The sequence below is a fragment of the Nocardia sp. NPDC005745 genome (assembly GCF_040630775.1).
In the GTDB taxonomy this organism is placed as follows: Bacteria; Actinomycetota; Actinomycetes; order Mycobacteriales; family Mycobacteriaceae; genus Nocardia.
In genome coordinates this window covers 170,360-214,441 of the sequence record NZ_JBEXYF010000011.1, presented here as the reverse complement: position 1 = coordinate 214,441, position 44,082 = coordinate 170,360, and the positions used below count along the sequence as shown (strand labels likewise).

Sequence of the window (44,082 nt, the reverse complement as noted above, 5' to 3'; positions counted from 1 at the left end):
ACCTGCGCCCGCCACGGGCTGCGCCGCTCCATGGGCGCCACCGGCATCTGCTGGGACAACAGTCCCGCCGAATCGCTGTGGTCCACCTTCAAACACGAGTTCTACTACCGCCACACCTTCACCCACAAGACCGAACTCGTTGCCGCGGTTGACAAATGGATTCACCGATACAACACTTCCCGGCGACACTCCTCGATCGGCGGGATCAGTCCCCTCCGCTACGAACAGTCAATATCGACAGACGCGGCGAACGCCGCGTAACCAACTGTCCACCATTCGGGGTGAACCTCAGGCCTCGGTCCACACGCTGAACCGGCGGTGTGCGGTCGGGACGGTGACGCCGAACGACGGCGGCAGCATCCGCCAGGCGCAACCGCTGGTCAGCACGAACACCACCGCCGTGAACACCGCCCGCTCGTCGGTCGGCGCGGTGCCACCACCTTGCGGGCGCGGCGTGAATTCCGGCAGCAACGGCTCGGCCAGAGCCCACAGCTCATCCGGCACAAGTCGTTTCGACAACACGTCGGTCATAAACCGAACATCATGCAGCACAACCGGATCCGACGCAGCGAAACCGAATCACAACCACGTAAGACACGGTCTAAGCCGCCATCTTCTCCGGGGCCGAACGCACTATCCTGACCCGATCGGAATTCTGGCGACATCGCTCAGTCCCCGTCTTCGATCAACAGTATGTACGCCGCTTCCAGATGCACGATGCATTCGTCCGGATGGTGATGGCGGTGGATATACCGCAGTTCCCTGGCGCGTTTCACAGTGAGATCAAGCAACTGCACCTGGCACATGAATTCGGCCAGCATGCCGTCCGCTTGGACAAAGGTTCTGTGGTTCAGAGGTTCTGGCGTAGTCATCAGGCATCAATCCCAGAGCGCCGCGCAGGGCAGGGGTGGCAGACCTTCCCGCACGTTGTCATCGACAGTCACCGTGAGTCCCGGACAGCACTGCGCCAGTTCATCGGCCACGTTTCTGACGTGTGTGGCGCTGGCTTGATAGTCCAGCCGCAGCGCACCGGACCCGATGTGGATGTGCCGCAGGTCTTTCGTCATCTCCCGGTTCCTCCCGTTGGCGACCGGGCCGCTACACGGCGGTCCCAGGGTCGAGCCTGGTCCGGGTGTCCGAACGGTTCTATACCGGCGGTTGCCCTGCGGGTATGCGTCCGGCACATATTCGGCAAGCCGGCCGCGGATTAGGCTCGGGGCGCTTCACGCGCTTCAGCCGCCGTGCGCGGCATCAACGACAACATCTGAACGAAAGGAAGCATCCATGAGTAGTACGGCAACCGAGACGATCCAACATGCAAAGGCGCAGCGGCACAGGGTGACTAGCGACGTTCACCTGGTGTTGCGCCGTGGCGACACCGTGCTCTACGGGCAGCGCTACAACACCGGGTTCGAGGACGGCGCATGGCACTTGCCCGCCGGCCACCTGGAGGCTGGCGAATCCGTCGTCACCGCTCTGACCCGCGAAGCCGCCGAGGAGATCGGCGTGACGATCAGGCCGGAGGATGTGCAGTTCAGCCACATCATGCACAACTCGTCGTCCGGTGGCCGTATGGCGATCTTCTTCACCGTGACGAACTGGCAGGGCGAGCCGACGAACTGTGAGCCCGATAAGTGCAGCGCGCTCGACTGGTTCGCGCTCGGCGCTCCGCCGGATCGCATGATCGACTACTGCCGCACCGCGATGCGGCACATCGCCGATGGCACACCGTTCTCCGTCTACGGCTGGTAGCGCTATGACCTCCAGTCCAACCCCGGTGCGTCAGCTACCTGGAGCTGGCGGAGCTGTGGAAGCTGGCGGAGCTGTGGAACCTGCCCGTTTCCGGTGGCGAACCCCGGGGGAATCCGAAGTATTCGGACCGGCGCTGCCTGGGTGGTTGTGACGGCCGGAGGGTGCTGCGCGGTCGCCGTCAGCAGGTCGGAAACGGTGTCCATGCCTGCAGGGGCAGCTTTCTCGGCGGGTTTGCTCTACGGCCTGCGGGCCGGATAGCCGATGCATCGTGGCATGCTGCTTGGAACGGCCAGCGGGGCGCTTCGGTGTGCACGACACCAGAGTGCCCCGCTGCCGACCTTGGCCGAGCCGCAAGCGTTCATCGCCTCGCGCTCGCAGTCCGTCGCCAGCTAGAACAACTGCCACTCGTCCAGGCAGCCGATGAGTCCTTGCAGCCTGGCAGGCGTCATCCGCTTGCGGAGCGCATCTTCTGCCGATTCCTGCGTCGCGCCGTACTGCCACCACGCCTCGCCCGTCTTGCGGTCCATCACGAGGAACTTGTCCTTGACCGCCGGGCCGCGGACCACCAGCGACACCGTGTACGGCTCTGCCACGACAGCGTGAACCATCGTGTGGTGCAGGGCGTAGGTCGTGCCCACCGGCTCCTCCCGCGCTTGCAACACTGGCAGTTTCATAGGCTCGATGTGCTCGTCTACCTCGGCATTCCCGAACAAATAGTGCCGATACCGGCCGCGCAGGATACGGCTGGCATAGGACCAGCGGTGGTTGTGCGGCCGGTCGAAGTAGCCGGGCAGGAAGACGTGCAGCCGGATACGCACGCCGTGATCGTCATCGGTGTGCAGCACGATCTTGTCGAGGATGTCGTAGTGCTCGCACAGACCAAGCAGTTCCGGTCGGTCGGGCAGCTGCTCCAGCCGCGTGCGCACGATGCGGGGCTCGGCCGCAATTTCGTTCAGGGCTTCACGGCAATTGAGTTCAACGTCGTCGATGTCGTTCCAGTCGATCCAGCACAGATTTTCGGCGATCCGGTCCATGTCGTCCATCGGTATCCTCATTCTTCGGGCTTGGCGCTGGACTTCCAGAGGCGGCAGACCGGCACGATGTCGTCGTATGCCTCGCAGGAGGCTTTGCCCATCACCAGCTCCTCGGCGGGGCAGCCGCCCATGCACGCGCCGGCTTTGCAGCCGCCGCAGGAGCTTTCGGCCAGTGCGCTGGTGAACAGGTCGAACTCGTTGGTGTTGTGGTTGAGCTGGACGTGCCCGTCGACCATCTGGGCGAAGTACAGGTCGGTGTCGAACAGATACGAGCAGACGTAGCAGCGGCCATCCGGGAAGATCGAGATCCGGTCCAAGGTTCGGCCGATGCAGCCCTGGTAGCCCTCGGCCGCGTAGCGCTCCATCTGGTCACGCCGGGCGTAGGTCGGTTGATACCAGACCCGTGTTCTGTACTCCGGCGCAACCTGATTGAGGTTGTCGCAGAACTTCACCCATTCCGGCGGCGTCATAGCCATCTCGGCGTTGCCGTGGCCGGTGCCGATGGTCGAGAAGACGTGAAACTTCACCAAGCTGACGCCCAGCACGTCCGCGATGTCGAGCAGCTGCAATACATCTCGTTCGTTTGCCTTGTTCACCGTGCAGATGATCCGGGTATCGAAACCGCGCTCGGCCAGCTCGCGCGTGGTCTCCATCGCGTCATCGAAAGTGCCGGTGCCGCGCACGGCGTCGTGTGTCTCCCGGCTGCCACCGTCCAAGCTGACCTGCACGTACGCGAAGTCGTCCGGCGCCAGTTGCCGGAACTTCTTGAGCGCGGGCTTCTGAGCATTCGTCGTGGTGATGACATGCTCGTAGCCGAGCTGGCGACTGAGCCGCACGGCTTCGCAGTAGTACGGATGCAGCGTCGGTTCGCCGCCGAGGAGGGTGAGCTTGCTGCCGCCCAACTTGCGCCAGGTGGTCAGCGTCTCGGCGATCTTCGGCAGCGGCATCTTGAGCGCCCGCTCCAGCCGCTCGCCCATGTAGCAGTGCTCGCAGCGCAGTTGGCAGGCTTCGGTGATGTAGAGGTAGACGTTGCGGAATCGGCCGTAGGCCACGCGGTCGATGCGCTCTGGCGCAGGGAGGTCGATTCGGCGCGGCATGCGGGCGTGGCCGTAGCCATCGCCTCGGAGGCTGGGGGTTGGCAAGGGGACAGTCGTCATAGTGATCTACTCCGTGAGATAAGGAGCGGGGCAAGCAGATCCGCTGCTCCGTTGATCGTGTTGGTGGTGTCGAGCTGGGTGACCGCGATCCCGGAGTCGGTAAAGCCCGCCCGGATTCCGGCTGCCGTGTAGTGGTAGCGCTGCATCCGCGCCTTGAGCAGTCGAGGTGAATCACCACGGCGGGGATGCAGGAGGCCGCCGCAGTGGGCGCACTGCCACGGGTCGTCGTCGCTCGGAATCGCCGGCAGCCGCGGATCGGAGATCGGGTCACGCTCGCAGCGGTGGCAGACCTTGCGGTTTCTGGCCCGCTGCTTGAGCGTCTTGGCGTCCGTGACGACTTCGATGGCTTCGATATGCGGCGTCGGGGTCAACATCCACAGCGTGGTCAGGAGTTGGTCGACCTGGCTCGCCGAGCCCGGGAAGTTGTCCAACAGGACGGTATGAACATCCGGTTCGTCGTGGGCGGCGTTGAAGTAGGAGCGGAGCGCCTCGGCCACGGTGAACTCGTCTATCCAGCCGAGTTGCTCACGGCTCGTAGCGGTAGCGGCCAGCACCTCCTCGGAGACATGCTCGCGCAGTCGGAATACCCGGCGACCTGACGCCGATCCGAGACGCAGCGTCAGGGTCGTTTTTCCAGCGGCTGGTGGTCCGAAAATCGGAACGACGAGGGACAATGCCACGGCATCCCCTTTCCCTAGTGGACCTTTGGGTGACTGGCTAAGGGTCAGCCGACTGCTCAAAAACGGCCACTGCGCGGGGGTATACGCGCTATGTATGAAACGTATAGCGGCCAATGCCTTGCCCTGGTACGGTCACCCGACCAGGGCAGACGGCGTACCAACGCCCAAGAGACCCCAGGGGAAACAAACCATGAAACGGGCATCCCAGGAGCAGCGCTACTGCGCCCGATGCGGTTCCAGGTTGAATCGCTACAACCCCGAACCTCTCTGCGCCCCTTGCGAATCTGCATCTCGGGGTGAGCGGCAACAGCCGCCGAGCGTTGCTGGTGATTTCTGGCATACCGACCAGATCCGCGATGCCCTCGCCACCTGGCATATGGGTCGCGTGATCTTCGCCTATCGGACGCATCCGTACCACGGTCGACCACTGCCGCAGGAGCTTGTTGCCAATTGGCTCGAACTGACCCAGGCGCAGCTCAGCCGCATCGAAAAAGGCCCGGCGCCCGAACAGCTCTCGAAGTTGGTGCGATGGGCACAGATCCTCGGCATCCCGGACGAGCTGCTGTGGTTCAAAGTGCCACCGTCCGTCGACGGTGTGGCGGCAGCAATACCATCCGTTTCGCGTGGGGCTGGCGAGAATGCTTTGCTGTTGGCCCGGTGGTTGGCATCGGACGGAACCGAAGCGCCTCCTGTCGGTAATGCCGACGAGCTGCAACGCGTCGGCGCGGCGCTGGACAACGCGCACCGCTACTTCGACGGGCCTGTGGTGGACTTTTTCCGCCAGCAGCTCGTCCGATGCAAAGCCGACGACGGCACACTTGGTCCAGCCTCAGCGCTCCCGCTCGTTCTTGGCGTACTCGGGGCCATCCGCCGGCGTGGCCGCGATGCCAAGCCCGAAATCTGGCGTCAGCTACTGGAGGTAGGAGCCGACGGCGCGGAGTTCGCAGGCTGGCTCTACCGCGACTTGCACGATCCGCTGACCGCGACGTTCCTGTACGACCGGGCAATGGAATGGGCGCAGGCAGCGGGCAGCTTGCCGCTCCAGGGCTACGTCCTGCTCAAGAAGTCTCAAATGGCCTACGACACACAGGATGCAGGCACCGTGCTGTCCTTGGCGCAGGCGGCCGGCACCGGGCCGTGGCAGCTCCCACCCCGAGCCAAGGCAGAGGTGATACAGCAAGAGGCGCTGGGCCTCGCCATGATCGGCGAACCACTGGCCGCGGTCGAACAGAATCTCGGCCACGCCCAGCAGTTGTTATCCGCTGCCGAAGATGCCGGTGGGGATGGACTCGGGGCCTACTTCAACCAGGACACGCTGCTCGTCCGCTCAGCCTGTTGCTACACCGAAGCGGGCAAGCCGCACCAAGCCGTCCAGTTGTTCGGTGACGTGCTGACGGGCGGCACCCTCTCCAAACGCGACAGCGGCCTGTTCGGGGCTCGGCGAGCCAAGGCTCTGGCGCTCGGCGGTGAGCCCGATGAAGCGGCGAACGTTGCCGCCGCGGCGGTGACGGTCGCCAGAGAGACACGATCCGAGCGCACCATGAATGTGGTGGTGGAGGTCGTTCGGGCGCTTGACCCGTGGCGCAACCGGCCGAGTGTCCGGATGCTGAGCGACGTCCTAATGCCGTAGCCACTGCGCCACGATCCCGATGACCTCGGCTTGATACTCCTGGCTCTTGGGATTGAGGTACTGCGGATCATCGTGGACGGCGAAGCCGTGCTGTGAACCGTCGATCTCCACCAGCTCGACGGGTGCGGTGAACTGAGCAACCGCGGCGCGTGAGCCGTCGATCGGCACCAGCGTGTCAGCGTTGCCGTGGACGATGAGGGTCGGCGTCTCGATCTCGCCGAGCACCTCGTTCGGCTTCAGCCAGAACACTTCGTTCAGGAGCGGGCGACCGTGATTGAGCGTCGGCGTGAACTGAATGGCGCCGGTCTCATTTAGCTCGCGGGCAGCCTCGTCGTTGATGACGTCGTTTGTCCAGTACGGTCGGGTGTCGATGGTTCGCTTCTTGTAGTCGAACTGCGGATTGAGCAGAACCAGCCGCGCCAGTTCGTCCGGGCGCTTGGCTGCGTAGTAGCCGCAGATGCCGCCGCCGAAGCTCGCGCCCAGGAGGCTCAGCTCGTCTGCGCCGGTGGCCTCTCGGAGGTGCGCCAGACTGACGCGGATGTCATTCAGGATGGTGGAAAGCGTCAGCTCCTGTTGTCGGCCCTCGCTCTCGCCATGACCACGAAGATCGAAGCGAAGCGAGGCGATTCCAGCGTCAACCAGACCCGCCGCTAGGCGAGTGAAGAAGCCGCCCTCCTCGCGGGTGACGCCTCCGCCGTGCACCAGTAGGACGGCACGCGCCACTGGCTGCTCGGGAATGACGAGGGTGGCTGCAAGGTAGAGGCCGTCGAGTGTGCGGATTCGGGTGGTGGCGCTGGCTGAGGGCACCAAATCAGTGAAGCAGAGGCGCGCACCCGCGACCAGGCGGCGCTCAGACGAGAGCGCAGAGCTGCATCACAGCGCAAATTTCGCCCCGTGCCGCCCGCCCCGGCCGTACTGGGGCTGGGGAGGCCATTCGGGCGCGTGTCGGCCGGTAAGCCCCCGTTCCGGGCGCAGGTGGGCAATGTAGTGCGTTCTACAACAGGAAACTTGGTGCCACGGCCGGTGTCATTCAAAGCGCGCAGCCAGTGTCTCGGTATGTCGCATCGGTCATCGCCGCGCCCGACGCGCCGCCCGATCGGACGATTGAGTCCGACATGCAGGTGTCATTAACTAGGGACGGTTCTTCGGAACCACAATGCCTCCGCCGGAGCGACCGCTGCCATCCCCCAGCAGTCGGTCGCCTGCGGACGGCAGCTCGTCGGTGTCCTGCGGCCGTTCCCGTAAGCGCACCAGCGATCACCGGCCGCTCGCACCGAGGAGGAACGATGTCCACACCCGATGGAGGCAAGGAGATTACCCTTGCCATCCGTATCGACACCGCCAGGTACGCCCAGCTCACCTGAATTGCCGAACTGCGCGGCAGCAGCTTGAAGCAGGAATGCTTCAAGGCCGTCGATGCCTATATCGAAGCCGCCAAGCAGGATCCCGACCTGATGGCCAGGGCCAGCGCCGCCCGTGCGGCCATGGAGGAAGAGGGCCCGCGCCCGGCAGGCAGCGATCGACAACCTGTTCATCGCCTCGCCGCCACCACCGCCAGCTCAAGACGAGCCGGATGTGACGGAAGCCGAGACCGACGGCACGCGTCGCCCACGCGGACGCCGCGGTCAACAGGCAGGGGAGCGGTTGGACAGCTGAGCCGCGCTCAGAGCCTCTGGTGAACGGCCGGTCGGATAGCAATCGATGAAACTCCTCGTTGCTATCCGACCGGCTTACCGCCAAAACACTTTCTGAGCTTTAGAAATTGATCTTTATATGTGGTTTTCATATGATAGAACTTTTATGACTGAAGAGCAATTCAATAACCAATTTACAAAGCTCTACGCTTATATGGGACAAGCGCTTTAACAAAATCGAAGCCGAGCTTGGAAACAAAGCTAATAAGGGCGAGAGTGATGGCATCTATGACAAGCTAGATGAAATAATTGGCCGTTTCGACGACGAGGAAACCGAACGCGTCGCGATTATGGCGCAGCTGCAACGGCACGAGCGTTGGCATCGCCAGGAAGCCGAGCATACAGGCTTGACGCTGCAGCCTGATGCGTAGGCGACTGTTGCTAGATCATATCTTTCGATGCTCTCTGACGGAGCCTCCTATTGACCTATTAGATATACCAACTGGTCGGATTACATTCCCTTGGAACATGTCGGTGGCTCATGCGAAGATGCAGCAAACGGGATCGCGCCCGGTGGTGCAGCACGCAGACGTAGATGCTTGCTGGAAACGGAAAGGTGGGCAATCGTAGATATGACGGTAGGCGCAACAGAGTACACACCTCCCAGCGGGAGGGAGATAGGTGACCGACAGAACAGCAGAGACGCACTGCGCCTGCTCTTAGCGCAGCGAAAGCTGTATTCTCAGTCGAAGCGCTGGCTGGCTCTCCGCTGGCTCGGCATGTTGGTGATTGCGCTAGCTGCACCGCCCATTGCTGTCATTTGGCCCAACCTGGCGGTCGTCGCCGGGGCAGTCGCGGGTGGCTGGATATTTATCGGTCGCACGGCGCTCTTCCAGCTTGAGCAAAAAACGGTCGAACGTGCGGCATCGGTACAGGAAAGATTCGATTTCACGGTCTTCGGCATGCCTACGACTGGAATTCGCTCAACCCTGCCCTCGCTGGAGGATATCGCAAGCCTTGCGGGGCCTGACGGAAAAATAGCTGAACGCGCCAGGAAAGGAAATCTTAACGATTGGTATCCGATTGATGTCAATCAGTCCGGCCTCAAGACAGTTGCGGTATGTCAGCGCGCGAATGCGTCGTATTCGGATCGTCTGCTTAATATGACTGCCAGGGTTTGGGTGGTCACATTGACAGTTTGGATCGTTGTGCTGATAGTTGCGAGCCTCGTTCTGAAACTGTCTCTGTCAGCGTTCTTGCTCGGCGCGATGCTGCCACTGCTGCCAGCTTTTCTTGATGTTTGGGAATATTGGAGAAGCATTCGTCGCGCAGCTAAGGATCGGCGAGACTTAGCAACTACAGTTGAAACCAGATTGGGTGGCAGCAATCCGCCGGTCGATTCGCAAGATCTGCTGGTATGGCAGGAGCGAATCTTCGATCTCCGTAGAAACGCGCCACAGGTGCCCGACTTCATATACAAGATCACACGGAAGCGGAACGAGGCGGCGATGCACACAGCCGCTGACCAACTTAACCAGGCATGAATAGAAAGATGTAGATAGATATGGCACTGACAACAGCGCAGGCGTTCAATGATTTTTATGCGGCAATCAAGGAGGACGAAAGTGTTACGCTTCGAGTTAAGGAGCGCAAGGAAAAAGTTGTTGATGTTCTGAAGATAGCTTTCCCGGCGACCTCGACAATGCGGTATCAGTCGACAAAGGTGATCGGCTCATTGGGGCGTCACACGGCGAGCAAGCCGTTCGAGGATATCGATCTGCTGGTTCACCTTGCTGTGGATAGTGATCTGTGGGCGAGCAAGTATCAGTACGATTCAAGCGAATTTCTTTACCGTGTGCGTAATAGCCTCAATGCTACGTCAGCGGTGAAGAAAGTGGGCGCTCGTGGGCAGGCTGTTCGGCTTTTCTACTCGGATGGATTAGAGGTGGATGTCGCCGCAGTTATCAAATATACATCCGGTGCGTACGGCATACCTGATGGCTCAGGGAACTGGCTAACGACCAATCCGATTGAGCATGAGCAGTACATGAATAGGCGTAATAGTGAGCTTGGGGGAAATCTTAAAAGGTTCGTCGTGATTGCAAAACAGTGGAACAGAGCGCACAGCTCGCGTTTGTCGTCATTTCACATGGAGATGATGGCGGCTCGCTCATTCTCGTCTTTGGGCGACAATCGTAGAAAGGCGCTGCGTGTATTTTTCGAATATAATCAGTACAATCTCAGCGTTCAAGATCCAGCTGGGTATGGCGGCGATTTATCGAGCTACCTTACCTCTACTGCTCGTGATGCGGTAAACACTTCCTTGGGGGCTGCGCGAGATCGTGCTGATCTCGCTCTTGCTGCTGAAGACCGTGGTGACCATAAGGAATCGATCAGGCAATGGGGTATCGTACTTGGCTCTCGGTTTCCCAGCTACGGCTAGAATTTTATCCCCTACCTCGTAGTCAGGGCGTTAGTGTTCGGAAAAAGTCCATAAGCTGTTCATGTACGAGTCGGTATGGATCGCGACCCTCGTCTACGAGCCGCGCCATCTCTATGAGAGAGTCGTCATCCAAGAAGACAATAACTTTCTTCTGGCGGATCCAGGCTTTCCTCCGCGCGGCGAGAGCCTGATCGTTCGGACCCTTTCGAGAAACAAGTAACCCGAACATGCGGAACGCTTCCGGCCACAGATACTCATCTAGCTGGCGAACCTGCGGTGGACTGATACTGTCTGCGTAATTCTTGAACTCCGCCACAACAAAATGAGTCTTATATGTAGTGCGGACTTGAGACCAGGGAGAGTCCGTATAGGGGATATCGAAATGGCGTCCACTATATCGAGATCATCGTCAGTGCGATTCTGGAGTACGGGAGGATCCAGGTACTGCACGTAGATCTCTGTCAGGAGCTTTGCGGCTGTGTCCTCGTATAGTTTCCACTTATCCCGCCCGGGTGGGATGGCAGCAAGATCTGCCGCAACACGGCTTTCCAGTGTTGCGATTGGCGGTTCTTCCGGTTCGCTAAGTAGGTCGTTGAGATTTCTATCCTGTGCTTTCTTCGCGACTAATGATGCAATATCAGTATGAACTGATAAAAGGTGCTGGACATAGGCCCGATCCCACAAAATTACGCCATGCACATGCAGAATTGCGTCGAACGCGCGGGTGAGATCAGCTGAAGTAATGAGCAGAACGTTTGCTTCCGGGAATTGTTCGCGAAGCCGGGTGGTAGCGTTAACGGTGTGTCGCGCTTGAGAGTTGGCAGTCCGAGCATGGCGCCAATGTTTGATGATTACAAACGTTTGCTCATGATTGGGAGAACTTGCAACTACATCGACTCCGCTATCAAAGCCTTTGCGGCCGGGTGTTGGCTGTGAGGTTACCTTGTACGATTCGCGCCGTAGCAGCATGATGGCAAGCGCTTCAAAGGTTTGCCAATCCAACGAATCGAGATCCAGCAAGTCGGCCCTCCGTGTCTGTTGCCTGGCTCGTCGTTGGCTCGGAGCGCGCGCCAGACGACGAACGTCCTCGGTGAGCCTACGGCGTGGGGCAGTGTGGTGGCGAAACATGCACGGGCGTCTGCTATCTATTCCTCCCCTGCGTATCCCGCATCCTTACCCCACGCTCTCGCAGCCGGTTCCACACCGTCCCGTGATCAACCCCGAGCTTCTCGCCGATCCTGACCAGCGACCATCGCTGCTCGACGTACAGCCGCACGGCCTCCTCGATTTGCTCCTCTGACAGCCCCTGCCGCCGCATCTCTACGCCCATCCGCTTGAGATGGTTGCTCACGGTGCTCCGGTCGATCCCAAACTTCGTTGCCAGCTCGTACACCGTCATGCCGCTGCGGTAGTCCTCTGCCAGCGATGTCCGCTCCTCCTCGGACAGCCGGCGGATCCGCTTCGGTGAGGCGGTAGTCAAACCCCGAGGTGACACCCGTCTCGTACATCACACTCGGCGTCGGCCACCAACTGCACAAGTGCCTGACCAGGGGTTTCATTGTTTGACTGCGACCTCAGGAAGCCCACTCACTGACGAAGCCGCAGGTCATCGACCTGCAGCTTCGTCGTTCTGTGGCATGTGCGAGCAACATCTCGGTGGTTGCGTGTGTTGTTCGTCGTCGAGCCGTCCAGGGCTTCATGGTCGGCGCGCTTTCGGGCAGGTGGTAAACGCTCGCCGGGCCGAGCAATTGGCGCAACTCGGATCCTAGGACCGATTCCGGGCACGGCCGCGTTCACCGATCAGCGGCCAGCACTGCTGCGATGCCTTCTTGCAGGTCCTTGACGAAATACTCGGGGACCTCCAGCGACGGGAAATGGCCCCCGGTTTCGGGCGACCTCCATCGGACGATCTGTCGGTATCGCTCCTGTGCCCAAGGGCGCGGACACTTCTCGATGTCGCGGGGGTACATAGTGAGGGCCGAGGGGACGTCGACCCGAAGTTCGGGGTCGAGCGAGTTGTGGCTCTCGTAGTAGATGCGGGCCGACGACGCGCCCGTCCGCGTCAGCCAATACAGGGTGACGTCGTCGAGAACGCGGTCTCTGGAAATCGTCTCGAATGGGCTGTCTTCGGTATCGCTCCACTCGGCGAACTTGTCGAGGATCCACGCGAGTAGCCCGACCGGTGAGTCGACGAGCGAGTAGCCGATGGTCTGCGGTCGGGTCGCCTGCTGCTTCGCGTATGCCGCGCGGTGGCGCGTCGACGATCCGCTCCAGAAATCGCGGGTTTCCTCGGTCCATTCGCGCTCGACCGCCGTCAGCCCGTCCGTTGTCAACCCGGGCGGCGCCTCCGCGAATGTCGTGTGGATGCCGAGAACATGCGCCGGGAACCTGCCGCCGAGAACCGTGGTGATATTGCCTCCCCAGTCGCCGCCATGGGCTGCGAACTTGCTGTAGCCGAGCCTTCCCATCAGTTCCACCCATGCGGCCGCGATCTTTTCGGTTCCCCACCCGGTGGTGGCCGGTTTGTCGCTGTAACCGAAGCCTGGCAACGACGGAACCACGACGTGGAACGCCGGCGCGTCTGCGTCTTTCGGATCTGCCAGCTCGTCTACTACATCGATGAACCGAGCGATGCTGTCCGGCCAGCCGTGCGTCAAGATCAGAGGAGTGGCGTCTGCGCGCGCGGATCGGCGGTGCAGGAAGTGGATTCCCAGATCGTCGATGGTCGTGCGGAACTGGCCGATCCGGTTGAGACGCTCTTCGAACGACCGCCAGTTGTACTCGGTGCGCCAATAGTTCACGACGTCGACGAGGTCGGCGAGAGGAACGCCCTGGTCCCAGCGGCGAGGATCGGGGGCGGCGCGATAGACGGTCTCGGCCTCCGGTAGCCGCGCCGCGGCAAGTCGCGCGCGCAGATCGTCGAGGTCGGCGTCACTCGCGTGGGCTTCGAATGCTTGCACGCCGACGGGGTCGGGCGGGAAAACCGGATCGAGGTGGCCGAGTGCGGGCATGAGACCTCCTGGTCATCGCGGAACCGGCTACGGCATATCGAGAACCGGCTAAGACGGTTCTAACATGGCTCGGCATCAGCCTGCAACCAGCTAAGGTGGTTCCATGCCTGCTGGGCCTCCCGAATTTCGCCTCGGTAACGTGCTGGCGACCAGCTTCACGGGGACTCTGTCGGAGCGTCATGGCGTCCCGGTGGAACGCATTCCCACGCCGCAGCGACTGGTCGACTGGCTGGTCGTGAGCGGCCTGGCCGTGGACTCCTGCACCACCGCTCAGCTCGAACTCGCCCGGGAACTGAGGGAATCGATTCACGTCGCCGCGACAGCGGCCGCGATTCATGCCCCTCTGCCCGCGTCTGCTGTCCAAGTCATCAATGACCGCAGCATGGCGGGGCGGGCGGCGGCCATCCTGACGCCCGAGGGCAGTCGTCAATGGCGACTCGGCTCGGCTTCCTGCGTAGAAGATGCCCTAGGCGTGATCGCCGCCGACGCGATCAGCATCATCGCAGGCGAACGCGACGGAAAATTGGCCTTGTGCGCATCGCCGACCTGCCGAGCCGCCTTCTTCGACACCAGTCAGAGTCGCACGCGCAAATGGTGCGACATGAACACGTGCGGGAATCGTCAGAAGAAGGCGCGCTTCAATGCCAACCAGCGCAAGAACAAAGGCTGACCATGGTCAACGGGGAGAGCTGCCCGGCGGCTCAAGCAGTGGCGCTACGCAGGGCGAACCAGCCGGTGCCGGGGTCGGCGAAGCCGTGGTACATCAGGCGGACTCGCTGGTCCACCTCGAAGAGGCGGTAGACCGCGAGCATGGCGCGGGCCGTCGCTTCCTGCTGGAAGTCGTCGATGCGGCGGTAGCCGATGGGATGTTCGGGGAGCAGCGCCAGGCGGGTCAGTTCGGTGGGATCGGTGATGTCCAAGCCGATCGGCGCGGCGTCGGTGATGAGGTGGTCGTGCAGGATGTCGTGGACCTGATGGGGGTCGGGGCGGCCGGTACGGAACTCGTGCAGTTCGGGACGTAGCCCTGGGTCCCCGGCTGCCGGTTCGTTCTCGACCAGGTCGATCACCTCGGCGTCGGGGGTCGGTGCGCCGGTGTCGGTGGACAGCGGGGTCTGCTCGAGTAGGTGCAGCATGTTGCCACCCGGGATCAGCGGCTCCAGTGCGAGGAACAGCGTCACCGTTGGGCAAAGGCAACCTGGGCCGACCAGGCAGACGCGCAGATGGAACGAGTCGGGCATGCGGCCCTCCTGCATGGGGCGGACCGGATGCACCGGCCCTCGCTGGATCGGGACTTCGAGTTACGCCGATCGTGAAGCTGCCGCGGCGCTTCGACGGTCGACCGTGCCGCAATTCTCCAGTCTAGGAGCCGGGCACAGCTCGCGCACCGCCATCACCCGCTTTCGTCAGCGGATCCGCAGAGCGCCCGCGATGTCCTCGGATTCGGCCGGAAAGCTGCCGGCCGTCAGCCGGAAAGATGGCAGAGCGCGAGGGCTTTGCTACGCATGGCCCCGAGGCTGATCTTGTCGCCTCCGGCGCCGGTGGCGCGAACGGGTTCGATGCTCGCGATTCCGGCGGTGGAGGCGTTGTCGTTCAACGCGTAGGCGGTGCCGTCGGGGGCGATGAACACGGCGAGGTCACCGGGCCGGCATTCCAGGGTGCCGTGGTCGACGGTGAGCGGCCACAGGTAGCCCAGATTCTCGCTACTGATCGCCTGACTGCTGGAAGTCGGCGTCGGGAGGGGTGACGGAACCGGGTGCGCGGGGTTCTTCGGACCTGACCCGCCACCGCATGCGGAGGTCGCCAACGTGCCTGCGATGAGACCGGTGACCAGCATTCGCCGGAGATTCCTGCGGCGAGTATCGAGATCAACGCGCTTTTCCGACACGGACATCCGTGTATTCCCCCTTTGCGTCGCGCCGACTCGAGGCGCTCGGAACGCAGCCTACCGGCGGAAACCGACGCAGCGCCAGGGATGCGGCGCGGTGGGCGGAGTCGAATCTCAGTTGATCTTGATCTCGACCGGCGGGGCCGCCAGGTGCGGGTAGTCGGTTGTCACGTCGACCTGTACGCGGCCGGGGCCGGTGGGCAGGGCGGCGAAGACCGTTCCCGGTGGCTGGTTCCCAGCCGTGTCGTCGCGGATGGGGACGGCCACGGTGCCCGCGGCGCCGGTGTCGAGGTTGCGCCAGTTGGCGAACGCGGTGAAGGCGCACGGCGTGTCCACCGGGGTCTGATTGGCGAAGCTGATGCCGAAACGGGCCGCACCGGGTGTTCCGGTGGGCGAGGAGACGCCTGCCCGGCCTTCGCCGTAGCAGATATCGCCGAAGGTGTAGACCACTCCGATTTTCACGAACGCGGGTTCATCCGCCGTCGCCGGGGCCGCCGACGCGGCGAACCCGCCGATGCACAGCGCCGCGACCAGGGCGCTTCGTCCCGCCGGCTGTCTGCCCAGCACTGTCGATCACGCTCCTTCTTCGTCGAATCGAGCACTCTCGGACGGCCATTGTGCCCCGCCCGGGACCGTTCGCGGTCCGATTCCCGCGCATCGTCGCCGCGGTATGCGCGGAACCGTGACCGGCCTAGCATCGGTACGTGGAGCGAGGATCGTTGCTGAAAGCGCGGGCGGGCGGGAAACTGCACGGCGGTAATCACGGCATCGCGCCGGAAGACGTGGTGGCCGCGCAGCGGGCCCGCCTGCTGGTGGCGATGATCGAGGCGGCCGCGGACAGGGGCTACGCGGCGGCGACGGTGGCCGACGTGCTGAAACGGGCCGAGGTGTCGCGGATGACCTTCTATCAGCATTTCGCGAACAAGGAGGCGTGCTTCCTCGCCGCCTACGACATGGCCGTGGAGATCGTGATGACCCGGATCGCGGGAGCGCTCGCGGCCGACGGAACGCCGCTGGAGCGGATAGACCGCGCACTCGACGCGTATTTCTCCACCCTCGCGCAGGAACCGCAGGTCGCGAAGGTCTTTCTGGTGGAGGTGTACGCGGCGGGCAGGTCCGTGCTGGAGCGGCGGCTGGTGGCCCAGGCCGCTCTGGTGGACGGATTCGCCGCGGCGCTCGGCGCGGCCCGGCCGCATCAGCGGCTGGCGGGCGAGGCGGTGATCGGCGCGGTCGTCTCCTTGGCGACCAACCGCGTCGTCGCGGGCGACTTCGCCGCGCTGCCCGGGTTGCGCGAGCCGCTGATGTCGTCGTTGATCAGGAATCTGGTGTGAGACCGGACAGTCGCGCGGCGACCGCGGGCAACCGATCGAGCATCGCCACGGTGAAATCGCCGAGCAGCGCGATCAACCCGTCCCGGTCGACGTCGAGTCCGCCGTCCAGCCAGACCATGACCAGTTCGGCCGCGCCGCCGGTGATCAGCTGGGAGGTCGCGGCGATGGCGGTGTCCTGCCCTTCGGGCAATTCGAGCACCAGCCGCGTCTGCTCGATGATGACGTCGGCGACCTGCCGCATGCCCGCGAACCTGCTGCGCATGAGCGCCTCGTCGCCGTAGGTCTGGGCGAAGGCCACCTTCGCCCGCCGCGGATCGTCGGTGAGTTCGACGATGAGGGCCGCGACCCCGGCGCGGATCCGGTCGGCGGGCGCGCCCGCGGTCTCGGCGATGGCGGCCTTCGCCCGGTCGAGCGCCGCCTGCTGGATCTCCACCAGCACGCCGGAGGCGAGCGCGTCGCGGTCGGGAAACGCTTCGTAGAAGAAGCGCGGGCCGACTTTGGCCTGTTCGCAGACCCCGCGCACGGTCAACGCCGACAGTCCCTGGGTGCCGATGATGTCTAGGGCGGCGTCGAGCAACCGCCTGCGCCGGTCCTCACGGCGCTCGGCCGTGGAGGCTCCGCGGTAGGTGCCGCTGACGGTTCGGGTCACCACGCAAGCTTGGCACAGCCAAAATTGGGAAACAAACGTTTACGGAAACGTATGTTTCCTCTATCGTCGGACTACCGCAGTGTCGCGAAGGGAAGACGGTCATGAGTCTGCTTGTGCCCCAGTCGTTCGATGAGGTCTCCGGCACGATCCGCCGAGCGCGGACCACCTGGGCGTGGCATGCGCAGCGGGCGGCCGCGCGGGCGGTCGCGCATTACCCGGCGCCGGTGCGGCCGCTGGCCGATCCGCCGCAGGGTAGCGGACTGAAACCGGTGCTCGGCGACTTCGGGCTTCCCGGTATCGGGTACACCGTGCACGCCTTGGCCGATCCGATCGGATTCGCGCGCACCCGCTTCGATCGCTTCGGTCCGGTGCAGTGGTTCGGCATGCTCGGCAGGCGGATGGTCACCTTCGGCAGCCCGGAGGGGTACGAGGCGGTGATGCTGGACCGGAACAAGGTGTTGTCCGCGCAACGCGGCTGGGAGTGGCTGATCGGCCCGTTCTTCCGCGGCGGCTTGCTGCTGCGCGATTTCGACGACCACCTCTTCCACCGGCGCGTCATGCAGCAGGCTTTCACGCGGCCGCGGTTGATCGGCTACCTCGACATGACCACGCCGCGGATCACCCGCGGCATCGCGCAGTGGGAGCCGGCCGACGACTTCCGCGTCTACCTTGCGATCAAGAAGCTGCTGCTCCAGCAGGCCACCGAGGTCTTCGCGGGCGCGGAACCCAGTGCGGACGCCGCACGGCTGGAGCGCGCCTTCGAGGACGCGGTGCGCGGTGGAGCGGCGCTGATCCGGGCGAACGTGCCGGGCGGGGTGTGGGCCCGCGGCGTGCGCGGGCGCCGGGTGCTGGAGGAGCACTTCCGCCGCGAGCTGCCCGCCAAGCGCGCGGGCGGCGGCAACGATCTGTTCAGCGTGCTGTGCCGGGCGAGCACCGCGGAGGGCGAGTCCTTCACCGACGACGAGGTGGTCGAGCACATGATCTTCGTGATGATGGCCGCTCACGACACCAGCACCATCGCGGCGTCCATGCTCGTCTACGAGCTGGGCAGGCATCCGGAATGGCAGGAGCGGCTGCGCGCGGAATCCGTCGCGCTGGGCAAGCCCGCGCTGGACTACGACGACCTCGACCGCCTGCCCTCGCTCGACCTCGCGTTCAAGGAGGCGCTGCGGGTCTACTCGCCGGTGGCTCAGCAAGTTCGCGAAACCATCGCCGACACCGACATCCTCGGGTACTACCTGCCGAAGGGGACGTTCATCCTGTGCGGGACGTACGGGCTCATGCGCAACGAGGAGTACTGGCACGACGCCGACACATTCGATCCGGAACGTTTCGCCGACCACCGCCGTGAGGACAGATCGCACCGCTTCGCGTGGGCGCCCTTCGGCGGCGGGGCGCACAAGTGCATCGGCCTCTACTTCGGCGGCATGACGGTCAAAGCCGTGGTGCACCAGATGTTGTTGCGGTATCGCTGGAGCGTGCCGGACGGCTACGAGCTACCGCTGGTCGCCGGGACCGGACCGGTGCCCGCCGACGGCCTGCCCCTCCGGTTGGAGCGGATCGGCCGATGAGAATCGTCGCCGACCGCATCGTGTGCGCGGGCCATGGCATGTGCGAAGCGCTGGCGCCGGATCTGTTCCGGGTCGGCGAGGACGGAATCGTCGTGCCCGCGGACACGGTCGCGCCGACCGAGCGGGAGCTGCTCGAGCTCGTCGTGGACAGTTGCCCGGTCCAAGCGCTGCGCCTGACCTGAGGTTTCCCGATTCGTTTTGCGTCGACGGCGCTGGGTACCGCGAACTGCGACGCTCTAGTCCATTCGACGCGAGAGGACCGGTGAGACCAGATGGCCACCTGCGAAACCTGCGGAAACGAGTACGACAAGACGTTCACCATCACCCGCGACGGCGAGTCCGCCACCTTCGACAGCTTCGAATGCGCGATCAACGCCATGGCGCCCACGTGCACGCACTGTTCCTGCCGCATCCTCGGCCACGGGGTGGAGGCGCGGGGAGAGTACTTCTGCTGCGCGCACTGCGCCCATGAAGCGGGTCACCCGGCCCTGGTCGATCACGTCTGAATCGCGCGACAGCGGCGATGCGGGAGCGATCACCCGCGCGGTACGTGGCTTCGCCGTACCTCGAGCCCGGCGGTTTCGGCCGCGTCGGCGAGTACCGCCTCGAGCATGGCCGGAGTGAGTCGTCCGGTGAAGGTGTTCTGCTGACTGACGTGATAGCAGCCGAAGAGGTGCAGCGGGTTCCGTTCGGCGTCGGTCGCGGCCAGTTCCACGTGCGCGCCGTGGCCGAAGCGCGGCCGCGGGCGCGGCACCATCCAGCCCGCCCGTGCCAGTACCGGGAGCAAGGCTTGCCAGCCGAACGCGCCGAGTACCACCACCGACCGGACGGTGGGCGTCAGCAACCGCAATTCGGTGTCCAACCAGTGGCCGCAGCGATCCCGTTCCTCCGGCGTCGGCTTGTTGTCCGGTGGCGCGCAATGCACCGGAGCGGTGATCCGCACACCGTCGAGCCGCAGGCCGTCGTCGAGGCTGATCGCGGTCGGCTGGTTGGCGAGACCGACCGCGTGCAGCGCCGCGTAGAGCACGTCGCCACTACGGTCGCCGGTGAACATCCGTCCGGTCCGGTTGCCGCCGTGCGCGGCCGGCGCGAGTCCGACGATCAGCATCCGCGCGTCCGCCGGGCCGAAGCCGGGGACCGGGCGGCCCCAATAGGTCTGGTCGCGGAAGGCGGCGCGCTTCTGTCGCGCGACGAGCTCTCGCCAGGCGACCAGACGCGGGCAGGCGAAGCAGTCGGCGACCGCCGCGTCGAGTTCGGCGATGGTCCGGCACATGTCAGCACCGGTTGTTCGGGTCGGCGGCGTGCTCGCACGGCCGGCGGGCGTGCCCGGGCGCGGCGCGGCGGTGCCGGTCGGAGATCGGCGTCTCGTTCATCAGAACTCCGTTCGGGGCTGCCCGAGGGGCGAACCGGACGATCATGCCCACTATGCATCAGCGCGACCCGCCGGTGCTGTCGGCAGCCGATCGCCTCCGTCCGGACCGTACCGCTTCGGACATCTGTCCAGTTCAGCGGGGTGATCGCCCGGCCGTCGGGGACGATGTGTGATCGGTACCACCCGGTCCGTGTTGGTAGCATGGCGATTCCGACCGACCGGACGCGGTGGTTCACCTCCGGCTTTCTCCGAAAGAGTCTTTCCATGCAGTTTGAAATCGTCGAGCGGGACGAGACGTGGGTTGCCGGGCTGCCGGTGCGCAGCCCCAAACGTGCGCTCGGGGAACTGCGTGACCGTGACCTGGAGGCCGCCTGGGCCGCGGTGTTGCACCAGGAACTCGGCGGCCCGCTGGCCAGCGCCTACACCGATTACACCGGCGAGCTGGGCACTTACAACACACAGATCGTCGGCTATCAGTGCGCGTCGTTCGACGAGGTCACCCGCGGGCACCTGGTCGCTCGGCTGCCGGGCGGGGCCTACGCCCGGTTCTCCTCGGTCGGCAACTTCCCGCAGGTGATGACCGACCTGTGGACGCAGATCGCCTATGCCGAGGAGCACAACCAGATCAAACGGACCTACACCGGCGATTTCGAGTGCTATCCGCACGCCTACAAGATCGATCTGTACCTGGCGGTCGACGCGCGATGAGCTATGCGATCGTGGTGCGCGCCGAGGCGATCTACGGCGGGCTGGTGGTGCCGCGGGTGCGCCCGAGTTTCAAGGTCAGCAACAGCGACCTGATCGATTTCCTCAAGGACCGGCTGCGCGACCGGGCCGGCGAGGACCATCCGATGTACACGGTGTACGTGCCGGATCCGGCCGGGAACTACAACGCGGTGGTCTGCTTCGAGTACCCGTCACCGGACGCTGTCCCGGTGGGTGACGTCTTGGTGCGGGTGCCGAAAGGCGTTTATGCCCGTTTCGCACCGAATGGCGACTATCACGATCCCGTCGAGGACGTCTGGGCGCAGGTAGATGACGCGACGGCGTCCGCCGAGATAACCCGGGCTTACCGGGAGGAGATCGAGATCTGGCACGGGCCGGAGTCGGTCGAGTTGTTCATTTCCATCCTCGTATAGCTTGCTAAATAGTAACTACGCCCGAACCGACTGGTCTCCCCGTTATTTCCGATTGCGATTGCGCCGGGTTTGACCTGCAAAAACATTGCATGTACCGCAGAGTTTTCGGAAGATTAGCCGGACGGCTGGTCAATTCCTGTCCGATGACGGATACTGCCCTGGGCAACTTCGTCTCGGCTCGGGGCCGTGGGGGGCTGCATCGGGCTGGACTATCGCGCAGGGCAGCGCGGCGATGGAGTGGAACACCATGACTGTGGATCTGATTGCAGTCGTGCCGAGGAACTCCCGTGGACGGGGAGTGCAACGGTATTACGACGCGCAATCCGAGTGTGCGTTCTTTGTCTCCGAACCGAGTGGTCAGCCGGAACTCTGGCACCGGTATCTGAACGGGGCGCGCGACGTTTACCGGCGATTCGGAGTCGAACAGGCGCTCGAATACGACGCCGTCGCCGACGGTGCGTCGACGTCACTGTTCTTCGCCGCGCTCGACGCCGACGGCGACATGGTCGCCGGAACGCGGATACAAGGGCCGTACACCGACGCGCGGCAGGCGCACGCGCTGGTGGAGTGGGCCGGTCATCCGGGCGCGGAGGACTTGCGGCGGATGATCGCCGACCGGATACCGCACGGCGTGGTCGAGGCCAAGGGGGCATGGGTCGCCCGCGACGCGGCCCACCGGTCCGAACTCGGTGCCGCGATCTCGCGCACCGTGCTGCACGGCGCGCGTCTGCTCGGCGCGCGGTACGGCTTCGCGACGGTGGCCTCCTTCACCGTGTCCCGGCACGAGGCGTGCGGTGCGGTCGCGGCCGAGCGCATCCCGGCGGTGCCGTATCCGGACGAGCGCTACCGAACTGTTCCGCTGTGGTGGGACACGCGAAGCTATGGCGCGTTCGCCGAGGAATCCCAGCGGTCCGCGACGCGAGCCGAGCAGGACGCGCTCGGCTTGCCCACCGCCCGTCCGTTCGACACGCGGTGCGGGGCAGGCCGGGCGACGGAGGGCCGGCGCGGCCATGGGCGATGACCGGAACCGAGTGGCGGAATACCGGCCGCTGATCCTCGACCCGGCCGATCCGGCGGATGCGCGGACGCTCGCGGGCCTGCGCGACGACCCGCATGTCGAGTTCCGTGACCTGCGTGTGTCGTTGCGCGCCGAGCGTCACAAGATGGTCGCCGCGCCGAATTTTCCGGAAGGGCCCGAAGCGGATCGCTGGATCTACTATCCGTGGCGCGCCGCGGTGGTCGGATTGCCGGGGCCGCGTACTTTCCGGTCGATTCGGCTGGATCGCAATCGGAACAAACTGACCGGAGCCGAACAGGAACGTCTGGCCGAAGGCATCATCGGGGTAATCGGACAAAGCGCGGGAAACGCGATCGCGCAACTGCTCGCACTCGAGGGCGTTTGCGGCGGGCTGCGCTTGGCCGATCTGGACGAAATCGAATTGTCGAATCTCAACCGGGTGGCGGGAACGCTGTTCGACGTCGGCGTCAACAAAGCGGTGGTGACCGCCCGCCGTATCGCCGAGTTGGATCCCTATCTTCCGGTGGAGATCTTCGCGGCCGGTGTCGACGAGAATTCGGCGGATGAATTCTTGGACGGCCTCGCGATAGTGGTCGAGGAATGCGATTCTCTCGATATGAAACTGGTGATTCGCGAGGCGGCGGCTCGGCATCGCATTCCGGTGCTGATGGAAACCAGTGACCGCGGTTTGCTGGACGTCGAGCGTTTCGATCTCGAACCGGGGCGTCCGGCGTTTCACGGATTGCTCGGCAAGGTTCGCGCGCGGGATCTGCGCGGGCTGACCTCGCGCGAGAAGGCGCCGTTCGTGGTGAAGCTGCTCGGCGCGGCCGGCCTGTCACCGAGGCTGGGGGCGAGCCTGGTCGAAGTCGGCGAGACGGTGACCAGCTGGCCGCAGCTTGCCGGTGACGTCACCCTCGGCGCCGCGAGCGTGGTCGCCGCGGTACGGCGCATCGGACTGGGGATGAAGCTGGCTTCCGGTCGCGTCCGGGTCGATGTGGAGCGGCATCTCGACGAGCTGGCCGACCCTCCGCCGAACGACGAGCCGGTGTGGGCCGAGGCGCCGCCCGAGCCGGTCGCCGGCCCCGTCGAAAGCGTCCTGGCCTGCGCCCAACGGGCGCCGTCCGGGGGAAACATGCAGCCGTGGTCGCTGCGCGCCGAGGCAGGGGAGATCTCCATCGAACTGGCGCCGCAGCACAGCACGGCGATGGACATCGGCTATCGCGGCAGCGCCGTCGCGCTCGGCGCGGCCGTGTACAACGCGCGGGTCGCCGCCGCCGCGCACGGGATTCTCGGGCCGCACGAGTTCATCGAGGGCCCGCCGGCGTCCGGTCGTCTCCTCGCCCGCCTGCGACTGGGAGACGGCCGCACTGCCGAACTGGCCGCCGACTATCCCGCGGTGCTGCGCCGCGAGACCAACCGAAGGATCGGCACCGGGGCCGGGCCTGCCGACGGCGTACTCGACACGCTCACAGCGGTCGCCGAATCGGCCGGGGCGCACCTGCGCGCGGTCGTGGATCGGCGGGACATCGAAGAAGCTGCACGTTTGCTGGGCGATTCCGATCGAATCCGCTATCTCACGCCGCGCTTATACGAGGAAATGCTCGCCGAGATCCGTTGGGCCTCCGACGACGACCCGGAGACCGGAATCGACGCGCGCAGCCTGGAGCTGACCGACGACGAGTGGGCGGCATTCGAGATCACCGCCCGCGCCGACGTCATGGCGCAGTTGCGGTCCTGGGCGGGCGGTTCGGCGCTGGGCAAATACACCGGTGACCGGGTGCGCTCCAGCTCCGCCATTCTGGCGGTGACATTCGACGGGATCGACCCGCGTTTGAGCGACTACGCTGCGGCCGGAGCGGCGGTCGCGCGGGTTTGGGTGCAGGCCGAGCGCCTCGGATTGGGTGTGCAACCCATTTCCCCGGTATACCTCTACGCCCGACGCCATGGCGAACTTGCTGCGATTTCCCCCGACTTCGCGGATACACTAGCGTCACTTCAGGGCCGTTTCCTGGACCTGCTGGAAGTGCCTGAGCATGAGACCATGGCGTTGGTGCTTCGCCTGAGCTACGCCTCCGCCGCCACCGTACGCAGCAGGCGGCGTCCGGTGCTCGGTGTGGACACCAGTAGTTAGCGCGATCGGAGACAATGTGCCACGGCGGACACTCGACTCGTTGGTGACCCAGGTCGCCTCTGAGCTCATGGGTGTGGACGCCACGACCATGGTCGCCGCCACCGAACGCGTGCTCGCTCAACTGGTCGAGTACTTCGACGTGGATTTCAGCTACGTGCGGCACACCGACCGCGAATGCCGGGCAACCGTGCTCGTCGCGGAATGGCCGCACCGGCAGGACATTCCCGATCCCGACCCGCTCGGCGTGATCTACTTCGACGGGGCCGATCCCGTGTTCCGTGCGCTGGAGAACGCGACCGAGCCCATGGTCGCGCGCCCGACCCCGGAGTTCGCCGATTACCAGGAGACCGTCCGCCGCGGGTCCGGCATCGTGGGGGTGACCTCGGCCGCCGTGCCGTTGCTGTCGCGGGGCGAGCCGACCGGCGTGCTCGGCTTCGTCAAGTCCGGCGATCGCGAGTGGAGCACTCGCGAACTCAACGTGCTGAAAGCCATCGCGGCGCTGTTCGCGCAGCTGCAGGCGCGGGTGGTCGCCGAGGAACGTCTCCGATATATCGCGCTGCACGACGACCTGACCGGCCTGGCGAATCGGCGTGCGCTGCTCGAGCACATGGAGGAGCGATTACGCTCCGGCAGTCCCGGCCCGGTGGCCGCCTTCTTCCTCGACCTGGACCGCTTGAAAGCCCTCAACGATTTCCTCGGTCACACCGCCGGGGACAACTTCATCCGCACGTTGTCGACGCGTTTGCGGGAGAACCTGGACCCGAACGACATGATCGCCCGACTGGGCGGCGACGAATTCGTCATCGTGCCCGCCAAGCCCATGGACGCGGTGGCCGCCGAATACGAGGCGAACCGCATCCAGCAGTTGATCGCCCGGCGCGTCACCGTCGGCGGCGAGTCGGTCAGCCGGGGCGCGAGCGTCGGCGTAGCGCTCGGCTTCCCTGGTGAGACCACCGTCGCCGACGTGTTGCGCCGCGCCGACCACGCCTTGCTTTCGGCGAAATCGGGCGGTGGCAACGGCGTCGCGGTGTTCACCGACACCATGCGCGCGCAATTCGAACTCCAGGACGACGTGGAGCTGAACCTGCGCGGCGCGGTGTCGGACGGCTCGCTGCTGCTGCACTATCAGCCCGAGGTGGATCTGCGCACGGGCCGCATCGTGGCATTGGAGGCGCTGGTCCGCTGGCTGCACCCGACCAGGGGACTGCTGCCGCCCGCCGCGTTCGTCACCGTCGCCGAGGCCACCAACCTGGCCGGCGAGCTGGGGCGCTGGGTGATCCGTTCGGCGTGCGCGCAATTCGCCGAATGGCGCAGGCGCGGCCTGGCGGGCAACGTGGTGATGCGGATCAACGTGTCGCCGGTGCAGCTGGTCAGCCTCGACTTCGTCGAGCGCATCGAGGACATCCTTCGCCTGTTCGGCATCGATGGCAGCTCGGTCTGCCTGGAGATCACCGAGCACGTCGTGGTGCAGGACCTGGCCCGGACCCAGGTCACGCTGCGCGGACTGAAGCGGATGGGTGTGCAGATCGCCATCGATGACTTCGGCACCGGTTACAGCTCGCTGTCGCATCTGAAGGCGCTGCCCGTGGACGCGGTGAAGATCGATCGGGGGTTCGTGCAGCGGCTCGGCGCCAGCACCGACGATCTGGCCATCGTGAAATCCATCATCGGCCTGGCCGGCTCGTTCGGGCTCGGTGTCGTCGGCGAGGGCGTCGAGACGGCAGTCGCCGCGCGCACCCTGGTCGGTCTCGGCTGCTACCGCGCGCAGGGCTTCCTGATCGCCAAGCCGATGCCCGCCGAGCAGGTCGAAACGCACCTCACCGCGGGCCGTATACCGCTCGATCTGGATCTGCCCCGGGCCGGGCGCGGGTTGCCCGCGCACTGAGATCACGGCCGCAGCCGCCGGTTATCCGGGTCTTCCACGGCCGTTCACGCACCGTTGGGCACGGGTGCCCCGATGCGCTGCACGATCGGCCGCGTGCGCATAGTTCAGCTTGCGAACTTCTACGGCCCGCGTTCGGGTGGGCTGCGCACGGCGCTGCACCACCTGGGAGAGGGATACGTCGCCGCCGGACACGACGTGGTACTGATCGTGCCGGGTCCGCGCCGGTCGGAGGAGATCCTGCCCACCGGGGTCGCGCGGATCACGCTGCCCGCGTTGGCCATTCCGTGGACCGGTGGCTACCGTGCGGCTGATCCACGCCGGGTGGCCGATGTCCTGGACGGATTGCGGCCCGACGTGCTCGAGGTGTCCGACCGGCTGACACTGCGCGGCTTCGGCCGCTGGGCGCGGCGGCGCGACGTGACCGGCGTGATGATCTCGCACGAGCGGCTCGACCGGCTGCTCGGTCAGGTGCTGCCCGGTCCGCTGGCGCGGCGCTGCGCCGACGTGGCCAACCGGCACACCGCCGCCGACTACGACATGGTCGTGTGCACCACCGAGTTCGCCCGCGAGGAGTTCCTGCGCATCGGCGCGGCGAACGTGGAGCTGGTCCCGCTCGGGGTGGACCTCGAGCTGTTCAGCCCGCACCGGCGCGATCGCAGGCTGCGCGCCGACCTCGGCGTGCCGGGTCATCCGCTGCTGGTGCACTGCGGCCGGTTGTCGGTCGAGAAACGAGTGGATCGCAGCATCGAGGCGATCGGCGCGCTGCGGGAGGCGGGGGTCGAGGCGCGGTTGGTCGTCGCCGGGGACGGTCCGCGCCGGGACGCGCTGCAACGGCGCGCCCGCGCGTTGCCCCCGCTGCCGGGCGGGGTGCCCGCCGTGCACTTCACCGGCTTCATCTCCGAGCGCGCGATGGTCGCCAAGCTGCTCGCCACCGCGGACGTCTCGCTGGCGCCGGGCCCGCACGAGACCTTCGGTCTCGCGGCGCTGGAAGCGCTCGCCGCGGGCACACCCGTGGTGGCCAGCCGATCCTCCGCCTTGGCCGACATCGTGACCGCCGACTGCGGCGCGGTGGCCGCCGACCATCCCTCCGCGTTCGCGGCGGCGGTCAGCGACGTGCTGGCCATGCCGCAGGCCGGTCGCCGCCGCGCCGCCCGCAGCCGCGCCGAGCAGTTCACTTGGCCGCGAGCCGTCGCGGGCATGCTCGCGGTACTGGGGCGATAGCGGCGTACCGGTCGGCGACAGCCCACTGGACTACCCTGCGGAGAACCGATTCGGCGATTCGAGATGGGATGCGCGGTGCTGGGTAGAGGTCGTGGGCGAACGACGATGCGCGATGCGAAGGTTCTGGTCACGGGTGCGGCGAGCGGCATCGGCCGGGCCACCGCGCTGGCCGCCGCCGCGGACGGCGCCGAGCTGGTGCTCACCGATATCAATGCCGAGGGCCTGGACGCCACGGTGACCGACATCCGCGCCGCGGGCGGTCGCGTCGCCCTGGCGGAAGCGCTGGACATCACCGACTACGACGCGGTGCGCGCCTTCGCCGACCGGGCGCACGCCGAACTTGGCAGTCTGGACGTCGTTATGAACATCGCGGGCACCTCGGTGTGGGGGACCGTGGAGAACCTGGAGCACAAGCACTGGCGGCGCATGGTGGAGGTCAACCTGATGGGCCCGATCCACGTCATCGAGACCTTCGTGCCGCCCATGGTGCGCGCGGGCAAGGGCGGTGCGCTGGTCAACGTGTCGTCGGCGGCGGGGCTGCTCGCGCTGCCATGGCACGCGGCCTACAGCGCGGGCAAATACGGCATTCGCGGCGTGTCGGAGGTGCTGCGTTTCGATCTGGCGCAACACGGCATCACGGTGCACTTGGTGGCGCCGGGCGCGGTGAACACGCCGCTGGTGCAGAGCGTCGAGCTGGCCGGGGTGAACAAGGAGGACCTGAAGATCAAGCGGCTCACCGCGGCTTTCGCCGAGCACGCGGTGCCGCCGGAACGGGTGGCCGCGGCGATCTTGCGCGGGATCGAACGCAACCGGTTCCTGGTCTACAGCTCGTTCGACATCCGCTTCGGATATTGGTGGGCGCGCAAATTCGCGTTTCCCTACGAGTTCGTGATGCGGCGCACCAGTGCGCGTTTCAGCAGGCTGCTGGCTTCGACGGGCAGTTGAGCTGTACGTCGAGCACGCGGGCGCCCGGACCCTCGGCGCCGAGCCGGTCGTGCTCGTTGACCAGGCGGCAGCTGCCCAGCGACAGGCAGCCGCAGCCGATGCAGCCGGTGAGGCTGTCGCGCAGGCGGATCAGCTGAGTGATCCGGTCGTCGAGATCGGCGCGCCAGACGGTGGAAAGGGCCTCCCAGTCGCGCCGGGTGGGAGTGCGTCCCTCGGGCAGCTGATCGAGGGCGTCCCGGATCTCGCTCAGCGGTATGCCGACGCGCTGTGAGATGCGGATGAACGCTACGCGGCGCAAGGTCTCGCGGGCATATCTGCGCTGATTGCCGCTGGTACGTCTACTCGTGATGAGCCCCTCGCGTTCGTAGAAGTGCAACGCGGAGACCGCGACTCCACTACGCTCGGAGAGCTGCCCGGGGGTCAGCTCCTTCGCCCGCCAATCGGCTGCTGTCGACATGCACGCTCCTCCCAATCACCTCAACAATACTTGAGGTACGGAGGTGCCGGGACCGGATTCGGTGATCGCGGGCGATCGGCATCCGAAGCCGGGAATTCCGTGCTCTCCGGGCCTCGGCGCACTACGGTCTGATCATGGGAGCAGATGCTGTATCCGCGCGGGAGGGTGCGCGCCTGGCCGTGACGTCCGAAGTCGGCACGCTGCGTACGGTGCTGCTGCACCGGCCGGGTAACGAGCTGCGCAGGCTTACCCCGCGCAACAACGATCAGCTGCTGTTCGACGGCATCCCCTGGGTGGAGCGCGCGCAGCAGGAGCACGACGCCTTCGCCGAGGTCCTGCGTGGCCGCGGCACCGAGGTGCTGTTGTTGTCGGACCTGCTCGCCGAAACCATCGAGGTCAGCGGGGCCGCCCGCATCCAGGGCATCGCCGCAGCGGTCGACGCGCGCAGGCTCGGGCACACGCTGGCCGACGAGCTGGCCGCCTTCCTGCGCGGTGTGCCCGCCACGGAACTGGCCGAGATCCTGGTGGCGGGAATGACCTTCGACGAGTTGCCCTTCGGGCCCGATGCCACCTCGTTGGTGCGCCGCATGCACCACGGCGGCGACTTCGTCATCGATCCGCTGCCCAATCTGCTGTTCACCAGGGACTCCTCGTTCTGGGTCGGTCCGCGTGTCGCGATCACCTCGCTCGCGCTGCCCGCCCGCGGCAGGGAAACCTCGCTGACCGACCTCATCTACGCCTTCCATCCCCGGTTCCTCGGGGTGCGCCGCGCCTACGAATCGCACACCGCTCCGATCGAAGGGGGCGACGTGCTGCTGCTGTCGGAGGGGGTGGTCGCGGTGGGCGTCGGGGAGCGCACCTCGCCCGCGGGTGCGGAAGCGTTGGCGCGCAGCTTGTTCGACGACGACCTCGCGCACACCGTGCTCGTGGTGCCGATCGTGCAGACCCGCGCGACCATGCACTTGGACACGGTATGCACCATGGTCGACGCGGACGCCGTCGTGATGTATCCGGCGGTGCGGGAGTCGCTGTGCGCCTTCACGATTCGCAAGGAGGACGATTACGGCGGACGGTCCGGCAGCGGCCGGGTCGGGATCAGTGGCCCTGACCCGTTCCTGCCCGCGGCCGCCGAGGCCATGGGCATCGGCAAGCTGCGGGTGATCGACACGGGGCTGGACGGCGTCACCGCCGAACGCGAACAGTGGGACGACGGCAACAACACCCTTGCCCTCGCTCCCGGCGTGGTGGTCGCCTACGAGCGCAACGAGATGACCAACGCCAGGCTGGAGGACGCGGGCATCGAGGTGCTGCGCATCCCCGGCTCCGAGTTGGGCTCCGGCCGCGGTGGACCCCGCTGCCTGTCCTGCCCGCTGTCCCGAGACGACTTGTGAGCGCGGGCATGTTCACCGTCACGGTCTCCCACGAATCCGCTGTGCCGCCCTACGAGCAGCTACGCCTCGCCGTCATCGCCCAGGTGCGCTCCGGCGAGCTGACGGCCGGAACCAAGATCCCGACGGTCCGCGCCCTGGCCGCCCAACTCGGCCTCGCCCCCAACACGGTGGCGCGCGCCTACCGTGAGCTGGAGGCCGACGGCGTGGTCGAAACGCGGGGCAGGCAAGGCTCGTTCATCGCGTCGTCCGGCGACCCCACCCGCGACGTCGCGGGCCGCGCGGCCACCGCCTACGTCGCGACGGTGCGCAGATTGGGATTGGACGACGCCACGGCCCTGCATTACGTGCAGGCGGCCTTGGAGGGGTAACCCTCACTTCCAGCTGGGCAGCCAGAGATGGTCGTGCCAGTCGCCCGGGGTGATCGGGAGGGCGGTGAGAATCGGCCAGAGCCAGATGAAGTTGGCGATCACCAGGCCCAGGTAGAGACAGACCGCGAGCAGTCCGAGGCTGCGCCGTTCGTTCGGCGGGGCGGGTAGGTAGGTCCCGGCGGGGCTGCGCGGAATGGTGCTCGGGTGGGCAGGGCCGAGCACGTCGCCGAGCGCCAGCGCCACGCCCATCACCAGGAACGGGGCCATCGGGACGGCGTAGAAGTAGTACATCTGCCGGTCGAGCGTGGCGAACCAGGGCAGCAGCGCGGCGCCGTAGCCGACCAGCACGGCGCCGTAGCGCCAGTCGCGACGGGTTACGGCGCGCCACAGCATCCAGGCCAGGACCGGACCCGCGACCCACCAGATGGCGGGCGTCCCGATCAGCATCACGGCCTTCACGCATTGGGTCTGGCCGCAACCGCTGACGCCGCTGTCGGCGTAGTAGTACAGCATCGGGCGCAGACCCATGGGCCAGGTCCATGGTTTGGATTCCCACGGGTGATGGTTGCCCGCCGAATTGGTCAGCTCCGTGTGGAATTCCAGCGACCTGGCGTTGAAGTACCAGAGCGAACGAAGCGCGCCCGGCACCACATGCGACCAGAATCCGCCGGTGCCGATCGGGTCGGTCGGCGCGGACGGATTGCCCGGCATGTACCGGTACACGCCCGTCTCGCTCGCGAACCAGGCCCAGTAACCGGCCAGATAGACGCCGAGGGGCACGAGTACCAGCGCGTAGAGCGCCGGCCCGATATCGCGCAGGGCGACGCCGAGCCAGGGACGGCGCACCCCGTAGTCGCGCCGCGCCGCGAGATCGTAGTAGACGCTCAGCAGGCCGAAGGCGGCGATGAAATAGACGCCGGACCATTTGGTTCCACAGGCCAGGCCGAGCAGCACGCCCGCGCCGAAGCGCCACCAGCGCACCCCGAGTCGCGGTCCCCAGTTCGTCACGCCGATCCGGCCCTCGGCGTCCGCGCGGGCGAACCGGGCGCGGACCTCGTCGCGGTCGACGATCAGGCAGCCGAAGGCTGCGGTGACGAACAACCCCATGAAGATGTCGAGCATGCCGATGCGCGAGGACACGAAGGTGAGCCCGTCGGCGATCAGCAGGATGCCCGCGATCGCGCCGATCAGGGTGGAGCGCGCCATCCGGCGCACGATCCGGATCACCAGCAGCACCAGCACGGTTCCGGCCAGCGCGGCGGTGAAGCGCCAGCCCCAGCCGTTGTAACCGAACATCGCCTCGCCGATCGCGATGAACTGCTTGCCGACCGGAGGATGCACCACCAGCCCGTAGCCGGGGTTGTCCTCCACCCAGCCGCCGGTGAGCATCTGCCAGGCCTGCGGGGCGTAGTGCTTCTCGTCGAACACCGGGGTGCCGGCGTCGGTCGGGTAGTTGAGCATCGTGAAGCGGGTCACCGCCGCGATCGCGGTGATGAACGCCGTCACCAGCCAGCCGCGCAGGCGGTCGTCGGGCCCGAAGTCGGACGGCGGCCGCAGCGGGCCCGGGCTCGACCAGGAGGGCACGGTTCCGAACCGTGCGGTCGCGCGCTGGTCGGTCACCTGGGTCACGCCCCGATCGTATGCTGTGCCGCCTCTCGGAGTATTCAGGCCGTACGCGTTGGGTGGTTTCGCCGAGACCGGAATACGCTACGAACCGATTTCGTCAGCACACGGGTAACTCGCGAATCCTTCGACACCCGACTCGGACGGCCCGGCTACTCGGAGAGGCGGCACAGCGACAGTGACGACGGGCAGGCTGGTGCTCGCGGCGACACCGATGGGCGACATCGGGGATGCCTCGCAGCGCCTGCGCGAGGGACTGGCGACCGCCGACGTGGTGGCCGCCGAGGACACCCGGCGCACCAGGTCGCTGGCCAAGGCGCTCGGCGTCGAGATCTCCGGCCGGGTGGTGAGTTTCTACGACCACGTCGAGACCGCGCGGATCCCGATGCTGCTCGACGAGATCGCCGACGGTCGCACGGTGCTGCTGGTCACCGACGCGGGCATGCCGTCGGTGAGCGATCCCGGCTACCGCATGGTGGCGGCGTGCGTCGAGCGCGACCTGCCGGTGACCTGCCTGCCCGGCCCCTCGGCGGTGACCACGGCGCTCGCGCTGTCGGCCTTGCCGGTGGAACGGTTCTGCTTCGACGGATTCCCGCCGCGTAAATCCGGCCAGCGCCGGGAATGGTTGCGCACGCTGGCCGCCGAATCACGTGCCTGCGTCTTCTTCGAGGCGCCACACCGGCTCGCCGACTGTCTGGCCGACGCGGTCGAGATCCTCGGTCCGGACCGTCGCGCCGCCGTCTGCCGGGAGCTGACCAAGACCTACGAGGAAGTGGTGCGCGGCACTCTGGCCGAACTCGCGCAGTGGGCCGTCGAGGGCGCGCGCGGCGAGATCACGGTGGTGCTCGCGGGCGCCCAGCCTTCCGCCGCCGACCCCGCGGACCTGGTCGACGCCGTCGAATCGCTGACCGCCGCGGGCGCCCGCCTCAAGGATGCCTGCGCGGAGGTCGCCGCCGTCCACGCCGTTTCCCGTCGCGAGCTCTACGACGCGGTTCTCACCGCGCGCCGCACCTCGTAGGCCGACCGCGTCCCTGTGAGGTTTCGCTCCGCCGCGGGTAGTCGACCCGAGGTGGTGCGGCGGGCATGATCATCGGTATGACTTCTCTGGAGAGCAAGGCCACGACGTTCCTCGGATTGCACGTGCCGGGGGACCCCGGAGTCTTCCCCACGGTGTGGGATGCCTGGTCCGCGAAAGTCGCCGTGGCGGCGGGCTTTCCGGCCTTGACGGTCGGCAGTCACCCGCTGGCCGACTCGATCGGCCGCGAGGACGGGGAGAAGATGACCTTCGACGAGTCGATGACCCGCGTACGGCAGATCACGGCGGCCGTGGACGTTCCGGTGTCGGTGGACATCGAGTCGGGCTACGGGCAGGAGCCCGCCCGGCTGGTCGACGGGCTGCTGGAAGCGGGTGCGATCGGGCTCAACATCGAGGACACGGTGCACAGCGAGGGCAAGCGGCTGCGCGCGGCGCAGGAGCACGCCGACCTCGTGCACGGCCTGCGCTCGGCCGCCGACGCGGCGGGTGTGCACCTGGTGATCAACGCGCGCACCGATCTGTTCCTGCGTCAGGACGGCGAGGCTTCCGATCGCGTCGACCGCGCCATCGAGCGCCTGAAGCTGGCCGCCGAGGCGGGCGCGGACGTGCTGTTTCCGGTGGGCCGCCAAACCGAGGCCGACATGCGCCGTCTGACCGGTGAACTGCCGCTGCCGATCAGCGCCACCGTCGCGCCGGACCAGGCCGACAAGGCCGCCCTCGCCGATCAGGGCGTCGCACGGATCACCTTCGGCCCGTTCTTGCAGGCCGTGCTGACCAAGGAGATCGAGACCCTGCTCGGCCGCTGGAAGTGAGACCCGCGGCAGGTACCCCACCGGACGACGGGTGGGGTACCTGCCGCGCATGGTGAAAAGCCCGCACGGTCGCGGTATTCAGGACGGAACCGCCAGCCCCAGGGCGGTCATGACGAACTCGACGAACAGCGGCGCCAGATCCGGCACCCGCGCGGGCCCGTCGGAGACGATCACCCGCCGTGTCCGTTCGCCGATCGCGTCCGGGATCAGGGCGATCAGCCCGTCGGAGAGTTCCGGCAGCGCCGGGTCCGCCGCGCGTGCCTGGTCGTAGAACACCCGATACAGCTGGGCGAACCGGTCGACGGCCAGGTCGCGGTAGCCCACGGCGTCCTGGTTCACCTTGAACGACTCCACCAGCACCAGCCGGGCGAAATCCGGCTCGGTGGCGACGGTCCGGCAGAAGGTGACGACGATGGATTCGATCTTCGCGTAGGCGTCGGCGTCCGGCGGCAACTGGGCGAGTTCGTCCGCGATCCGGGTCGCCATGATGTCGACCCCGGTGTGCACCGCCTCGGCGAAGCACTCCTCTTTGTTGGCGAAGTGGTCGTAGAAGGTGGTGCGCGAAACCCTGGCTCTGGCAACGATGTCGGTGAGCGTGGTGGCCGGGTAGCCCTTGCTGTCCACGGATCCCACCATCGCCTCGACCAGCCTGCCGCGTTGCGACGTGAGCACGGCTTCGCGTGCCGCCCGATGCCGCTCGGCGAAACCGGACCGGTGAACGGATGCCGTCGCGTGCTGCTGGCCCATGTGTGCCCTCTCTGTGCCGGAACCGATCCCGAACGGAACGTCGTCGTACCGATCGCACACGGTCCGGGGTGTCGCCAGGCCGCGAACCGGTGTTTCATTATCCGACAACGCATTCCACGGTGGGAAGGCAGGTGGATCCACCCGTGGGCATGGTGCCGCGCAACAGGGCGAAAGTGTTGTGCGCCTTATCGTTCCGGCCCGCCGCGACGCTGGGCCGCGGCGATCAGTCCTTCGGTTCGACGTACTTGGGGAACACCGGTTCCGGCGCGGGCAGCGTCAGTCCGGGCTCGATCGGGGTCGCGATATCGGCGAACGTCCGGCTCTGTTGCCCCAGTTGGTCGAGGATGCGGCTCGCCGACCCCGGCAGCACCGGCTGCACCAGGATCGCGACGATGCGCAGCACTTCCAGCGTCACGTACAACACGGTGGCCTCGCGGGCGAGATCCTCCGGCGTACCGGACTTCGCCAGCGCCCACGGCGCCTGCGCGGAGAAGTACCGGTTGGTCTCGCCCAGGGTCAGCCAGATCGCCTCCAGCGCGAGATGCATCTGCTGCGCGTCGAACTCGGCCCGGCAGCGCTCCAGCAGACCGCCCGCCAGATCCAGCAGCGCGCGGTCGTCATCGGTGAACTCGCCGGGGGTCGGCACCACGCCGCCGCAGTCCCGTGCGACCAGCTTGGTGCTGCGCTGCACCAGATTGCCGAACTCGTTGGCCAGGTCGCTGTTGATCCGGCCCACGATGGCCTCGTGGCTGTAGCTGCCGTCCTGGCCGTAGGAGATCTCGCGCAGCAGGAAGAAACGCACCGCGTCCAAGCCGTAGTTCTCGACCAGTTCCAGCGGGTCGACCACGTTGCCGACCGACTTGGACATCTTCTCGCCCTTGTTGTACAGGAACCCGTGCACGAACACGCGTTTGGGCAGCTCGATACCGGCCGACATCAGGAACGCGGGCCAGTACACCGTGTGGAACCGCGTGATGTCCTTGCCGATGATGTGCACATCGGCGGGCCAGAACTTGCCGAAGGCGGCGGAGGAGGTGTCGGGGAATCCGACGCCGGTGATGTAGTTCGTCAGCGCGTCCACCCACACGTACATGACGTGGTCGGGGTGGCCGGGCACCGGCACACCCCAGTCGAAGGTGGTCCGCGAGATGGACAGGTCCTTCAGGCCCGCCTTGACGTAGCTGACGATCTCGTTGCGCCGGGTGGCGGGCGCGATGAATTCCGGGTGCTCCTCGTAGAGCGCCAGCAGCTTGTCCTGGTAGGCCGACAGCCGGAAGAAGTAGTTCGACTCCTCGGTCCAGGTGACCGGCGTCTTGGACTCGGTCGAGATGCGGGTGCCGTCCTCCAGCACCGTGGTCTCCTCGTCGGTGTAGAACGCCTCGTCGCGCACCGAGTACCAGCCCGCGTAGTTGCCCAGGTAGATGTCGCCGTTGGCCAGCATCCGCTCCCAGATGGCGACGCTGGCGGCGTGGTGGTCCTCGTCGGTGGTGCGGATGAACCGGTCGAAGGAGATGTCGAGCGTCTTGTCCATCGCCTCGAACACGTCGGAGTTGCGCGCCGCGAGCTCTTCCACCGGGAGGCCCTCGGCGGCCGCTGCCTGCTGCATCTTCTGGCCGTGCTCGTCGGTGCCGGTCATGAAAAAGACGTCGTAACCGTCGAGGCGCTTGAAGCGGGCGATGGCGTCGGCCGAGATGTACTCGTACGCGTGCCCGATGTGCGGCGCGCCGTTCGGGTAGGCGATGGCCGTGGTGATGTAGAAGGCGGGGCGGTCAGCTTCGCTCATGGTGTGTCTACTGTAATGCGCGTGCATTCTTTCGCTCGCGTGAATATGCCCTGCGCCGATGCGCGGGTCCCCGCGTCCGCGCCGCGCGGTGGCCGCCGATGAGCGCAGGACGTCCCGCGCCGGAGCTGCCCGAGCCGCTGGCGCCGATCGTGGACGCGCACACCCACCTGGACGCCTGCGGAGCGACCGACGCGGCGTCCACCGCCGCGATCGTCGACCGTGCCGCCTCGGTCGGCGTCGGCCGCGTGGTCACCGTCGCCGACGACCTGGCCGCCGCGCAGTGGGCGGTGCGGGCCGCGCACTGGGACGATCGCGTGTACGCCGCCGTCGCGCTGCATCCCACCAGGGCGAACGCACTCGACGACGACGCCAAGGCCGAGCTGGAGCGCTTGGCCGACGACCCGCGGGTGGTCGCCGTCGGCGAGACCGGCCTCGATTACTACTGGCCGGGCAAACTGGACGGCTGCGCCGACATCGAGACGCAGATCGACGGTTTCCGCTGGCACATCGACCTGGCCAAGCGGGTCCGCAAGCCGCTCATGATCCACAACCGCGAGGCCGATCACGACCTGCTGACCGTGCTGCTGGACGAGGGCCCGCCGGACCGGGTGATCTTCCACTGCTTCTCCTCGGACACGAACATGGCCCTGTCCTGCGTGGCCGAGGGCTACATCCTCAGCTTCTCCGGGACGGTGAGCTTCAAGAACGCGCACGAATTGCGGGAAGCTGCCAAGGTGGTGCCCGACGATCAGATCCTGGTCGAGACGGACGCGCCGTATCTCACCCCGCATCCGTTCCGCGGAGCGCCGAACGAGCCGTATTGCCTGCCGTACACCGTGCGGGCGCTGGCCGAAGTGCGCGGCCAGGATCCGCTGGAACTGGCGAAGATCACCACGGACAACGCGCGGCGCGTCTACCGGCTCTGAGCGCCGCGCCCGCATGCCCGCGGGCGCCTACGGATGCCCGGAATGCATCGGTGTATGCGAAATGTGTCCTATGTCACTTTCGGTGTTCCGTTTCGTGATTTACCTGCGGGGTCGAGATTTGATCGTGATATTGAAAAGGCGCTGTTCCTGAGCTTGCTGTTGTCCGCGCCCGTACCCCTCGTTATCGTGCTGTGACCATGTCCCCCTTCACGCGGATCAACCAGTCGCGTTCGCCGCTGCTGCACATCGCGGTCGGCGCGCTGCTGCTGACGCTGATCATCGGCGCCGGCCTCGCGATCGTGAATCGCAAGACGGTGACCGTCGTCGTGGACGGCGAGAAGCTCTTCCAGACCACCATGTCGCGCGACGTGCGCGGCGTGCTGAAGGCCGCCGGCTTCGCCGTGACCGATCGGGACAAGGTGGCTCCCGCCCTTGCCGCGCACATCGGCGACGGCGCGACCATCACGCTCAACCGCGCCCGCGAGGTGGATCTGTCCGTCGACGGGATGACGCAGCGGGTCTGGACCACCGGCGTGACCGCGGGGGAGGCGCTCGAGCAGCTGAAGATCTCGAAAGAGGTGTACGTCTCGCCCGCCCGCGACGAGCGGCTCCCGTTGCAGGGCGCCACGCTCATGATCGCGACCCCGCGCGTGGTCTCGCTGGTCGACGGCATCGGTAACCCGGTGGACGTGCGCGCCGCCGCCCCCACCGTCGGCAAATTCCTCGAGGTGGCGGGCATCCCGTTGATCGAGCAGGATTCCGTCGAACCGGCCGCGTCCACGCCGGTGACGAACGGCTTGCGCGTCACCGTGACGCGCAAGCGGGTCGAACAGCACACCGAGACGCTGCCGCTGGACCCGCCGGAGAACGTCATCGAAGACCCGACCATGAACATGAGCCGCACGGTGGTGGAGTCACCCGGCGCTCCCGGCGTCCAGGACGTCACGTTCGCGGTCACCATGGTCAACGGCCAGGAAGTGGACCGTCAGGCGGTCGGTTCCACGGTCACCGTGGCGGCGCAGCCGAAGACCGTCCGCAAGGGCGCCAAGCCGGGCACCGAGGTGCCGCCGGTGCGCGACGGCGCGATCTGGGACGCGCTGGCCCGCTGCGAGTCGACCGGAAACTGGTCGATCAACACCGGTAACGGCTACTACGGCGGTGTGCAGTTCGACCAGGGCACCTGGGAGCGGCAGGGTGGCCTGCGGTACGCCCCGCGCGCCGACATGGCCACCAGGGAAGAGCAGATCGCCATCGCCGAGATCACCCGCCAGCGGCAGGGCTGGGGCGCGTGGCCCGCCTGCACCGGCCGGCTCGGTATCAGCTGACGCTCCACCGGACGCCGGGGGCGTCGCGGCGCGGTTGATAGATTCTCGAGGTGTCCGAACCTGAAATCTCCGCTCGTGGAAGTGCGGCGCTGCTCGGGCCCGCCGAAGTGCGGGTGCTCGCCGAGCGGCTGGGGGTGCGGCCGACCAAGCAACTCGGGCAGAACTTCGTGCACGACGCGAACACGGTGCGGCGGATCGTCGCGGCCGCCGGGGTAGGGCGCGGGGACGTGGTGCTCGAGGTCGGGCCCGGTCTCGGTTCGCTGACCCTCGCGCTGCTGGACGTGGTGGACTCGGTGATCGCGGTGGAAATCGATCCCGTGCTGGCGCGCCACCTTCCGATGACGGTCGCGGACCGGGCGCCGGATCTGGCGGCTCGGTTGTCCGTGGTCGAGGCGGACGCGCTGCGCGTCGGCGCCGCCGATCTGCCCGCGGCGCCGACCGCGCTGGTGGCCAATCTCCCGTACAACGTGGCAGTGCCCGTGCTGCTGCATCTGCTGGCCGAATTGCCCGGCATCGCAGTCGCTTTGGTGATGGTGCAGGCGGAGGTGGCCGATCGGCTCGCCGCCGATCCCGGCAGCCGCACCTACGGCGTGCCCAGTGTGAAAGCGGGCTTCTTCGGGACGGTCCGGCGTGCGGGGGCGGTGGGCACGCAGGTGTTCTGGCCGGTTCCGCGAGTCGAGTCGGGGCTGGTCCGGATCGACCGCTACGCCCAGCCCCCGTGGCCGATGGACGCCGAGCATCGCCGCCGCGTCTTCGCGGTCGTCGACGCCGCGTTCGCGCAGCGCCGCAAGACCCTCCGCGCCGCGCTCGCCGGCTGGGCGGGCTCACCCGCCGAAGCCGAACGCCGCCTGCTCGCCGCGGGTATCGCACCCACCGCCCGCGGCGAAACCCTGGACACCGCCGCCTTCGTCCGCCTGGCGGGCCAGGCGTAGGACTGCGCACAAGGCAGTGGCTCCCCGTACCGGCATCGGCCGGAGCGAGGAGCCACGCGAACGGTCCGGATCAGACGGCGACTTCGTAGCCCGCTTCGTCCACCGCGGCGACGATGTCGGCGTCGGCGATCGGCGCGGTGCTGTCGACGCGCACGGCCCCGCTGGCGAGATCCACATCCACGCCGGTCACGCCGTCGATCTTGCCGATCTCGGTCTTGACGGAGCTGACGCAGTGCCCGCAGGTCATCCCCGTGACGGTGTAGGTGGTGGTGGGCATGTCCGACTCCTTCGCATCCAGATTCTCATACGGCCGGGAGGTAACCGTGGTTGAACATACCCCCATGGGGTACGGAGGTGCAAGAGTCGAATCTCGAGTTCGCGGCTCAGTCCCGTGCGGTACCAAGTGTTCCGATCAGCGGCGAGCGACTCGCGCGGCTCCCTGGCCGCACCGATCCATTACGAGATTGGTTTGGAGGCTACGCGTTGATAGTGTGGCCCGGCATCGGACGTGCCATTCATCACGGCAACAACCGACTGCATCCGTCGGGGAGCCCAGCGTTCGGCAGCAGCCGTTTTGCTTGGTGAGAGGTACTCGGAGAAGGGGTGGGATGGTTCGAGCCGACCGGAACTTTCACCGTCGGGAGCGGATCGCCGCGATCGCTGAGTGGTCCAAAACCGGTGTGCAGCAACCACGTCGCCCGTTGCCGATCGAACGGGCTTTCGCCGACCGTGTCGCGCAGATGAAGCGGCCGCTGTTCCGGCCGGTGGAGCTGCCGAACGTCGGCGGCGTGGAGTATCACCGTCAGGTGTCTTACCTCGTGGACGCATTCGACAGCATTCCCGCGCGGGTTGATATCGCGTTCGACTCGGCGTGGAAAGCGTTCGAAGCCGCGACAAGACTCGCGGCCTCGGGAAACGTGACCGATCGCCTGAAGAAGCTGGCCGCGGGACCGGGACTCGATGGCGGGATTCTGGCTCTGCTGCTGGCGGACATACCGGCGCAGTCGTGCGAGTACCTCTTCAAACGCTTGGTTATCGACTTCAGGTCGTTGGTGACACCCGAGGAGCGGAATGTGCATCAGCCGAACCGCCGTTTGGCCGGGCTGGGCGATCAGGATTTCGTGACGCTGCTGTCCGTACTGCAAACGCGGTACGGATCGACCGGCGATCATGCGGATCACCGTAAGGGCGCCATGTTGCTTCGTCGTGCCTTGACCGGCGAGAAGATGGATCTGCAGGGCGTCGACGTCACGTTGAGCCTGCCTGTCCGGTCAGCGGTGTTGTTGTCCGGACTGCTGTATACGGCGCGAAACGACAGGTTTCACGGCGAGTCCTTCTCGCCGTTCGTCAGCAGTGCGGCGACGATGCGCACCTACACTCACCCGTACTTCCTCTTCCTGGCCTCCTACTCGCTGTTGTCCTCGCTGTGGCTGGGGAGCGGTTTATACGGAGTCGGTCTGCAGCGCGATCACGTGGTTGCCAATATCTCCGCCAATCTCGAGGCCGCGCACGATTTGTTCGGGCGGCACTGGCTCGGCTAGCGGCGGGTAGGTCAACTCCCGCCGTCGCGCGGGCTTCACACGCCGTCGGCCAGTTCCAGCCAGCGCTCCTCGGCCGTCTCCTTCTCCGCGAGCACCTGCTTGAGTTCCGCGCCCAAGGTGACCAGCTTTTCCGGCTCGGTGGCCGCGTCGGCGAGCGCCGAGTGCAAGCGCTGCTCGCGTTCGGAGAGCTTGTCGATGGCGCGTTCCAGGCGGGTGAGTTCCTTGCGGGCCGCGCGGTAGGTGGCGGAGTCGGTGGCCGGTGCGTCGGCGGGCTTGGCCTCCGGTGCGGCGGCGCGGCTCCGGCTCGTCGTGAGGGCCGCGCGCTTGGTGAGGTACTCCTCGATGCCGCCGGGCAGGTTCGTGAGCTTGCCGTCGCCGAACAGCGCCCAGGTCGAGTCGCAGATCCGCTCGATGAGATACCGGTCGTGGCTGATCACGACCAGCGTGCCCGCCCAGTTGTCGAGCAGGTCCTCCAGCTGTTGCAGGGTGTCGATGTCCAGGTCGTTGGTGGGCTCGTCGAGCAGCAGCACGTTCGGCTCGGACATGAGGATGCGGGTCAGTTGCAGGCGCCGCCGCTCGCCGCCGGACAGGTCGCCGACCGGGGTGCGCTGACGGGCGGGGGTGAAGCCGAGCCGCTCGGCCAGCTGACCCGCGGATACCTCCTTGTCGCCCAGCATGATTCGCTGTGCGACCTGCTGCACCGCCTCCAGCACCCGCAGGCTGATCGGCAGGTCGTCGAGTTCCTGGCGCAGCCAGCCGATCTGGACGGTCTGGCCCTGGACGCGCTTGCCCCCGGCCCAGATCGCGCCGGTGTCTCCGGCCAGGGCGCGCAGCAACGTCGTCTTGCCCGAGCCGTTGACGCCGACCAGGCCGACGCGCTCGCCCGGCGCCAGCCGCCAGGTCAGATCCCGCACCAGTTCCCGGCCGTCCGGGGTGGTGAGCGTGGCGTCTTCCAGTTCGACGACGACGCGGCCGAGGCGTTTGCGCGCGAAGGCCGCCAGCGAGACGCTGTCGCGCGGCGGCGGCACGTCGGCGATCAAAGCCTCGGCGGCCTCGACCCGATAGCGCGGCTTGGAGGTGCGCGCCTGCGGGCCGCGCCGCAGCCAGGCCAATTCCTTGCGGGCCAGATTGCGCCGCCGGGCCTCGGACGCGTCCGCCTGACGGGCGCGCTCGGCGCGGGCGAAGATCCAATCGCCGTAGCCGCCCTCGTAGCTTTCGACCTTGCCGCCGACCACTTCCCAGGTGTTGGTGGCGACGGTGTCGAGGAACCAGCGGTCGTGGGTCACCACGACGAGCGCGCTGCGGCGGCCGAGCAGATGTGCGGCCAGCCACTGCACGCCCTCCACGTCCAAGTGGTTGGTCGGCTCGTCGAGCACCAGCAGGTCGAGTTCGCGCACCAGCGCGGCGGCGAGCGCGACCCGGCGGCGCTCGCCGCCGGAGAGATTGTCCACCGAGGTGTCCAAGCCGAGATCGGCGATGCCGATGCCTTCCATCACCGAGCGGATGCGCGGGTCGGCGGCCCACTCGTGTTCGGCGACCTCGTCGGTCATGGCGTCGTCGGCCAGCCCGGCCAGCACCACCGAACCGACCGTCGCCCCCGGGGGCAGCACGCCGCGCTGGGTCACCACCGCCATGCGCAGGCCGCCGAGCCGGCTGACCCGGCCGCTGTCCGGTTCCTCGATACCGGTGAGCACCTCGAGCAGGGTGGTCTTGCCGCCGCCGTTGAGGCCGACGACTCCGATCCGTTCGCCCGCGTGCACGCCGAGCGAGACGTTGTCCAGCAGCGGCTTGATTCCGAAGCTCTTGTGGACCTGTTCGAGATTGATCAGGTTGGACATGGATCCTTCCGTGTCTTGCGGGGGCGGTCCGATGAGACCTGTTTGTCGCGGTCGTGGGACCCGGGCCAGCGTACCGACCCGGGCGGGGCGTCCGTTCGCCCGGCGAGCAGCGGGGAGAGCTTGCGGGACGAACAATGTTCGTTTAGATTGATCGACGAACGAACACTGTTCGTTCCATGTAACCGATCCGGCGTTCCCCAGAAGTACAGCCGCAGAGTGGGACGCCCACCTCGCCTCGAGGTGTCGGCGGGCGGCACCCGTCCCATTCCGCATCGCTTCCTGGAGGAATTCCATGCATGTCGGCCTCGGCCTGCCCATTTCCGATCCCGCCGCCCTGCTCGACTGGGCCCGGCGCGCCGACGCGGGCCCGTTCCGCACCCTCGGCCTGCTCGACCGGCTGGTCTACGACAACCCCGAACCGCTGATCGCGCTGGCCACGATCGCCGGCGCGACCAGCCGCGTCAAGGTGCAGACCGAAGTGCTGCTCGCGCCGCTGCGCGATCCGGTGCTGCTCGCCAAGCAGGCCGCCACGCTCGACCGGATGACCGGCGGACGGCTGGTGCTCGGCCTCGGCGTCGGCGGCCGCGCCGACGACCACCTCGCCTCGGGCACCGACCTGCGCACCCGCGGCCGCCGCCTCGACGAGCAACTCGCGCTCCTGCGCCGCCTGTGGGCGGGGGAGGCCTACAGCGACGAGTGCGGGCCGATCGGCCCCGCGCCGCTGCGCCCGGAAGGGCCCGAGATCCTGTTCGGCGGCTTCCAGCCCGCCGCGCTCGAACGCGTCGGGCGATGGGGCGGCGGATTCCTCGCCGCCG

The 44,082-nt window shown here is 66.6% G+C and carries 46 protein-coding genes and 1 pseudogene (1 of these 47 running past the window's edge); 26 read left to right on the top strand and 21 right to left on the bottom strand.

Annotated elements, in window-relative coordinates; translation table 11 throughout:
• Window positions 1–261, top strand: a 261-nt coding sequence (locus ABZ420_RS14895; protein WP_357122108.1) for an integrase core domain-containing protein, incomplete at its 5' end; no start/stop codon positions are given.
• Between the two features lie 39 nt (window positions 262–300).
• On the opposite strand, the pseudogene ABZ420_RS14890 reads toward ABZ420_RS14895, so the two are convergent.
• From ABZ420_RS14890 to ABZ420_RS14880, 3 genes and pseudogenes are all read right to left on the bottom strand, one after another.
• Window positions 301–531, bottom strand: a pseudogene (locus ABZ420_RS14890) (transposase); the annotation flags it as partial.
• 137 nt (window positions 532–668) lie between these two features.
• A complete protein-coding gene (locus tag ABZ420_RS14885) occupies window positions 669–872 on the bottom strand; it encodes a hypothetical protein (RefSeq protein WP_357122106.1) in 204 nt (67 codons plus the stop codon).
• Between the two features lie 6 nt (window positions 873–878).
• Complete coding sequence (locus ABZ420_RS14880; protein WP_357122103.1) at window positions 879–1,067, bottom strand: hypothetical protein; 189 nt, start codon at window positions 1,065–1,067, stop codon at window positions 879–881.
• A gap of 271 nt (window positions 1,068–1,338) precedes the next feature.
• Between ABZ420_RS14880 and ABZ420_RS14875 the strand changes: the two genes are divergently transcribed.
• Complete coding sequence (locus tag ABZ420_RS14875; RefSeq protein ID WP_357122100.1) at window positions 1,339–1,752, top strand: NUDIX domain-containing protein; 414 nt, start codon at window positions 1,339–1,341, stop codon at window positions 1,750–1,752.
• Between the two features lie 389 nt (window positions 1,753–2,141).
• Here the strand turns inward: ABZ420_RS14875 and ABZ420_RS14870 are convergent, their stop codons facing one another.
• From ABZ420_RS14870 to ABZ420_RS14860, 3 genes are read right to left on the bottom strand one after another with little or no spacing between them, the layout of a single operon-like run.
• Entirely contained in the window at window positions 2,142–2,795 is a 654-nt protein-coding gene (locus tag ABZ420_RS14870; protein ID WP_357122097.1) for a hypothetical protein, read from the bottom strand.
• A gap of 8 nt (window positions 2,796–2,803) precedes the next feature.
• Window positions 2,804–3,943, bottom strand: coding sequence for a radical SAM protein (locus tag ABZ420_RS14865; protein WP_357122094.1), 1,140 nt, complete (start codon window positions 3,941–3,943; stop codon window positions 2,804–2,806).
• On the bottom strand, window positions 3,940–4,497 hold the full coding sequence (locus tag ABZ420_RS14860) for a hypothetical protein (RefSeq protein WP_357122091.1): 558 nt from the start codon (window positions 4,495–4,497) through the stop codon (window positions 3,940–3,942). The genes ABZ420_RS14865 and ABZ420_RS14860 overlap by 4 nt, the downstream gene beginning before the upstream one ends.
• Before the next feature lie 316 nt (window positions 4,498–4,813).
• On the opposite strand from ABZ420_RS14860, the gene ABZ420_RS14855 reads away from it, so the two are divergent.
• Window positions 4,814–6,253 (top strand): XRE family transcriptional regulator, encoded by a 1,440-nt coding sequence (locus ABZ420_RS14855; protein WP_357122088.1) that lies wholly within the window; start codon window positions 4,814–4,816, stop codon window positions 6,251–6,253.
• Here the strand turns inward: ABZ420_RS14855 and ABZ420_RS14850 are convergent.
• Window positions 6,242–7,060, bottom strand: a complete 819-nt coding sequence (locus ABZ420_RS14850; RefSeq protein WP_357122085.1) for an alpha/beta fold hydrolase — start codon at window positions 7,058–7,060, stop codon at window positions 6,242–6,244. The genes ABZ420_RS14855 and ABZ420_RS14850 overlap by 12 nt on opposite strands.
• A 1,459-nt stretch (window positions 7,061–8,519) precedes the next feature.
• Between ABZ420_RS14850 and ABZ420_RS14845 the strand changes: the two genes are divergently transcribed.
• Window positions 8,520–9,431 (top strand): S-4TM family putative pore-forming effector, encoded by a 912-nt coding sequence (locus ABZ420_RS14845; protein WP_357122082.1) that lies wholly within the window; start codon window positions 8,520–8,522, stop codon window positions 9,429–9,431.
• A 20-nt stretch (window positions 9,432–9,451) separates the two neighbouring features.
• A complete protein-coding gene (locus ABZ420_RS14840; RefSeq protein ID WP_357122079.1) occupies window positions 9,452–10,330 on the top strand; it encodes a hypothetical protein in 879 nt (292 codons plus the stop codon).
• Window positions 10,331–10,588: 258 nt separating this feature from the next.
• Here ABZ420_RS14840 and ABZ420_RS14835 read toward each other — a convergent pair whose 3' ends face one another.
• The 3 genes from ABZ420_RS14835 to ABZ420_RS14825 all read right to left on the bottom strand — a co-directional run bounded on the left by ABZ420_RS14835 (window position 10,589) and on the right by ABZ420_RS14825 (window position 13,341).
• On the bottom strand, window positions 10,589–11,350 hold the full coding sequence (locus tag ABZ420_RS14835) for a restriction endonuclease (RefSeq protein WP_357122076.1): 762 nt from the start codon (window positions 11,348–11,350) through the stop codon (window positions 10,589–10,591).
• A gap of 121 nt (window positions 11,351–11,471) precedes the next feature.
• Window positions 11,472–11,810, bottom strand: coding sequence for a helix-turn-helix domain-containing protein (locus ABZ420_RS14830; RefSeq protein WP_357122073.1), 339 nt, complete (start codon window positions 11,808–11,810; stop codon window positions 11,472–11,474).
• A 313-nt stretch (window positions 11,811–12,123) separates the two neighbouring features.
• On the bottom strand, window positions 12,124–13,341 hold the full coding sequence (locus ABZ420_RS14825) for an epoxide hydrolase family protein (RefSeq protein ID WP_357122070.1): 1,218 nt from the start codon (window positions 13,339–13,341) through the stop codon (window positions 12,124–12,126).
• Window positions 13,342–13,444: 103 nt separating this feature from the next.
• Between ABZ420_RS14825 and ABZ420_RS14820 the strand changes: the two genes are divergently transcribed.
• Window positions 13,445–14,011 (top strand): CGNR zinc finger domain-containing protein, encoded by a 567-nt coding sequence (locus ABZ420_RS14820; protein ID WP_357122067.1) that lies wholly within the window; start codon window positions 13,445–13,447, stop codon window positions 14,009–14,011.
• Window positions 14,012–14,042: 31 nt separating this feature from the next.
• Here ABZ420_RS14820 and ABZ420_RS14815 read toward each other — a convergent pair whose 3' ends face one another.
• The 3 genes from ABZ420_RS14815 to ABZ420_RS14805 all read right to left on the bottom strand — a co-directional run bounded on the left by ABZ420_RS14815 (window position 14,043) and on the right by ABZ420_RS14805 (window position 15,793).
• Window positions 14,043–14,579 (bottom strand): hypothetical protein, encoded by a 537-nt coding sequence (locus ABZ420_RS14815; protein ID WP_357122064.1) that lies wholly within the window; start codon window positions 14,577–14,579, stop codon window positions 14,043–14,045.
• A gap of 224 nt (window positions 14,580–14,803) precedes the next feature.
• Window positions 14,804–15,175, bottom strand: a complete 372-nt coding sequence (locus tag ABZ420_RS14810; RefSeq protein ID WP_357122061.1) for a DUF2511 domain-containing protein — start codon at window positions 15,173–15,175, stop codon at window positions 14,804–14,806.
• A 165-nt stretch (window positions 15,176–15,340) separates the two neighbouring features.
• Complete coding sequence (locus ABZ420_RS14805) at window positions 15,341–15,793, bottom strand: hypothetical protein (protein ID WP_357122058.1); 453 nt, start codon at window positions 15,791–15,793, stop codon at window positions 15,341–15,343.
• Between the two features lie 137 nt (window positions 15,794–15,930).
• Here ABZ420_RS14805 and ABZ420_RS14800 point away from each other — a divergent pair, with 137 nt between their 5' ends.
• On the top strand, window positions 15,931–16,557 hold the full coding sequence (locus ABZ420_RS14800) for a TetR/AcrR family transcriptional regulator (RefSeq protein WP_357122055.1): 627 nt from the start codon (window positions 15,931–15,933) through the stop codon (window positions 16,555–16,557).
• Here ABZ420_RS14800 and ABZ420_RS14795 read toward each other — a convergent pair.
• A complete protein-coding gene (locus tag ABZ420_RS14795) occupies window positions 16,541–17,206 on the bottom strand; it encodes a TetR/AcrR family transcriptional regulator (RefSeq protein ID WP_357122052.1) in 666 nt (221 codons plus the stop codon). The two genes, ABZ420_RS14800 and ABZ420_RS14795, sit on opposite strands and share 17 nt — an antisense overlap.
• Window positions 17,207–17,307: 101 nt before the next feature.
• On the opposite strand from ABZ420_RS14795, the gene ABZ420_RS14790 reads away from it, so the two are divergent.
• The 3 genes from ABZ420_RS14790 (at window position 17,308) to ABZ420_RS14780 (ending at window position 19,283) form a co-directional block, all read left to right on the top strand.
• A complete protein-coding gene (locus ABZ420_RS14790; protein ID WP_357122049.1) occupies window positions 17,308–18,777 on the top strand; it encodes a cytochrome P450 in 1,470 nt (489 codons plus the stop codon).
• The gene (locus ABZ420_RS14785) at window positions 18,774–18,959 is read left to right on the top strand and encodes a ferredoxin (RefSeq protein WP_357122046.1); all 186 of its coding nucleotides are present in this window, start codon (window positions 18,774–18,776) and stop codon (window positions 18,957–18,959) included. The genes ABZ420_RS14790 and ABZ420_RS14785 overlap by 4 nt, the downstream gene beginning before the upstream one ends.
• Before the next feature lie 90 nt (window positions 18,960–19,049).
• On the top strand, window positions 19,050–19,283 hold the full coding sequence (locus tag ABZ420_RS14780) for a hypothetical protein (RefSeq protein WP_062975923.1): 234 nt from the start codon (window positions 19,050–19,052) through the stop codon (window positions 19,281–19,283).
• A 29-nt stretch (window positions 19,284–19,312) separates the two neighbouring features.
• Here the strand turns inward: ABZ420_RS14780 and ABZ420_RS14775 are convergent, their stop codons facing one another.
• A complete protein-coding gene (locus ABZ420_RS14775) occupies window positions 19,313–20,050 on the bottom strand; it encodes a uracil-DNA glycosylase (protein ID WP_357122041.1) in 738 nt (245 codons plus the stop codon).
• A gap of 363 nt (window positions 20,051–20,413) precedes the next feature.
• On the opposite strand from ABZ420_RS14775, the gene ABZ420_RS14770 reads away from it, so the two are divergent.
• The 7 genes from ABZ420_RS14770 to ABZ420_RS14740 all read left to right on the top strand — a co-directional run bounded on the left by ABZ420_RS14770 (window position 20,414) and on the right by ABZ420_RS14740 (window position 28,488).
• Window positions 20,414–20,857, top strand: coding sequence for a GyrI-like domain-containing protein (locus tag ABZ420_RS14770; protein WP_040869994.1), 444 nt, complete (start codon window positions 20,414–20,416; stop codon window positions 20,855–20,857).
• Window positions 20,854–21,288: an effector binding domain-containing protein gene (locus tag ABZ420_RS14765; protein ID WP_357122038.1), complete on the top strand. Its 435-nt coding sequence runs from the start codon at window positions 20,854–20,856 to the stop codon at window positions 21,286–21,288. Before ABZ420_RS14770 ends, ABZ420_RS14765 begins: the two co-directional genes overlap by 4 nt.
• 247 nt (window positions 21,289–21,535) lie before the next feature.
• Entirely contained in the window at window positions 21,536–22,309 is a 774-nt protein-coding gene (locus tag ABZ420_RS14760) for a hypothetical protein (RefSeq protein WP_357122035.1), read from the top strand.
• On the top strand, window positions 22,299–24,437 hold the full coding sequence (locus tag ABZ420_RS14755; protein ID WP_357122032.1) for an Rv1355c family protein: 2,139 nt from the start codon (window positions 22,299–22,301) through the stop codon (window positions 24,435–24,437). The genes ABZ420_RS14760 and ABZ420_RS14755 overlap by 11 nt, the downstream gene beginning before the upstream one ends.
• Before the next feature lie 67 nt (window positions 24,438–24,504).
• Entirely contained in the window at window positions 24,505–26,322 is a 1,818-nt protein-coding gene (locus ABZ420_RS14750; protein ID WP_357122143.1) for an EAL domain-containing protein, read from the top strand.
• Window positions 26,323–26,415: 93 nt separating this feature from the next.
• On the top strand, window positions 26,416–27,543 hold the full coding sequence (locus ABZ420_RS14745) for a glycosyltransferase (RefSeq protein WP_357122028.1): 1,128 nt from the start codon (window positions 26,416–26,418) through the stop codon (window positions 27,541–27,543).
• 105 nt (window positions 27,544–27,648) lie between these two features.
• Window positions 27,649–28,488, top strand: a complete 840-nt coding sequence (locus tag ABZ420_RS14740; protein ID WP_357122025.1) for an SDR family oxidoreductase — start codon at window positions 27,649–27,651, stop codon at window positions 28,486–28,488.
• On the opposite strand, the gene soxR is transcribed toward ABZ420_RS14740, so the two are convergent.
• Window positions 28,457–28,945 carry a redox-sensitive transcriptional activator SoxR gene (gene soxR, locus ABZ420_RS14735; protein WP_357122021.1) on the bottom strand — a complete coding sequence of 163 codons (489 nt, stop codon included), beginning with the start codon at window positions 28,943–28,945 and terminating at the stop codon, window positions 28,457–28,459. The two genes, ABZ420_RS14740 and soxR, sit on opposite strands and share 32 nt — an antisense overlap.
• A gap of 134 nt (window positions 28,946–29,079) precedes the next feature.
• Between soxR and arcA the strand changes: the two genes are divergently transcribed.
• On the top strand, window positions 29,080–30,336 hold the full coding sequence (arcA, locus tag ABZ420_RS14730) for an arginine deiminase (protein WP_040869824.1): 1,257 nt from the start codon (window positions 29,080–29,082) through the stop codon (window positions 30,334–30,336).
• An 8-nt stretch (window positions 30,337–30,344) separates the two neighbouring features.
• Window positions 30,345–30,704, top strand: a complete 360-nt coding sequence (locus tag ABZ420_RS14725) for a GntR family transcriptional regulator (RefSeq protein ID WP_062972691.1) — start codon at window positions 30,345–30,347, stop codon at window positions 30,702–30,704.
• Window positions 30,705–30,707: 3 nt separating this feature from the next.
• On the opposite strand, the gene ABZ420_RS14720 is transcribed toward ABZ420_RS14725, so the two are convergent.
• The gene (locus ABZ420_RS14720; RefSeq protein ID WP_357122140.1) at window positions 30,708–32,324 is read right to left on the bottom strand and encodes a phospholipid carrier-dependent glycosyltransferase; all 1,617 of its coding nucleotides are present in this window, start codon (window positions 32,322–32,324) and stop codon (window positions 30,708–30,710) included.
• Window positions 32,325–32,505: 181 nt separating this feature from the next.
• Here ABZ420_RS14720 and rsmI point away from each other — a divergent pair, with 181 nt between their 5' ends.
• The gene (gene rsmI / locus ABZ420_RS14715; protein ID WP_357122018.1) at window positions 32,506–33,345 is read left to right on the top strand and encodes a 16S rRNA (cytidine(1402)-2'-O)-methyltransferase; all 840 of its coding nucleotides are present in this window, start codon (window positions 32,506–32,508) and stop codon (window positions 33,343–33,345) included.
• Between the two features lie 77 nt (window positions 33,346–33,422).
• Window positions 33,423–34,175: an isocitrate lyase/phosphoenolpyruvate mutase family protein gene (locus ABZ420_RS14710; RefSeq protein ID WP_357122016.1), complete on the top strand. Its 753-nt coding sequence runs from the start codon at window positions 33,423–33,425 to the stop codon at window positions 34,173–34,175.
• 78 nt (window positions 34,176–34,253) lie between these two features.
• Here the strand turns inward: ABZ420_RS14710 and ABZ420_RS14705 are convergent, their stop codons facing one another.
• Complete coding sequence (locus ABZ420_RS14705; protein ID WP_357122013.1) at window positions 34,254–34,922, bottom strand: TetR/AcrR family transcriptional regulator; 669 nt, start codon at window positions 34,920–34,922, stop codon at window positions 34,254–34,256.
• Between the two features lie 223 nt (window positions 34,923–35,145).
• Window positions 35,146–36,732 carry a methionine--tRNA ligase gene (gene metG, locus ABZ420_RS14700; RefSeq protein WP_357122010.1) on the bottom strand — a complete coding sequence of 529 codons (1,587 nt, stop codon included), beginning with the start codon at window positions 36,730–36,732 and terminating at the stop codon, window positions 35,146–35,148.
• A gap of 71 nt (window positions 36,733–36,803) precedes the next feature.
• On the opposite strand from metG, the gene ABZ420_RS14695 reads away from it, so the two are divergent.
• The 3 genes from ABZ420_RS14695 (at window position 36,804) to rsmA (ending at window position 39,888) form a co-directional block, all read left to right on the top strand.
• On the top strand, window positions 36,804–37,631 hold the full coding sequence (locus tag ABZ420_RS14695) for a TatD family hydrolase (RefSeq protein ID WP_357122007.1): 828 nt from the start codon (window positions 36,804–36,806) through the stop codon (window positions 37,629–37,631).
• 197 nt (window positions 37,632–37,828) lie between these two features.
• Window positions 37,829–38,956, top strand: a complete 1,128-nt coding sequence (locus ABZ420_RS14690; protein WP_040869817.1) for a resuscitation-promoting factor — start codon at window positions 37,829–37,831, stop codon at window positions 38,954–38,956.
• Window positions 38,957–39,006: 50 nt separating this feature from the next.
• Window positions 39,007–39,888 carry a 16S rRNA (adenine(1518)-N(6)/adenine(1519)-N(6))-dimethyltransferase RsmA gene (rsmA, locus tag ABZ420_RS14685; protein ID WP_357122004.1) on the top strand — a complete coding sequence of 294 codons (882 nt, stop codon included), beginning with the start codon at window positions 39,007–39,009 and terminating at the stop codon, window positions 39,886–39,888.
• A 70-nt stretch (window positions 39,889–39,958) separates the two neighbouring features.
• Here the strand turns inward: rsmA and ABZ420_RS14680 are convergent, their stop codons facing one another.
• Window positions 39,959–40,165, bottom strand: a complete 207-nt coding sequence (locus tag ABZ420_RS14680; RefSeq protein WP_062972683.1) for a copper ion binding protein — start codon at window positions 40,163–40,165, stop codon at window positions 39,959–39,961.
• Between the two features lie 331 nt (window positions 40,166–40,496).
• On the opposite strand from ABZ420_RS14680, the gene ABZ420_RS14675 reads away from it, so the two are divergent.
• Window positions 40,497–41,429, top strand: a complete 933-nt coding sequence (locus ABZ420_RS14675) for a hypothetical protein (protein ID WP_357122000.1) — start codon at window positions 40,497–40,499, stop codon at window positions 41,427–41,429.
• A gap of 35 nt (window positions 41,430–41,464) precedes the next feature.
• Here ABZ420_RS14675 and ABZ420_RS14670 read toward each other — a convergent pair whose 3' ends face one another.
• Entirely contained in the window at window positions 41,465–43,267 is a 1,803-nt protein-coding gene (locus ABZ420_RS14670) for an ABC-F family ATP-binding cassette domain-containing protein (protein ID WP_357121997.1), read from the bottom strand.
• Window positions 43,268–43,559: 292 nt separating this feature from the next.
• On the opposite strand from ABZ420_RS14670, the gene ABZ420_RS14665 reads away from it, so the two are divergent.
• On the top strand, window positions 43,560–44,082 hold the 5' portion of the coding sequence (locus tag ABZ420_RS14665) for an LLM class flavin-dependent oxidoreductase (protein ID WP_357121994.1). 326 nt of this gene lie beyond the right edge of the window; only the first 523 of its 849 coding nucleotides appear in the window; the start codon lies at window positions 43,560–43,562; its stop codon lies off the right edge, out of view.

What these genes read in the sequence shown, in the direction of transcription:
- ABZ420_RS14885 (WP_357122106.1), bottom strand. Translation starts at nt 872, where the DNA reads ATGACTACGCCAGAACCTCTGAACCACAGAACCTTTGTCCAAGCGGAC.
- ABZ420_RS14880 (WP_357122103.1), bottom strand. Translation starts at nt 1,067, where the DNA reads ATGACGAAAGACCTGCGGCACATCCACATCGGGTCCGGTGCGCTGCGG.
- ABZ420_RS14870 (WP_357122097.1), bottom strand. Translation starts at nt 2,795, where the DNA reads ATGGACGACATGGACCGGATCGCCGAAAATCTGTGCTGGATCGACTGG.
- ABZ420_RS14865 (WP_357122094.1), bottom strand. Translation starts at nt 3,943, where the DNA reads ATGACGACTGTCCCCTTGCCAACCCCCAGCCTCCGAGGCGATGGCTAC.
- ABZ420_RS14855 (WP_357122088.1), top strand. Translation starts at nt 4,814, where the DNA reads ATGAAACGGGCATCCCAGGAGCAGCGCTACTGCGCCCGATGCGGTTCC.
- ABZ420_RS14845 (WP_357122082.1), top strand. Translation starts at nt 8,520, where the DNA reads ATGACGGTAGGCGCAACAGAGTACACACCTCCCAGCGGGAGGGAGATA.
- ABZ420_RS14840 (WP_357122079.1), top strand. Translation starts at nt 9,452, where the DNA reads ATGGCACTGACAACAGCGCAGGCGTTCAATGATTTTTATGCGGCAATC.
- ABZ420_RS14825 (WP_357122070.1), bottom strand. Translation starts at nt 13,341, where the DNA reads ATGCCCGCACTCGGCCACCTCGATCCGGTTTTCCCGCCCGACCCCGTC.
- ABZ420_RS14820 (WP_357122067.1), top strand. Translation starts at nt 13,445, where the DNA reads ATGCCTGCTGGGCCTCCCGAATTTCGCCTCGGTAACGTGCTGGCGACC.
- ABZ420_RS14815 (WP_357122064.1), bottom strand. Translation starts at nt 14,579, where the DNA reads ATGCCCGACTCGTTCCATCTGCGCGTCTGCCTGGTCGGCCCAGGTTGC.
- ABZ420_RS14810 (WP_357122061.1), bottom strand. Translation starts at nt 15,175, where the DNA reads ATGCTGGTCACCGGTCTCATCGCAGGCACGTTGGCGACCTCCGCATGC.
- ABZ420_RS14790 (WP_357122049.1), top strand. Translation starts at nt 17,308, where the DNA reads ATGAGTCTGCTTGTGCCCCAGTCGTTCGATGAGGTCTCCGGCACGATC.
- ABZ420_RS14785 (WP_357122046.1), top strand. Translation starts at nt 18,774, where the DNA reads ATGAGAATCGTCGCCGACCGCATCGTGTGCGCGGGCCATGGCATGTGC.
- ABZ420_RS14780 (WP_062975923.1), top strand. Translation starts at nt 19,050, where the DNA reads ATGGCCACCTGCGAAACCTGCGGAAACGAGTACGACAAGACGTTCACC.
- ABZ420_RS14775 (WP_357122041.1), bottom strand. Translation starts at nt 20,050, where the DNA reads ATGTGCCGGACCATCGCCGAACTCGACGCGGCGGTCGCCGACTGCTTC.
- ABZ420_RS14770 (WP_040869994.1), top strand. Translation starts at nt 20,414, where the DNA reads ATGCAGTTTGAAATCGTCGAGCGGGACGAGACGTGGGTTGCCGGGCTG.
- ABZ420_RS14765 (WP_357122038.1), top strand. Translation starts at nt 20,854, where the DNA reads ATGAGCTATGCGATCGTGGTGCGCGCCGAGGCGATCTACGGCGGGCTG.
- ABZ420_RS14760 (WP_357122035.1), top strand. Translation starts at nt 21,536, where the DNA reads ATGACTGTGGATCTGATTGCAGTCGTGCCGAGGAACTCCCGTGGACGG.
- ABZ420_RS14755 (WP_357122032.1), top strand. Translation starts at nt 22,299, where the DNA reads ATGGGCGATGACCGGAACCGAGTGGCGGAATACCGGCCGCTGATCCTC.
- ABZ420_RS14750 (WP_357122143.1), top strand. Translation starts at nt 24,505, where the DNA reads ATGGGTGTGGACGCCACGACCATGGTCGCCGCCACCGAACGCGTGCTC.
- ABZ420_RS14740 (WP_357122025.1), top strand. Translation starts at nt 27,649, where the DNA reads ATGCGCGATGCGAAGGTTCTGGTCACGGGTGCGGCGAGCGGCATCGGC.
- soxR (WP_357122021.1), bottom strand. Translation starts at nt 28,945, where the DNA reads ATGTCGACAGCAGCCGATTGGCGGGCGAAGGAGCTGACCCCCGGGCAG.
- arcA (WP_040869824.1), top strand. Translation starts at nt 29,080, where the DNA reads ATGGGAGCAGATGCTGTATCCGCGCGGGAGGGTGCGCGCCTGGCCGTG.
- ABZ420_RS14725 (WP_062972691.1), top strand. Translation starts at nt 30,345, where the DNA reads ATGTTCACCGTCACGGTCTCCCACGAATCCGCTGTGCCGCCCTACGAG.
- ABZ420_RS14710 (WP_357122016.1), top strand. Translation starts at nt 33,423, where the DNA reads ATGACTTCTCTGGAGAGCAAGGCCACGACGTTCCTCGGATTGCACGTG.
- ABZ420_RS14705 (WP_357122013.1), bottom strand. Translation starts at nt 34,922, where the DNA reads ATGGGCCAGCAGCACGCGACGGCATCCGTTCACCGGTCCGGTTTCGCC.
- metG (WP_357122010.1), bottom strand. Translation starts at nt 36,732, where the DNA reads ATGCACGCGCATTACAGTAGACACACCATGAGCGAAGCTGACCGCCCC.
- ABZ420_RS14695 (WP_357122007.1), top strand. Translation starts at nt 36,804, where the DNA reads ATGAGCGCAGGACGTCCCGCGCCGGAGCTGCCCGAGCCGCTGGCGCCG.
- ABZ420_RS14690 (WP_040869817.1), top strand. Translation starts at nt 37,829, where the DNA reads ATGTCCCCCTTCACGCGGATCAACCAGTCGCGTTCGCCGCTGCTGCAC.
- ABZ420_RS14680 (WP_062972683.1), bottom strand. Translation starts at nt 40,165, where the DNA reads ATGCCCACCACCACCTACACCGTCACGGGGATGACCTGCGGGCACTGC.
- ABZ420_RS14675 (WP_357122000.1), top strand. Translation starts at nt 40,497, where the DNA reads ATGGTTCGAGCCGACCGGAACTTTCACCGTCGGGAGCGGATCGCCGCG.
- ABZ420_RS14670 (WP_357121997.1), bottom strand. Translation starts at nt 43,267, where the DNA reads ATGTCCAACCTGATCAATCTCGAACAGGTCCACAAGAGCTTCGGAATC.